Annotated in this window: 37 protein-coding genes and 1 pseudogene (1 of these 38 running past the window's edge); 15 read left to right on the top strand and 23 right to left on the bottom strand. The window is 71.1% G+C overall.

The window, feature by feature from the left end; translation table 11 throughout:
* From I2501_RS19715 to galE, 3 genes are all read right to left on the bottom strand, one after another.
* On the bottom strand, window positions 1-1,359 hold a 1,359-nt coding region (locus tag I2501_RS19715), incomplete at its 3' end, for an urease subunit alpha (protein ID WP_236046651.1).
* Complete coding sequence (gene ureA, locus I2501_RS19710; RefSeq protein WP_196195393.1) at window positions 1,359-2,117, bottom strand: urease subunit gamma; 759 nt, start codon at window positions 2,115-2,117, stop codon at window positions 1,359-1,361. The genes I2501_RS19715 and ureA, both read right to left, overlap by 1 nt.
* Window positions 2,118-2,276: 159 nt before the next feature.
* A complete protein-coding gene (gene galE, locus I2501_RS19705) occupies window positions 2,277-3,278 on the bottom strand; it encodes a UDP-glucose 4-epimerase GalE (RefSeq protein ID WP_196195392.1) in 1,002 nt (333 codons plus the stop codon).
* A 292-nt stretch (window positions 3,279-3,570) separates the two neighbouring features.
* Here galE and I2501_RS19700 point away from each other — a divergent pair, with 292 nt between their 5' ends.
* The gene (locus I2501_RS19700; RefSeq protein WP_196195391.1) at window positions 3,571-5,691 is read left to right on the top strand and encodes an ATP-binding SpoIIE family protein phosphatase; all 2,121 of its coding nucleotides are present in this window, start codon (window positions 3,571-3,573) and stop codon (window positions 5,689-5,691) included.
* An 83-nt stretch (window positions 5,692-5,774) separates the two neighbouring features.
* On the opposite strand, the gene I2501_RS19695 is transcribed toward I2501_RS19700, so the two are convergent.
* The 4 genes from I2501_RS19695 to moaA form a co-directional block, all read right to left on the bottom strand.
* Window positions 5,775-6,767, bottom strand: a complete 993-nt coding sequence (locus I2501_RS19695) for a DUF2637 domain-containing protein (protein ID WP_196195390.1) — start codon at window positions 6,765-6,767, stop codon at window positions 5,775-5,777.
* A 173-nt stretch (window positions 6,768-6,940) separates the two neighbouring features.
* Complete coding sequence (locus I2501_RS19690) at window positions 6,941-7,618, bottom strand: hypothetical protein (RefSeq protein ID WP_215909757.1); 678 nt, start codon at window positions 7,616-7,618, stop codon at window positions 6,941-6,943.
* A 195-nt stretch (window positions 7,619-7,813) separates the two neighbouring features.
* A complete protein-coding gene (locus I2501_RS19685) occupies window positions 7,814-8,602 on the bottom strand; it encodes a hypothetical protein (protein WP_196195389.1) in 789 nt (262 codons plus the stop codon).
* A gap of 153 nt (window positions 8,603-8,755) precedes the next feature.
* Complete coding sequence (moaA, locus tag I2501_RS19680) at window positions 8,756-9,784, bottom strand: GTP 3',8-cyclase MoaA (RefSeq protein WP_196195388.1); 1,029 nt, start codon at window positions 9,782-9,784, stop codon at window positions 8,756-8,758.
* 130 nt (window positions 9,785-9,914) lie between these two features.
* Here moaA and I2501_RS19675 point away from each other — a divergent pair, with 130 nt between their 5' ends.
* Entirely contained in the window at window positions 9,915-10,514 is a 600-nt protein-coding gene (locus I2501_RS19675; RefSeq protein ID WP_196195387.1) for a nucleotidyltransferase family protein, read from the top strand.
* 177 nt (window positions 10,515-10,691) lie between these two features.
* Here I2501_RS19675 and I2501_RS19670 read toward each other — a convergent pair whose 3' ends face one another.
* Complete coding sequence (locus I2501_RS19670; RefSeq protein ID WP_196195386.1) at window positions 10,692-11,465, bottom strand: IclR family transcriptional regulator; 774 nt, start codon at window positions 11,463-11,465, stop codon at window positions 10,692-10,694.
* Window positions 11,466-11,663: 198 nt separating this feature from the next.
* On the opposite strand from I2501_RS19670, the gene aceB reads away from it, so the two are divergent.
* On the top strand, window positions 11,664-13,307 hold the full coding sequence (gene aceB / locus I2501_RS19665) for a malate synthase A (RefSeq protein ID WP_196195385.1): 1,644 nt from the start codon (window positions 11,664-11,666) through the stop codon (window positions 13,305-13,307).
* A gap of 120 nt (window positions 13,308-13,427) precedes the next feature.
* On the opposite strand, the gene I2501_RS19660 is transcribed toward aceB, so the two are convergent.
* From I2501_RS19660 to I2501_RS19625, 8 genes are all read right to left on the bottom strand, one after another.
* Window positions 13,428-14,381 carry a quinone oxidoreductase family protein gene (locus I2501_RS19660; protein ID WP_196195384.1) on the bottom strand — a complete coding sequence of 318 codons (954 nt, stop codon included), beginning with the start codon at window positions 14,379-14,381 and terminating at the stop codon, window positions 13,428-13,430.
* A 101-nt stretch (window positions 14,382-14,482) separates the two neighbouring features.
* Window positions 14,483-15,973 carry a protein kinase family protein gene (locus tag I2501_RS19655; protein ID WP_328806484.1) on the bottom strand — a complete coding sequence of 497 codons (1,491 nt, stop codon included), beginning with the start codon at window positions 15,971-15,973 and terminating at the stop codon, window positions 14,483-14,485.
* A 193-nt stretch (window positions 15,974-16,166) separates the two neighbouring features.
* Window positions 16,167-17,552, bottom strand: a complete 1,386-nt coding sequence (locus tag I2501_RS19650) for an 8-oxoguanine deaminase (RefSeq protein WP_196195382.1) — start codon at window positions 17,550-17,552, stop codon at window positions 16,167-16,169.
* 165 nt (window positions 17,553-17,717) lie between these two features.
* On the bottom strand, window positions 17,718-18,632 hold the full coding sequence (gene pucL, locus I2501_RS19645; RefSeq protein WP_196195381.1) for a factor-independent urate hydroxylase: 915 nt from the start codon (window positions 18,630-18,632) through the stop codon (window positions 17,718-17,720).
* A 4-nt stretch (window positions 18,633-18,636) separates the two neighbouring features.
* Window positions 18,637-18,951: a hydroxyisourate hydrolase gene (gene uraH / locus I2501_RS19640; RefSeq protein ID WP_196195380.1), complete on the bottom strand. Its 315-nt coding sequence runs from the start codon at window positions 18,949-18,951 to the stop codon at window positions 18,637-18,639.
* 71 nt (window positions 18,952-19,022) lie between these two features.
* Window positions 19,023-19,538: a 2-oxo-4-hydroxy-4-carboxy-5-ureidoimidazoline decarboxylase gene (gene uraD, locus I2501_RS19635; RefSeq protein ID WP_196195379.1), complete on the bottom strand. Its 516-nt coding sequence runs from the start codon at window positions 19,536-19,538 to the stop codon at window positions 19,023-19,025.
* 136 nt (window positions 19,539-19,674) lie between these two features.
* Window positions 19,675-20,055: a helix-turn-helix domain-containing protein gene (locus tag I2501_RS19630; RefSeq protein ID WP_196195378.1), complete on the bottom strand. Its 381-nt coding sequence runs from the start codon at window positions 20,053-20,055 to the stop codon at window positions 19,675-19,677.
* Window positions 20,052-20,375 carry a thiamine-binding protein gene (locus I2501_RS19625; RefSeq protein WP_196195377.1) on the bottom strand — a complete coding sequence of 108 codons (324 nt, stop codon included), beginning with the start codon at window positions 20,373-20,375 and terminating at the stop codon, window positions 20,052-20,054. Before I2501_RS19625 ends, I2501_RS19630 begins: the two co-directional genes overlap by 4 nt.
* A 145-nt stretch (window positions 20,376-20,520) precedes the next feature.
* On the opposite strand from I2501_RS19625, the gene I2501_RS19620 reads away from it, so the two are divergent.
* From I2501_RS19620 to I2501_RS19580, 9 genes and pseudogenes are all read left to right on the top strand, one after another.
* The gene (locus I2501_RS19620; protein ID WP_196195376.1) at window positions 20,521-21,375 is read left to right on the top strand and encodes a TIM barrel protein; all 855 of its coding nucleotides are present in this window, start codon (window positions 20,521-20,523) and stop codon (window positions 21,373-21,375) included.
* A 28-nt stretch (window positions 21,376-21,403) separates the two neighbouring features.
* Window positions 21,404-22,297: a 2-hydroxy-3-oxopropionate reductase gene (locus tag I2501_RS19615; RefSeq protein ID WP_196195375.1), complete on the top strand. Its 894-nt coding sequence runs from the start codon at window positions 21,404-21,406 to the stop codon at window positions 22,295-22,297.
* Between the two features lies 1 nt (window position 22,298).
* Window positions 22,299-24,074: a glyoxylate carboligase gene (gene gcl, locus I2501_RS19610; RefSeq protein ID WP_196195374.1), complete on the top strand. Its 1,776-nt coding sequence runs from the start codon at window positions 22,299-22,301 to the stop codon at window positions 24,072-24,074.
* A 126-nt stretch (window positions 24,075-24,200) separates the two neighbouring features.
* Window positions 24,201-25,334 carry a glycerate kinase gene (locus I2501_RS19605; protein ID WP_196195373.1) on the top strand — a complete coding sequence of 378 codons (1,134 nt, stop codon included), beginning with the start codon at window positions 24,201-24,203 and terminating at the stop codon, window positions 25,332-25,334.
* A gap of 380 nt (window positions 25,335-25,714) precedes the next feature.
* On the top strand, window positions 25,715-27,058 hold the full coding sequence (gene allB / locus I2501_RS19600) for an allantoinase AllB (RefSeq protein WP_215909755.1): 1,344 nt from the start codon (window positions 25,715-25,717) through the stop codon (window positions 27,056-27,058).
* Window positions 27,055-28,080, top strand: a pseudogene (alc, locus tag I2501_RS19595) (allantoicase); the annotation flags it as partial. The gene allB and the pseudogene alc, both read left to right, overlap by 4 nt.
* 316 nt (window positions 28,081-28,396) lie before the next feature.
* A complete protein-coding gene (locus I2501_RS19590) occupies window positions 28,397-29,857 on the top strand; it encodes a catalase (RefSeq protein WP_196195371.1) in 1,461 nt (486 codons plus the stop codon).
* Window positions 29,858-29,987: 130 nt separating this feature from the next.
* A complete protein-coding gene (locus I2501_RS19585; protein ID WP_196195370.1) occupies window positions 29,988-30,776 on the top strand; it encodes a VOC family protein in 789 nt (262 codons plus the stop codon).
* A 134-nt stretch (window positions 30,777-30,910) separates the two neighbouring features.
* Window positions 30,911-31,666, top strand: coding sequence for an IclR family transcriptional regulator (locus I2501_RS19580; RefSeq protein ID WP_408022754.1), 756 nt, complete (start codon window positions 30,911-30,913; stop codon window positions 31,664-31,666).
* A 48-nt stretch (window positions 31,667-31,714) separates the two neighbouring features.
* Here I2501_RS19580 and I2501_RS19575 read toward each other — a convergent pair whose 3' ends face one another.
* The 7 genes from I2501_RS19575 to I2501_RS19545 all read right to left on the bottom strand — a co-directional run bounded on the left by I2501_RS19575 (window position 31,715) and on the right by I2501_RS19545 (window position 41,905).
* Window positions 31,715-33,385, bottom strand: coding sequence for a peptide-N4-asparagine amidase (locus tag I2501_RS19575; protein WP_196195368.1), 1,671 nt, complete (start codon window positions 33,383-33,385; stop codon window positions 31,715-31,717).
* Between the two features lie 180 nt (window positions 33,386-33,565).
* Window positions 33,566-34,975 carry a sugar porter family MFS transporter gene (locus I2501_RS19570; protein WP_196195367.1) on the bottom strand — a complete coding sequence of 470 codons (1,410 nt, stop codon included), beginning with the start codon at window positions 34,973-34,975 and terminating at the stop codon, window positions 33,566-33,568.
* A 153-nt stretch (window positions 34,976-35,128) separates the two neighbouring features.
* Window positions 35,129-36,310: an XdhC family protein gene (locus I2501_RS19565; protein ID WP_196195366.1), complete on the bottom strand. Its 1,182-nt coding sequence runs from the start codon at window positions 36,308-36,310 to the stop codon at window positions 35,129-35,131.
* A gap of 84 nt (window positions 36,311-36,394) precedes the next feature.
* Window positions 36,395-37,876: an NCS2 family permease gene (locus I2501_RS19560; RefSeq protein WP_196195365.1), complete on the bottom strand. Its 1,482-nt coding sequence runs from the start codon at window positions 37,874-37,876 to the stop codon at window positions 36,395-36,397.
* Between the two features lie 251 nt (window positions 37,877-38,127).
* Window positions 38,128-40,476 carry a xanthine dehydrogenase subunit D gene (gene pucD / locus I2501_RS19555; protein ID WP_328806488.1) on the bottom strand — a complete coding sequence of 783 codons (2,349 nt, stop codon included), beginning with the start codon at window positions 40,474-40,476 and terminating at the stop codon, window positions 38,128-38,130.
* Between the two features lie 11 nt (window positions 40,477-40,487).
* Window positions 40,488-40,988 (bottom strand): (2Fe-2S)-binding protein, encoded by a 501-nt coding sequence (locus I2501_RS19550; RefSeq protein WP_196195363.1) that lies wholly within the window; start codon window positions 40,986-40,988, stop codon window positions 40,488-40,490.
* Window positions 40,985-41,905, bottom strand: a complete 921-nt coding sequence (locus I2501_RS19545) for an FAD binding domain-containing protein (protein ID WP_196195362.1) — start codon at window positions 41,903-41,905, stop codon at window positions 40,985-40,987. The genes I2501_RS19550 and I2501_RS19545 overlap by 4 nt, the downstream gene beginning before the upstream one ends.
* Window positions 41,906-42,172: 267 nt before the next feature.
* Here I2501_RS19545 and I2501_RS19540 point away from each other — a divergent pair, with 267 nt between their 5' ends.
* From I2501_RS19540 to I2501_RS19530, 3 genes are all read left to right on the top strand, one after another.
* On the top strand, window positions 42,173-44,275 hold the full coding sequence (locus tag I2501_RS19540) for a M3 family metallopeptidase (protein ID WP_196195361.1): 2,103 nt from the start codon (window positions 42,173-42,175) through the stop codon (window positions 44,273-44,275).
* A 191-nt stretch (window positions 44,276-44,466) separates the two neighbouring features.
* Complete coding sequence (locus I2501_RS19535) at window positions 44,467-46,044, top strand: PucR family transcriptional regulator (protein WP_196195360.1); 1,578 nt, start codon at window positions 44,467-44,469, stop codon at window positions 46,042-46,044.
* Between the two features lie 120 nt (window positions 46,045-46,164).
* Window positions 46,165-47,100, top strand: partial view of an ROK family glucokinase gene (locus tag I2501_RS19530; protein ID WP_236046649.1) — the 5' portion only. 138 nt of this gene lie beyond the right edge of the window; the window shows 936 of its 1,074 coding nt (coding positions 1-936); the start codon lies at window positions 46,165-46,167; its stop codon lies off the right edge, out of view.

Below are 47,100 nucleotides of genomic sequence, written 5' to 3'. Positions count from 1 at the left end.
GAGTTTGCCGGGTTCGATGGAGCCGATCTCGTGGGCGAGGCCGTGGGCGATGGCGGGGTTGATGGTGAGTTTGGCGATGTAGCGCAGGACGCGTTCGTTGTCGTCGCCGGACTCCGTGGTGCCGTAGGAGCCGTCGCCGTCGAGGGGGCCGAGTTCGTGTTTCATTTTTCCGGCCATGGCGAAGGTGCGGCGGACGGTTTCTCCGGCGCGGCCCATGCCTTGCGCGTCGCTGCTGGTGATGCCGATGACGCCGAGGTCGTGCAGGACGTCTTCGGCGCCCATGGTTCCGGCGCGGATGCGGTCGCGGGCCATGGCTGCGTCGCCGGGGAGGTCGGTTTTTAGGTCGTGGGCGGAGACGATCATGCCGAAGTGTTCGCCGAGTGCGTCGCGGCCGTAGGGGAGGGTGGGGTTGGTGGAGGAGCCGATGACGTTGGGGACGCCGGCCATTTTCAGGACGTTGGGGACGTGTCCGCCGCCGCAGCCTTCGATGTGGAAGGCGTGGATGGTGCGGCCTTCTAGGACGGCGAGGGTGTCCTGGACGGAGAGGCATTCGTTGAGGCCGTCGGTGTGGAGGGCGACTTGGACGTCGTGGTCCTCGGCGACGCGCAGGGCGGTGTCCAGGGCGCGGGTGTGCGCGCCCATGTCCTCGTGGACCTTGAACCCCGACGCGCCGCCCTCCGCCAACGCTTCGATGAGCGGTGCGGGGTCGGAGGACGAGCCCCGGGCGAGGAAGCCGATGTTGACGGGCCACGCGTCGAACGCGTTGAACGCGTGCCGCAACGCCCAGGGGGAGTTGACGCCGACGCCCCAGACCGGGCCGAATTCCTGGCCGATGATGGTGGTGACGCCGGAGGCCAGCGAGGCCTCCATGATGCGTGGCGAGAGCAGGTGCACGTGCGTGTCGATCGCGCCGGCCGTCGCGATCAGGCCCTCGCCCGAGACGATGGTGGTCCCGGTGCCGACGACGACGTCGACGCCGTCGAGGGTGTCGGGGTTCCCGGCGCGGCCGATCGAGACGATGCGGCCTTCGCGGATCCCGATCGACGTTTTCCGGATCCCGGCAACGGCGTCGATGACGGTAACGTTGGAGATGACCAGGTCGCAGGTGTCGCGGACGGCCGCGGCCTTGAGGTGCAGGCCGTCGCGGGCGGTCTTGCCGAACCCGGCCAGGAACTCCTGTCCCGGCTCCTGCGAGTCCGACTCGATCCGGACGATCAGTCCGGAGTCGCCGAGGCGGATCCGGTCGCCCGCACGGGGGCCGTGGACGGCGATGTAGTCGTGCGGATCGGCCGCACCCCACGGGGCGACCGGGCCCGGCCGCCCGTGGCAGCCCTGCGCGTCGAAGGAACTGGCGCTCATCAGGACTCCTCCTGCTCGGACTGCTCTGCTTGCTCTGACCGCTCGGACTGCGCTGACCGCTCTGCTTGCTCGAAGTTGGTGAGGTAGCCGCAGGCGCGTGCCTTCTCCAGCGCGGCCTCCCGCGCGCCCGGCGCGTCCAGCGGGCCGTCGACCAGGCCCGCGAAGCCGACCGCGATCCGCTCGCCGCCGATCGGCAGCAAACCGACCTCGACGACCGCGCCCGCGTCGAACCGCACCGACGAGCCCGCCGGAACCGCCAGCCGCATCCCGTAGGCGGCCGCGCGGTCGAACGCCAGGCGCGGGTTGGCCTCGAAGAAGTGGAAGTGCGAGGTCACCGTCACCGGTACCGGTGCCGTGTTCCGCACCGGCAGCACCACCACGGGCTCGGCCGGCTCGTAGCCGACGCCCTCGCCCGGCAGCGCCGCGCCCGGAGCCTCCGCGCCCAGCGAACCCTCACCACGGAACGGGTCGTCGATCACGCAGAGCCGCGTCCCGTCCTCGAAGACCGCCTCGACCTGAAGCGTCGTCACCACATCGACCACGCCCGGCAGCACGTCCTTCGCCGACAGCACGGTGCGCCCGGCCTCGATCGCCTCCGCCAGCCGCCGCCCGTCCCGGGCCGCCTCGCAGACCGTGTCCGCGATCAACGCGGTCGCCTCCGGCACGTTCAGCCGCAGCCCACGGGCTCGCCGCGCCCGGGCCAGTTCCGCTGCGGAGAACAGCAGCAGCCGGTCCCGCTCCGTCGGTGTCAGTCGCACGGTTCCTCGCAGGTCGTTGTTTAGAACGCCGTTCAAACTTTTCTGGAATTGAACCTCGCGGATGGCGCCGTGTCCAGCCCGTCCGCCAGCCGGACATGCAGAAGCACCTGTCCGGACCAGCCCGGACAGGTGCTTCGCTCGATGCCGAAGGCCCTGCGGCTACGCGCCCAGCACGGCCTCGCGGCGCTCGAACCACGCGAGCGTGTCGGCGATGCCCTGCTCCAGCGACAGCTCCGTGCGCCAGCCGAGCAGTCGCTCGGCCTTCGCCGTGCGCGAGAAGGCACCCGCGTTGTCGCCGGGGCGGCGCGGGGCCTCCTCGGTCGCCACGCGCTCGCCGGTGACTGCCTCGAAGGCCGCGACCAGCTCCCGCACGGTGGTGCCGCGCCCGGTGCCGAGATTCAGCACCTCGTAGGAGCCCGCGCGGTCCGGCGGCAGCACCGCGTCGAAGCGGTCCAGCGCCGCCACATGGGCTCGCGCCAGGTCCCAGACGTGGACGTAGTCGCGGATGCCACTGCCGTCACGCGTCGGCCAGTCGGTGCCGGTCAGCAGGAACGGCCTGCCCGCGCTCCGGGCCTGGACCAGCTTGCCCAGCGCGTGCGAGGGGGCGGGCGTCTGCAGGCCCGTGCGCAGCGCCGGATCCGCGCCGATCGGGTTGAAGTAGCGCAGCGACAGGACCCGGAGCGAGCTGGCCTCGGCCGTGTCCTTGAAGATCAGCTCGGTCAGCATCTTGGTGCGTGCGTAGGGGGAGAGCGGGTCGAGCTGGGAGCCCTCGTCGACCGAGAAGTCCTCGCCCGGCCGGTATATCGAGGCGGACGAGCTGAACAGCAGCCGTTCGCAGCCGTTGCGCTGCAGGTGCTCGACCAGGGCGACGGTCTTGGCGACGTTCTCCCGGTAGTAGTGCAGCGGGGCGGAGACCGACTCCGGCACCACGATCAGGGCCGCGCAGTGGATGGTCGCGGCGATGTCGGGGTGGTCGGCGAAGACCCGGTCGACCAGCTCGCCGTCGGCGATGTCGCCCTCGTAGAACGCCCGCCCCTCGGTGAACTCGCGCCGCCCGGTCACCAGGCTGTCCAGGATCACCGGCGTGAAGCCCGCGTCCAGGCAGGCCGAGGCGACGGTGCTGCCGATGAAACCCGCGCCACCGGTGATCAGTACCTTCATCAGTTCGTTCCCCCTCAGTTCGTCCACGGGCGGGTTCCGTCCCCGCGGCCCCCGTCCCCACCGTCCTGACGTACCAGGGTCCGTGATGGTTCCGTGATCGGGGAGAAATCACCCGGTGACTTTCCGCCGGAAAACGGAAGGGCGCGTCTCCATTGCCGCTCGCGCATTCATCCGACAGGATGAAGTCCGGATATTCACCCAGTTCCAGTTCGCCCGCCCACCCGCTGAAGCCGGACGAACGGGCCGGACCGCTTCGCTGCGCACCCTCACGCAGACGCAGGGCAGGAGAACGATGGCGCCTAGGCCGCAGCCGCCGCGGCTCCCCCAACCGCCTCACCAGCCGCCGTACGCCAACCAGTCGCCGGACTGGCTGGAGCCCGCGATGGCGGCCAACGGGATCGGTTCCTGGGACTGGGACATCCGCGCCGACCGGCTGGTCTGCGACGCCCGCGCACTGGCGATCCTCGGCCTGGAGGAGCTCGGCCCCGCCGGGGGCGGCGCGGACGACGGCGAGGAGCCCGCGATCACGGCCGAGCAGTTCCTGGCGCTGCTCCACCCCGAGGACGCCGTCGTGGTCCGCCGCCGCGTCGAACGCGCCGTCGCCTCGCTGGGCCAGTGCGGCGCCTACTACCGGACCGTCTTTCCCAGCGGCGAGATGCACGCCGTCCGGTTCCGCGGCCGGGTACTGGCCGACGAGGACGGCAGGCCCGCCCACATGGTCGGCTTCGTCTGGGACGCCACCGTCGAACTGCTCAAGCGCCGCCGGGCCGACCGCGCGGCCACCGTCCGCGAGGAGCGCACGCTCTTCATCCGCGAGGCCGCCAAGGCCCTCTCGGAGGCCGTCACCACCGCCGACGTCGCCCGCGTCTTCACGGAGCTGCCGCTGCCCGGCATCCCGCCGGACGGGTTGATCCTGGCCGTGCTGGAGAACGGCCGGATCCAGATCCTCGCCGCCTCCGGCTACGACGGCGACTCCCGGCCGCCGCACGACCACGTCCCGCTCGACGCCGACCATCCGGCGGCGCTCGCGCTGCGCACCCGCACGCCCGTCTTCCTGGCCAGCCAGCGCGAGTACCGGCAGCGGTTCCCCGGCGCCTGGGCCCCGGTGGTCGGGCACCCCAAGCACGCCTGGGCCTTCCTGCCGCTGGTGGCCAGCGGCCGCCCGATCGGCGTCTGCCTGGTCAGCTTCGACGAGGACCACGCCCTCGACCACGAGGAGCGGACCCTGCTCACCACACTGGGCGGCATGGTCGCCCAGTCCCTCGCCCGCGCCCGGCTCCACGACGCCGAGCACGAGCTGGCCGCCGGCCTGCAGCGGGTGCTGCTGCCGCGCCGGGTCCCGCCCGTGCCGGGCTTCGACAGCGCCGTCCGCTACCTCCCGGCCGGGACCGGCCTGCAGATCGGCGGCGACTGGTACGACGTCGTCCCGCTGCCCAGCGGCCACGTCGGCGTGGTCATCGGCGACGTCCAGGGCCACGACGTGCATGCGGCGGGCGTGATGGGCCAGCTCCGGATCGCGCTGCGCGCCTACGCGGCGGAGGGCCACCCGCCGGCCGCCGTGATGTCCCGCGCCTCACGCTTCCTGGCCGACCTGGACACCGGCCACTTCGCCACCTGCCTCTACGCCGAGGTCAACGTCGACTACGGCGTCGTCTACGCCGTTCGCGCCGGGCACCTGGACCCGCTGGTCCGCCGCTCCGACGGCAGCGCGGCCGTGCAGCACATTGCCGGCGGCCTGCCGCTCGGAGTGGACCCCGAGCAGGGCTACCCGGTCACCCGCTTCGGCCTCGACCCCGGCGAGGTGCTGCTGCTCTGCACCGACGGTCTGGTGGAGAGCCGCAGGATCGACCTCGACGAGGGCATGGAACGCCTGCGGCGCGTGTTCGCGGGCGCTCCCGGCGCGGACCTCGGCGCGCTGGCTGACCGGATCGCCTGCGCGGCGGCCGACAGCCACGAGCGCGACGACGACATCGCCCTGCTGCTCCTCCGCTGGGAGGGCCCCGCGGACACCCGCGCCCGCCACCAACTCCGCCGCAGGATCGGCCAGGCCGACCTCGCGCGGATCGCGGAGGTCCGCGGCGAGCTGCGCGACGCGGCGCGCCGGTGGGGTGTCGGAGACCTCTCCGACACGGTGGAACTGCTGGCCTCGGAGCTGATCACCAACGCCCTCGTCCACACGGACCGCGACGCGATGCTGACCGCCCGCCTCTTCCACGACCCTGAGAACGGTCACCAGCGCCTCCGGATCGAGGTCGAGGACGAGTCCGACCAGTGGCCCAAGCGCAGGACGCCTGGCGAGCAGGCGTCGTCCGGGCGCGGGTTGATGCTGGTCGAAGCGATGAGCGACGCGTGGGGTGTCGAGCCCAACGGGAGTGGGAAGCGCATGTGGTTCGAGCTGGTGAGCGAGGACTAGGCGCTTCGCTTCGGCAGCGGGGACGTTGCACTCACCCCATGCCCCTGGATGGTGCATAGTTCCTCGCCTGCAGAGACTGAATGTCAGCCGTACTGCTGCTCAAGATCCTTGAGCTTCTGCTCCAGCGAATCCCACGCGTTCGGGCGCTGCATGGTCACCGTGTCATCCTCTGCCGTGAGGTCGTAGACGCCGCCGCTCTGGGCCTCGGGAGAGGCCACTATCGCGGGCTCCCCGGAGTTCGATTCACGAAGCCCCGGCCGGGGCAACTGCGGCATCCGGCCGCGCACCGCGCCGCCGTTCCCGCCCGTGCCGCCGCTGCCCGCACCGAGGGCGCGGAGCTCGGCAGGCGCGGAGCGCCTCGCGTCGCGTTCGCGGAGCTTCGTGCGGCGTTCTTCGCGGACCTCGTCGACCGCCTCGTCCAGGCTGCGGACGTTCTCCAGCAGCATCAGCGACCACGCCGCGTACGTCTCGCGCGGCGCCCGCAGCCAGCGGACCACGCGGATCTGGGGGAGCGGGCGCGGCACCAGGCCCTGCTCGCGCAGCGCCGCCTTGCGGGTCTGCTTGAGGGCGCGGTCGAAGAGGATCGCCGCCGAGAGCGACATGCCCGCGAAGAACTGCGGCGCACCGTTGTGGTCGATGCCGCGCGGAGCGTGGACCCAGTTGAACCAGGCGGAGGCCGCCGCGAACGTCCAGACCAGGCTGCGGGAGCCGAGCGCCGCGTCACCGTGGCTGGCCTCGCGGACCGCGAGCACCGAGCAGAACATCGCCGCGCCGTCCAGGCCGAACGGTACGAGGTACTCCCACCCGCCGGAGAGACCGAGGTTCTCCACGCCGAAGCCGACCAGGCCGTGGAAGGAGAGCGCACCCGCCACCGCCGCGCAGCAGAAGAGCAGCACGTAGGAGGCGGATCCGTAGACCGTCTCCTTGCGTCGTCGCCGCTCCTCGGTGCGCTCCCAGCTGTCCTCGGACTTGGCGCGGCCGAGCCGGGACCGCAGCACCATCAGCAGCACGGCCACCACCAGCAGCATGGCTGTGAGCGCGAGGAACCAGCCCAGCACGCTGTCGCTCATTCTCATCGTCGCCTCGTCTCCTCCCACCCCGGTAGGCCCCCGAGGCGGATCCATCGTTGCGGAGCAGACGAGCCGTTCGTGTGGTTTTGGGACCGATACACCAGGATGAGTGACGATCGGCATGTGCCATGCCGGATAGTGCTATTGGCACACTTCCCGGCGGCGTCTCGGCGGCGGTGTCAGTCGAAGGTGAGCCAGACTGGCGTGCCGGCGAAGGCCCGCACCAACCGTTGTGCCTGCGCGCGCAGTTGGACCGCCTCCGCCGCCGGTGAGACCTCGGCGAGGGTGGCCAGCGCGGGCGCGATGCCGATGGCGAAGCCGGTCTCCTCGCGCAGCCGGAGCGACTCCGCATAGCCGTGCCGGGCTCCGGCCGTGTTGCCGTCCTCCTGGGCGATCGAGGCCAGGTGCCGCCAGGTGTACGAGAGCAGGTGCGCGTCCTGCTGCTGCTCCGCGCCCGCGTGGGCGCGGCGGTAGGCGGTGCGCGCGGCGGTGACGTCCTCCAGCAGGAGGTGCGCGATCAGGCCGCGGCGGAAGTCCAGCAGCGGCCGGGACGGGTCGTCCGGCGGCAGCAGCGCGGAGGCGCGGCCGAGTGCGGCCTGTGCCTCGTCCAGACGGTCGTGGACCTTCAACAACGTTGCGCCGTACGCGAGGAAGCCCCGGGCGCAGGCGGCCTCGGCCCGCTCGTGGTTGCTCCTGGCGACGGACTCGGCGGCCCGCAGCGCGGTCTCCGCCTCTTCCCAGCCGTCCCCGGTGAAGAAGGCCGCCTCGATGAGCAGTTCGGCACGCTCGACCGCGTCAGCGGGCCCGGTCCCGAGCAGTTCGGCTGCCGCCTCCCAGCAGCCGCGCGATCGGAGCAACCAGATCCGCTCGTCCCTGTCCCCACCCCCACCGGTGGCTTGCTGATCACCTGTTGTCCGCCGGGCCGTACGCTGCTGGGTCGCTCGCCGTTCGGACAAGGACACGCCACCGCCCCTCACTGCGACCGTCATCGGTCGCCCTTTGGTCGCCCTCGGTGACGGTCATTCAACACGCGGGGGGCGAGGCGCGCCAGATCAGCGACGCGAGGAATTGTGAATCAGTTCACGTGCGGCCGTGTTGACCGCCTGCGGCATGCCGGTGAGGTCGAGTTCGAAGAGCGCCACGAGCAACTGGTCGGCCCGGTTGCGGGCCTCGAGCGAGTACCCGGCCAGGGTGAACATGGCCGGCTGCAGCTCGTCCCCGTGGAGGGTGTTCAGCCAGAGGCACTCGACGGCGCGCAGGTCCGCCGGTTCGGTCCAGGTGTCCACCTGGGCCACGATGGTGGCGCCGAGCAGGCAGACGCCCTCGCGGTCCTGGGAGTCGGAGACCTCCAGCTCGCCGAAGCCGAGCCACTCCAGGTACCGCGCGGACGCCACCACGGCGTCGTCGGAGGTCCGCACGGGGTGCGGCAGGAACGGCTTGCGCGCCACCGCGCGCGGGTACGGTCCGCCCTGCCCCGACTGGACCGGCGCGCCCACCGACGGCGACTGCCGCCCCTGCGTGATCGGCGGTACCGACGACACGGGCGGCACCGCGCCGCTGACCGGAGTGGGCCGCCGCGACGTGTCGACCGGCAGCCGCACGGTCGCGCCGCAGTTGCAGGTGAACTCGGGCTGCGGCCACTGCTCGGAGCGTCCGCAGGAGGGGCAGCGCATGCTCAGCCAGGAGTCCTCCCAGGAGCGGAACCGCACCTGGACCGGCACCCCGCCGCGCAGCAGCGGGATCTTCAGCGCCGCCCCGCACGGGCACGGGAAGACGGGCGGCTCGTACGCGTGCTCCCGGCGACACGACGGACACCGGACGGGCTTGGGTGTACCTGTCATGAGGGACCGTCCGTTTCGTTCAGTGCGCCGACCGGGCGCCGTCACAACAGACTACGCACGGGACGCCGTGGGGGTTCCATGGTCGCCGATCCTCGGCGCGAGCGGAACGCGGAACCTCGCCAGAATCACCTGACAATGTCGCCTGGAGTTCGGCTAACCGCCGATGGCCGACATCGGTCGTTCCGGCTGCCGGAAGTCGGCGCTGTTGATCGCGTGCCCGGGGCCCTTGCCCGCGACGCTCGCGCGCCAGGCGGCCTCGACCTCCGCGTCGTCGGCGCCGCCGCGCAGCAGCGCGCGCAGGTCGGACTCCTCGCTCGCGAAGAGGCAGTTGCGCAGCTGTCCGTCGGCGGTGAGCCGCACCCGGTCGCAGCCGCCGCAGAACGGGCGGGTGACGCTGGCGATGACGCCGACGACGGCGTCGGTGCCCTCGATCCGCCACTGCTCGGCGGGTGCGTTGGCGTCCCGGCCGGCGTCGGCGCGCGGCACCGGGTGCAGTGTGAAGACCCGACCGAGCTCGTGCAGGATCTCGTCCGCGGTGACCATCCGCGCCCGGTCCCAGGCGCCCTGGGCGTCCAGCGGCATGGACTCGATGAACCGGAGCCGGTAGCCGCTCTCGACCGCCCAGACGGCGAGGTCGGTGATCTCGTCGTCGTTGACGCCGCGCACCGGCACGGCGTTGACCTTGACCGGGTCCAGCCCGGCCGCGCGGGCGGCGGCCAGGCCGTCCAGCACGTCGGCGAGCCGGTCGCGCCGGGTGATCTCGCGGAACCGGTCCCGGCGCAGCGTGTCCAGGCTGACGTTGACCCGGCCGAGGCCCGCCGCGTGCAGCGGTTCCGCCTGGCGTGCCAGCCCGATGCCGTTGGTGGTCAGCGACAGCTCCGGCGCGTCCGGCAGCGCGGCGAACCGGGCCACCAGGTCCGGCAGCCCGCGCCGCAGCAGCGGCTCGCCGCCGGTGAGGCGGAGCGAGCGGATGCCGAGGCGGGACGTGGCGATCCGGACCAGCCGCAGCAGCTCGTCGTCGGTCAGCAGGTCCGGCTTGGGCAGCCAGTCCAGCCCCTCGGCCGGCATGCAGTAGGTGCAGCGCAGGTTGCAGCGGTCGGTCAGGGACACCCGCAGATCGGTGTGGACCCGGCCGAAGCGGTCCAGCAGGGGCGCGGCATGAGTGAGGGTGGAGCGCTGCATCGGCCCAGTAGAACCGGGCCGGGCCAGTGCGGTCCAGCGGGTGAAGCCCCGGTGAACGCCGCAGGTGTGCGCGGGCTCCTCGTATGATCATCCAAGGCCGCGGGGCGGCGCGGTTCGCCATGCTTGAGGCATGAGTTCCGGACTTCTCCTGGCGGCGGGCGGCGGACGCCGCATGGGCAACCGACCCAAGGCCCTCCTGCCGTACCGGGGCCGCCCGATGATCGAGCACGCACTGGGCGTGCTGCGGGCGGGCGGCTGCGCTCGGATCCGCGTCGTACTGGGCGCGTCGGCGGAGGAGGTGCTGCGCACGGCGGAGTTGGGCGACGCGGAGGTCGTCCTCAATCCGGACTGGGCGTCAGGGATGGGCTCGTCCCTGCGGGCAGGCCTGGACGGCTTGGACGCCGACTTGGACGCCGACGGCGTGCTGGTCGGTCTCGTGGACACTCCGGGAGTCACGGCGGAGGCGGTGCGTCGAGTCCTCGGCAGCGGCGCGGAGTTGGCGGCCGCGAGTTACGGGGGCGAGCGGGGACACCCCGTCTACTTCGCCCGTCGATTCTTCGCGGAGGCGCGGGAGGGCGCGGTCGGCGACGCCGGCGCGAGGGCGCTGTTGCGCGCCCACGCAGGGGAGTTGGTCCTCGTTGAGTGCGGCGACGTGGCAACCCCGGACGATGTGGACACCCCCGAACAGTTCGCTGCACTTCGCTGGGGGCGCGAGGAACTGCGCGAGTAACCACCCTGTGCGGATGGCCCTGCGCGTTCGGCCTGCCACGTGGGTGGGTGGCTTGTCGCGCCCACGCTGGGGGTCCCCCCGCCGAAGGCAGGGGGAGGAGCCGCACATCAGCGGAGCCCCGCGCCCCTGGATAGTGCATGGTCCCCGCGCTGCAGAACCGTCCGTCTGAACGGTTCCTCAGCCGCTCGACGCCAGCGCCGTCCCCAACCGCGTAGCGATCTCCTGCATCTCCGGGATCAGCGCCCGCGCGCCCGCGCGGGACTCCAGGGCGCGGACGCGGGCCTCCGGGCCCGAGATCGACAGGGCCGTAGGCGTCGGCGCGCCCGGGACGACGACGGCGATGCAGCGGACGCCGATCTCCTGCTCCTGGTCGTCGACGGCGTAGCCGTCCCTGCGGGCCTCCTCGAACTGGTCGAGCAGCGCCTCGGGCGAAGTCACCGTGTGCACCGTGTGCGCGGGCAGCGGGCCGGTGCCGATGACGGCCATGGCCTCCGGCTGCGGGAGCTGCGCCAGCAGCACCTTGCCGACGGCGGTGCAGTGCGGCTGCACCCTGCGGCCGACCTCGGTGAACATCCGCATCGAGTGCCGTGAGGGCACCTGGCCCACGTAGACGACCTCACCCGCCTCCAGGACCGCGAGGTTCGCCGTCTCGCCGGTGGTCTCCATCAGCTCGCCCAGGAACGGACGGGCCCAACTGCCCAGCAGGCGACCCGCCGTCTCGCCGAGACGGATCAGCCGAGGCCCCAAGGTGTAGCGTCGAGCAGTGTCCTGACGGACGTAACCCTGCTGGACGAGCGTGCGGACCAGGCGGTGGATCGTGGGCATGGGCAGGCCGGAGGCAGTGGCCAGGTCGCTCAGCGTGCTGACCCCTCCCGCCTCGGCGAGGACCTCGAGCAGTTGGAAGGCGCGCTCGACCGACTGCACGCCGCCGGTGCGGTCGGCGGTGGTCACACCCGGTGTGGCCTGGGCTTCGCGCGGTGGATGACGTCACCACAACGGCCTTCCTGGCAGGGGGCGGCAAGCGAACTCAACAAAGTGTTGAATTTCTGTATCGCGGAAACTAGCCTCCACCTTACAGAAGCGAAGCGCACCGCACAGGGCGCTTTCGATCATCCGCATCTTCTGAGTCTGAGCGAGGAGCCCGTATCCATGGGTGCAGCACAGGAATCCGTCAGCGAACCTCCACTCGCCGGGGTCGAGGTCACCGGTCCGGTCGTCGACCGTGGGGCCGAGGTGCTGACCCCCGCCGCACTGGCCTTCGTGGCCGACCTGCACCGCCGTTTCAACCCCCGCCGCCGTGAGCTGCTGGCCCTGCGGAAGGAGCGTCGCGCCCGGATCGCCGAGACCGGGACGCTGGACTTCCTTCCGGAGACCGCGGCCGTCCGCGCCGCCGAGTGGCAGGTCGCCCCGGCACCCCGCGCGCTGAACGACCGCCGCGTCGAGATCACCGGCCCGACCGACCGGAAGATGGCGATCAACGCCCTCAACTCCGGTGCCAAGGTGTGGCTCGCCGACTTCGAGGACGCTACCTCGCCGAGCTGGCGCAACGTCGTCGAGGGCCAGATCAACCTGACCGACGCGCTGGAGCGCCGGATCGACTTCACCACGCCCGAGGGCAAGAGCTACGCGCTCAAGCCGGACGCCGAGCTGGCCACCATCGTGGTCCGCCCGCGCGGCTGGCACCTGGAGGAGGCCCACCTCACCGTCGACGGCGAGCCGGTGGCCGGCGCGTTCTTCGACTTCGGCCTGTACTTCTTCCGCAACGCCGCCCGCCTGCTGGCCCGCGGCGAGCAGGACCCCAACTCCGGCCCGTACTTCTACCTGCCGAAGACCGAGAGCCACCTGGAGGCGCGCCTCTGGAACGACGTCTTCGCGCACGCCCAGGCGGCGCTCGGGATCCCGCGCGGCACCATCCGCGCGACCGTGCTGATCGAGACGATCACCGCCGCGTTCGAGATGGAGGAGATCCTCTACGAGCTGCGCGAGCACGCCGCCGGGCTCAACGCGGGCCGCTGGGACTACCTCTTCTCGATCGTCAAGAACTTCCGCGACGCCGGTGAGCGCTACGTTCTGCCGGACCGTAACAGCGTGGGCATGACCTCGCCGTTCATGCGCGCGTACACCCAGCTCCTGGTCCAGACGTGCCACCGCCGCGGTGCGCACGCCATCGGCGGCATGGCCGCCTTCATCCCCTCCCGCCGCGATCCCGAGGTCAACGCGGCCGCGCTGGAGAAGGTCAAGACGGACAAGGACCGCGAGGCCGTGGGCGGCTTCGACGGCTCCTGGGTGGCCCACCCCGACCTGGTCCCGGTCTGCCGCACCGCGTTCGATGCGGTTCTCGGTGACGCCCCGAACCAGAAGCAGGTCGTGCCCGCAGGCGAGGTGACCGGCGCGCAGTTGCTGGACATCGCGGCGGCGGGCGGCAGTTGCACCCGCGTCGGCCTGCACAACGCAGTCCAGGTCGGCATCCGCTACATCGAGGCGTGGCTGCGCGGTCTGGGCGCGGTGGCGATCTTCAACATGATGGAGGACGCCGCCACCGCCGAGATCTCGCGCTCGCAGGTCTGGCAGTGGATCCACAACGGCGTGGTGCTCGCCGACACCGACGAGAAGGTGACGCAGGAGCTGGTCCGTCAGCTCGTCGCCACCGAACTCGCGGAGCTCCGCGCCGAGTTGGGCGAGGAGGCGTTCGCGGCCGGCCGTTGGGCCGACGCGGCGCGGCTCTTCGAGGAGGTCTCGCTCGCGGAGGACTTCGCGGACTTCCTCACGCTTCCGGGATACAGCCTGCTCTAACTCTGCTTTAGGGCTCGGCTGTAGTCCTGGTCAAGGACAGCGGCGTCTCGCGCACACCTGGGGAGGTCCTGCGCGAGGCGCCGCTTATATGCATGTCTTGAGCTGTTCGGAGGGACGCTCTCAGCGGCGCGGGTCGAGCACCAGCTTGCCCGAGGTGGCGCGGGAGCGGAGCGCCTCGTGCACCAGGCGCGCGTCCGACAGTGGGAAGGTGCCGCCGACCTGCGGCTTGAGCTCGCCCGTGGCGACCAGCCGCAGCAGCTCCGCCATCGGCTCCGCGTGCAGGTCGGGGCGGCCGAGCGCGTGCATCAGCCAGAAGCCGACGACCGCCCGCGAGCGGCCCATCAGCTTGGCCGCCGTGATCGGCTCCGGGTCCTGACGGGACGCCAGGCCGTAGGTGACCAGACGGCCGAAGGGCGCCAGCGCGGCCAGCGAGGCGTCGAAGACCGGGCCACCGGTCATCTCCAGCACGATGTCGATCTTCTTGCCGCCGTTTGCCTCGACCAGCCGCTCCTTGAGACCCTCCGGGTCCGCGTCGAGCGCCTCGTCCGCGCCGAGGGAGAGGGCGAGTTCGCGCTTCTCCTTGGTCGACGCGGTCGCGATGATCCGGCCGGCACCGAAGCGGCGGGCCAGCTGGACGGCGAGCGAGCCGGTGCCTCCGGCCGCCGCGTGGACGACGACGGACTCGCCGGGCGCGATCCGCGCCGAGGTGCGCAGCAGGTTCCACGCGGTCAGGCCCTGCACGACCAGGGCGAGCGCGGCGGCGTCGGAGACCTCGTCCGGGACCTCGGTCGCCATAGGCGCCCAGGCGCAGGCGCGTTCGGCGTAGCCGCCGGTGGCGGTGAGGGCGACCACGCGCCGCCCGTCCTGGTCCCGGCCGACCACCTCGCCGCCCGGGATCATCGGCAGAGTGCTGGCGGACAGGTAGGAGTCCTCGACGGCATGGGTGTCCGCGTAGTTGACGCCGGAGCCGTCCACCTCGATGAGCAGTTGCCCCGGCTGCGGCACCGGATCGGGCACCTCGGCCAGCCGCAGGACCTCGGGTCCGCCGAACTCGGTGATCTGGATCGCCCTCATGTGCACAGACTCCCTACCTACCCGCAAGTAACTCAGTGGGCCCCAACATACCCGCTGGTATGTCGCGAGGGAACGCCCCGAGGGCATCCGGAGCGCATGGTTCAGGGCAGCCCGCTGCGGTCGAGCAGCTCGTGCAGCCTCGGCGCGGGCTGCGCCGGGTTGGCCGCGGCGCCCTCGGCGGTCTCGGCGCGGTCGAGCAGGTCTTCCAGCAGGTCGTGCGGCAGCAGCGGATTGGCGGCTGCTTCCCGGCGCACCCGCTCGTCGCCGTCGGCGAGCAGGGCGAGCGGCGGCTCGGGGAGGGTCTGATCGGCAGCGGCGAGCGCGCGCACCTCGGGGTCGGCGTGGCCGAGCAGGTGGGCCAGCCCGGTGCGGGGGAGCCGGGGCAACGTGCGGAGGTAGGCGCGCTGCGGCGGGGCCGCGAGGAAGGCGTTCAGCACGAGGTGTGGGGGAGCGAGTGGGTGGTTGCAGGCCAGCAGGATGCGCACCCCCTCGTCCTCGTCCTCGGAGAGCCGCGCGACGTGGTCCTCCGGGAGCCGGTGGAAGGTTGCCGCGACCCGGCGCAGCAACGGGTGCCCGGAGCGGGCGCACGCCTCGAACCAGCTCGTGTCCGGTTCGACGATGGCTTCGCCGAGGTAGCCGAGGCGTTCGGCCGAACGGCCGATGATCCGGTCGATGGCATTGCGCTGCGGCCAGGTGCGCGGGAGTCCTTGCAGGTGTGCCCGGCTGCGCACGGTGCTGTCCGGGTCCCCGGCGAGCTCGGCGAGCAGTTCACTGCTGAGGTCTGCCCGCGCGGCCACGCGTTCGCGCACCTTGGGGTCCGGGGAGTGTGCCAACCGGCTGACGGCCTGTGCGGGGGTGTACGGGTTGTGGGCCAGCGCCCAGAGATCCCGCCCTTCGGCGAGGCACCGCTCGGCCACGGCGGGAGCGACGGCGTAGCTGGTGAGCAGCAGCGACCGGTGGTGGCTGTTGGGCTCCCCCAGATCCGCCGCCATGGCGTCCGGGTCGAGCACGCGGCTGTTCCCATGTGCGGCCTGGCGGACCTCCGGGTCGGGGTCCGTCAGCAGTGCCTCCCGCTGCTCCGGCGTGAGCCAGAGCCAGTACCTGGTGGCGTGGATGCGCAGCTCGGGGGCTTGATGTTCGGGCAGGCGTCGCAGGAAGGCTTGCGGAATCTGCCCGGAGAACTGCAGGTCGTCTCGGATCTCTTGGGCCGTCACCAGCCGGTTCGGATCGTCGTTCAGGGCAGTGAGAAAGGTGACCAGCACGTCGTCCGGAAGCGGCTCGACGTCGCCCAGCTGGGGCCGCGGCCCGGCGGCGAGTGCACAGCGCACCAGTGAATCCGGATCGTGGACCAGCCGACCGCGCTGTGCGACGGGAACGTGCCGATTGCGCGCCACGGCACGGCGTACCGCCCGATCGTGGTGGACCAGCGCCGCTTCGACGAAGTCGGCGGGCAGAGCGCGTTGCTCGCAGAGCACCGGCCACACGTCGCGCGCGGCCGGATCCAGCAGTCGGAGCAGCACGTCGGTCGGCGCGGCGGGGTTGGCGGCGACGCCGCGCAGCCAGAGCTCGGGGAGGGGGTGGGCAGGACGCACCGGCACATCATGGCAAGTGATCGACATGCCCGCACTCGCGCACACGCCGAAGCCCCGGACCCTCGCCGTGGGTCCGGGGCTTCGGTCCTCCGCGCGCGAGCGTGCGGAGGAGTCCGGGCGGCGCACCGTCCCAGCGCGCGCCCGGAAATCAGGGGTACCGAGGAGTACTCAAGGGGTACTCAGCAGCGGTGGATCAGCCGCGCGAGGCGAGCTCCTTGGCCGCGTCGGCGCAGGCCTTGGCGATGCGGTCCTCGTTCACCTGGGTGAGCGTGCCGTTCTCGACCACCGGACGGCCGTTGACCAGCAGCAGCGAGAGCGGCGGCAGCGCGCCCATGACCAGCGCGGCGACCGGGTCGGCGATCGACGAGTGCATGATGCCGTCGACCTTCCACAGCGCCAGGTCGGCCAGCTTGCCGACCTCGACCGAGCCGATCTCGGCCTGACGGCCCAGCACGCGGGCGCCGCCCATGGTGCCGAGGCGCAGCGTCTGACGTGCCGTCAGCGCGTCGGGGCGGCCGTGGAGGCGGTTGATCAGCAGCGCGTTGCGCAGCTCGGTGCCGAGCTCGCCGGACTCGTTGGAGGCGGTGCCGTCGACGCCCAGGCCGACCGGCACGCCGGCCGCCAGCATGTCGGGAACGCGCGCGATCCCGGCCGCCAGACGGGCGTTGGAGGACGGGCAGTGCGCCACGCCGGTGCCGGTCTCGGCGAACTTGTGGATGTCGGAGTCGTTCATGTGGACGCAGTGCGCCATCCACACGTCCTGGCCGAGCCAGCCGACCGACTCGAAGTAGTCGGTGGGGCCCATGCCGAACAGCTCCTTGCAGAACTGCTCCTCCTCGGCCGTCTCCGAGCCGTGGGTGTGCAGCCGGACGCCCTTGCGGCGGGCGAGGTCCGCGGCCTCCTTCATCAGCTCCGTGGTCACCGAGAACGGCGAGCAGGGGGCGATGGCGACGTGCAGCATCGAGCCGAACGAGGCGTCGTGCCACTTGTCCACGGCCGCCTCGGAGGCGATCAGGATGTCCTCGGTCTTCTCCACCGCGTGGTCCGGCGGCAGGCCGCCGTCGCTCTTGCCGCGGGACATGGAGCCGCGCAGCGCGGTGAAGCGCATGCCGAGCTCGGCGACGCCCTCGATGGACGCGCCGAGGATGTCGCCGCCGTCGTGCGGGAAGACGTAGTGGTGGTCCGAGGCGGTGGTACAGCCGGACTTGAGCAGGGCTGCGGCCGAACCCTGGGTGGCGGCGTGGACGAGTTCGGCGTCGATCCGCGACCAGGTCGGGTAGAGCGCGACCAGCCAGTCGAACAGGATGTTGTCCTGGGCCAGGCCGCGGGTGATCCACTGGTAGAAGTGGTGGTGCGTGTTGACCAGGCCGGGGGTGACCAGATGGCCCTCGGCGTTGATCCGGCGGACGACGTTGTCGAGCCACTGCGGGGCGGGGCCCTCGCCCACGGACTCGATCACGTTGTCGGCGATCACGACATGGCCACGCGTGTACTCGGTGTCCAGCGCGTCCACGGTGGCGATCGCGGCGTTCTCGATGACGATGCGCTCGACCTGGCGGCCTGCGGTGGGATCGGTCATCAGCGGTGCTCCTCGGCGGCTTCGGGAGGCGCAGCGGTGTGGCCTGTCAATGCCGCGACCCGCTGCGCTCTCGCCCTTGGAAAAGGGGTACCGCCGTCGGGTGGTGCTGCCCAGGGCGGGACGACGGGAGAATCCCTGGGGTCGAGCTTCCTACGCTGTGGGAGGTCAGGCCACCGGAATGACCGGGGTGACGCCCTCGCGGTGCACGGAGCCCTCGATGAGACCGTACATCCGGTCTGCAGCGTAGTAGACCTCGTTGTCGTTCTCCATACCGAACGGCTCCAGATCCACCAGGAAGTGGTGCTTGTTCGGGAGCTCCAGGCGGACCTCGTCGACCTCGGGGCGGTTGTTCAGCACCCGGGTGCCCATGGAGTACAGGGTCTGCTGCAGCGAGTACGAGTAGGTCTCGGCGAAGGCCTCCAGCATGTGCTTGCGCACCTGCGCGTAGGAGCGGTCCCAGTTGGGCTCCTGCTCGTCGTCGACGCCGGTGAAGCCGAACTTCCAGCGCGCGGTGACCTGGGTGGCGAGGATCCGGTCGTACGCCTCCTTGAGGGTGGTGTACTCGTCCTTGATGTAGCCCCAGAACTCCGAGTTGGTGGAGTTCATGACGACCAGGTCCTTCAGACCGGAGATGATCTGGAAGCCGGTGCCGTCGTAGACGATCTCGGACGTGCGGACCTCGGTGTTGCGGCGGACGAAGGAGTGGCCGACCTCCTGGCTGCCGATGAAGCGGGCGTTGTTGTCCGGGATCGCGATGCGGTCCCAGACGTACTCCTCGACGCGGATCCGCGCGCGGTGGATCGACGGGGTGTCGTCCACGAAGTGGCGGGCCAGGAGTATGCCGAAGTTCTCCGGCGACTGGATGCCGAACTTCTTGGCGTAGGCGAACACGGTGTTCTTGGTCGTGTCCGTGGGCAGGCAGTTCGCGTTCGAGCCGGTCAGGTGGACGTCGTCCAGGTCGCCGGAGAGGGCGACGGAGACGTTCAGGTCCCGGATCTCGTGGCGGTTGCCGTTGCGGGTGATCCGTACGACGCGGTTCTCCGCCTTGCCGTACTGGTTCTGGCCGAGCACGTGGGCCATGGTCTTAGCTCCCTCGGTAGACGGAGTACCCGAACGGGTTGAGCAGCAGGGGTACGTGGTAGTGGGCTTGGGCCGGGTCGACGTCGAAGACGATGGAGACCTCGGGGAAGAAGGTGCCGGCGGTGGTGAACCGGAGCCGCAGCACGGTGCCGGACCCGAGGTCCGGGACCGGAAGGTCCTTGCAGCGGCCGTCGGCGTCGGTGGCGGAGGCCCCGAGGGCCTTCCACTCGCCGTCGACCTGCTGGGCCAGCTCGACCGGGATGCCCTGCGCGGGCTTCCCGACGCTGGTGTCCAGCACATGGGTGGAGATGGAGGTCATGTCGTCCTCACGGGATGGCCGAAGCAGCGGCCTCGGGCCCTGGAGCCCGGGAGGCCGTCGGTGGCGGACCGTCAGTTCTCGTCGAGCAGACGGTCGATGCGAATGTCGTTGATCTTGCCGAGCTCGCCCCGGACGATCTCCCGCTCGGTGTCGGGGTTGTTCGGGTAGCGCTCGCCCAGCGCCGCGAGCATGGTCTCGGCGGTGCGACCGGTGGCGCAGATCAGGAAGACGTGGCCGAACTTCTCCTCGTAGGAGGCGTTCGCGGCCGCGAGGGAGTCCAGCAGCTCCTGCTGGGCGCCCTGGACGCCGGCCTGCTCGCGCTCGGAGGTGGCGTCGCCCGGCTTGGGCGTGCCGATCCGGGCGTGGCCGGCCATGGCGTCGTGCAGGTCGGCGGCTCCCAGCGCGGCCATCGCGTTGGCGTTGGCGCTGTGGAAGGCGACCCGGTCACGGAAGGGTCGGGCGAGTCGGACCAGCTTGGCCCAGGTGGGGCTGGAGCAGATCTCCAGCAGCAGAGCGTCCAGCTCGCCGTCCTCGGCCGCGTTGACGCGGTCGAGGGAGGTTGGTGCCGGGGTGGCGGGATGGGTCACTCGGGACCTCCAAAAGTGGTTGCCACGAGAAACGTAGGAGCCGCCACCCCTGATCGTCAACAGTTTGTTGAAGAAAACCGCCGTGCAGTCGCCCGAAGGGACGCCGCGCGGGCCGCGCGTCCGGCGCGGCCGCCGCTCAGTCCTGCTTTCCGTTCGCCTGCTGGCGGTTGAGGTAGTTGTAGACGGTGAACCGGCTGACGCCGAGTGCCGCCGCCACCGTCTCCACGCCGTGCCGGACCGTGAACGCGCCGCGCTCCTCGAGCAGCGCGACCACGCGCTGCTTGCCCGCCCGGTCCAGCTCGGACAGCTCGCCGCCGCCGAACTGACGCTTGACGTCCGCCAGCAGCCGGTCGAGCGCGCTCTCCAGGCCGGGCAGGCGCACCGCCACGGCGGGAGAGCCGTCCCATTCGAGCAGCACGTCGTCGGGGCGCGCCTCGGCGACCTCGACCGCGCTGCCGCCCACCGCGTCGAGCAGTGGCTTGATGGCTATGGCCAGCGGGTGCTGCTCTCCGCTCATCCCGCTCCCTCCCCGCTGTCCGTCGCGTCCGTCGATGTCGCAGTCGTGGGGGCCGTCGGGGCGTCCGCGAGCGGCTCGCCGTCCTCGGAGAGAACGCTCACCTGGAGCGAGATCCGGGTGGCCCCGTGGGCCAGGGTCTCCCGCACCAGACGGTCGATCGCCGCGAGGGTCTGCTCGCGCTCGCCCTCGGCACTCGTGCCGAACGGGCCGACCTCGACGCTGAGCCCGGCGTCGTCGACCACGCGCCGGGCCGTCTTCGCATGTTCCGGAAAGCCGTCCAGCTCGAACGGCTCGGTCGTGAACTCCACCTTCAATCGCACGCCCGAAGCGTATCCGCGAAACGCGAGTTGAGAACCATCCCCTTGACAAAGTGTTGAAGGCTCGTGGCATAGTTTCGTCAAGCAGAAAACATCTTCCGCATAGTGGAATCAGCGGAACTCGTGAACTCGTGGAACTGGTGATGGCATGACCGCCACTGCGCAGAGCTGGCTGAACCAGCGCTGGACTGTCAACCTCTCGATCCTCTTCACCGAGCTGCCGCTGGTGGAGCGTCCCGCCGCAGCCAAGGCCGCCGGTTTCGACGCCGCCGAACTGTGGTGGACCCTGGACGGCCCCACCCCGCCCCAGGCCGACCTCGACGCCCTGCGCTCCGCGTTCGTGGACGCCGGCGTCCAGCTGACCGGCCTCAACTTCGACGCCGGCAACATGGCCGGCGGCGACAAGGGCCTGCTGTCCCGCCCCGCCGACTCGCAGCAGTTCCGCGACAACATCGCGGTGGCGGTCGGCCTGGCCGACTCCCTCGGCTGCAAGGCGCTCAACGCGCTCTACGGCAACCGGGTCGAGGACGTGCCGGTGGCCGAGCAGGACGCCCTCGCGCTGGAGAACCTCGCGCTGGCCGCGCAGGCCGCGCACGGTATCGGCGCGATCCTGCTGGTCGAGGCGCTGAACGCGCCGGAGGCGCCGCAGTACGGGTTGCTGTCCTCGAAGGACGCCGTCGCCCTGGTCGACGCCGTCAACGGGACCACCGGCCTCGGCAACACGAAGTTCCTCTGCGACCTCTACCACCTGGCGCGCAACGGCGAGGACCTCGCCGCGGTGATCACCGAGTACGCCGACCGCATCGGTCACGTGCAGATCGCCGACGTGCCGGGCCGTAACTTCCCGGGTTCGGGTGAGCTCGACTTCCCCGGCCTTCTGGGCCAGTTGGACGCCGTTGATTACGAAGGCTACATCGGGCTGGAGTACAAGCCCGTGGCCGGAGTCGCCTCGGCCGACTCCTTCGAGTGGCTGCCGCGCGAGCTTCGCCGCCGCACTCGCTGACTTTCCCGACACCTCCCAAGGAGTTCTCATGAGCACCACCTCGCGCCGGATCGCCTTCATCGGCCTCGGCATCATGGGCAGCCCGATGGCGGCCAATCTCGTCAAGGCCGGCCACACCGTCACCGGTTACAACCTGGTCCAGGCGCCGATCGACAAGCTGATCGCCGACGGCGGCAAGGGCGCCTCCTCGATCGCCGAGGCCGTCAAGGACGCCGAGATCGTCATCACGATGGTTCCGGCCGACCCGCAGGTCGAGGCCGTGTACTTCGGCGAGGACGGCGTGCTCGACAACGCCGCCGCCGGTGCGCTCCTCATCGACATGTCCTCGGTGACCCCGCAGATCTCGCAGCGTGTGGCCGCCGCCGCCAAGGAGAAGGGCCTGCGTTCCATCGACGCCCCCGTCTCCGGTGGCGAGGCCGGTGCCATCGAGGGTGTGCTCTCGATCATGGTCGGTGGCGAGCGTGCCGACTTCGACGAGGCCGAGCCGGTCCTGAAGGTGCTGGGCACCACCGTCGCGCTGGTCGGCCCGTCCGGCTCCGGCCAGACCGTCAAGGTCGCCAACCAGCTGATCGTCGCCGTCAACATCCAGGCGTGCGCCGAGGCCGTGGTCTTCCTGGAGAAGTCGGGCGTGGACCTGGAGGTCGCCCTCGACGTGCTCAACGGCGGTCTGGCCGGTTCCACCGTGCTGACCCGCAAGAAGAACAACTTCCTCAAGCGCGACTTCGCGCCGGGCTTCCGCCTCGACCTGCACCACAAGGACATGGGCAACCTGCTGTCCGCGGCGCGTGCCGTCGAGGTCCCGCTGCCCACCGCCGCGCTGGTCGCGGACTTCATCACCGCGATGCGCAACGCCGGCGACGGCGGGCTGGACCACTCGGCCCTGCTGCGCAACCTGGAGCGCCTGTCCGGAAAGGTCAAGTGACATGGCACGGATGACCGCGGCAGAGGCCGCCGTCGAGATCCTCAAGCGTGAGGGCATCACCAACCTGTTCGGCCTGCCCGGCGCTGCGATCAACCCCTTCTACTCCGCGATCCGCAAGCGCGGCGGCCTGCACCACACGCTGGCCCGCCACGTCGAGGGCGCGTCCCACATGGCCGAGGGTTACACCCGGGCCAAGGCCGGCAACATCGGTGTCTGCATCGGGACGTCGGGCCCGGCCGGGACCGACATGATCACCGGTCTGTACTCCGCGAGCGCGGACTCGATCCCGATCCTCTGCATCACCGGCCAGGCTCCCGTGGCCAAGCTGCACAAGGAGGACTTCCAGGCGGTCGACATCGCGTCCATCGCGAAGCCGCTGACGAAGATGGCCGTCACCGTGCTGGAGCCGGCCCAGGTCCCGGGCGCCTTCCAGCAGGCCTTCCACCTGATGCGCTCCGGTCGTCCCGGCCCGGTCCTGATCGACCTGCCGATCGACGTGCAGATGGCGGAGATCGAGTTCGACATCGACACCTACGAGCCGCTGCCGGTCTACAAGCCGTCCGCGACCCGTGCCCAGGTGGAGAAGGCGCTCAACCTGCTGCAGGAGTCCGAGCGTCCGCTGATCGTCGCCGGTGGCGGCATCATCAACGCCGACGCGGCCGACCTGCTGGTCGAGTTCGCCGAGCTGACCGGCGTCCCGGTCGTCCCGACGCTGATGGGCTGGGGCACCATCCCGGACGACCACAAGCTCACCGCCGGCATGGTCGGCCTGCAGACCTCGCACCGCTACGGCAACGCGACGCTGCTGGAGTCGGACTTCGTCATCGGCATCGGCAACCGCTGGGCCAACCGCCACACCGGCAACACCGACGTCTACACGGCCGGTCGCACGATCGTCCACGTGGACATCGAGCCGACGCAGATCGGGCGCGTCTTCGCCCCCGACTACGGCATCGTCTCGGACGCCAAGGCCGCCCTTGAGCTGTTCGTCCAGGTCGCGCGGGAGCGCAAGGCCGCCCAGACGCTCAAGGACTACTCGGCCTGGGCCGCGTCCTGCCAGGAGCGCAAGGCGACGCTGCTGCGCAAGACCCACTTCGACAACGTGCCGGTCAAGCCGCAGCGTGTCTACGAGGAGATGAACAAGGCGTTCGGACGCGACGTCCGCTACGTCACGACCATCGGCCTCTCGCAGATCCAGGCCGCGCAGATGCTCCACGTCTACAAGGAGCGTCACTGGATCAACGCCGGTCAGGCGGGCCCGCTGGGCTGGACCGTCCCGGCCGCGCTCGGTGTCGCCACCGCGGTGCCGGACGAGACCGTCGTCGGGCTCTCGGGCGACTACGACTTCCAGTTCATGATCGAGGAGCTGGCGGTCGGGGCGCAGTTCAACATCGGCTACGTCCACGTGGTCGTGAACAACGCCTACCTGGGCCTGATCCGTCAGGCACAGCGGAACTTCGACATGGACTACTGCGTCCAGCTGTCCTTCGACAACATCAACGCTCCCGAGGTCAACGGCTACGGCGTGGACCACGTCAAGGTCGCCGAGGGCCTGGGCTGCAAGGCGATCCGGGTCTTCGAGCCCGGTGAGATCGCCGGCGCCCTGGAGCAGGCGAAGAAGCTGGTCGCCGAGTTCAAGGTCCCGGTCATCGTCGAGGTCATCCTGGAGCGGATCACCAACGTCTCCATGTCGGGTGGCGACATCGACAAGGTCAACGAGTTCGAGGAGCTCGCGACCGCGCCCGGCGACGCGCCGACCGCCCTTTTGGGCGGCTGACGCACCGTCGGGGCGCAGCCCCTAGTCTCCTCCCGGCGGCGTGATCCATCCGGTCGTGCCCGCGCCGCCGGGAGGTACTCCTTGATGAACACAGAGCGCAGCTCTGCACACGAAGGTGAGGCTGTCATGACGCAGGGCCACGTGGTGATCGCGCCCGACAAGTTCAAAGGCAGCCTCACCGGGTCCGAGGCGGCGGAGCACATCGCCGCCGGCGTGCGTCGCGTCCGTCCGGACGTCGAGGTGCGCACCCTGCCCGTCGCCGACGGCGGCGAGGGGACGGTCCTGGCGGCGGTCGCGGCGGGTTTCACCGCCGTGCCGACGCTGGTGGACGGCCCCACCGGCGAGCAGCTCGAAGCCGTCTTCGCGGTCCAGGGGGAGACCGCGGTGATCGAGGCGGCCCAGGCCAGCGGCCTGCAGCTGCTCCCGGGCGGGGTCAAGGCCCCGCTGACCGCGGGCAGTTACGGCACCGGCCAGCTGATCCGCCGGGCCATCGACCTCGGTTGTACGAAGATCGTGCTCGGGCTGGGCGGCGTCGCCTGCACCGACGGCGGCGCGGGCCTGGCCCAGGCGCTCGGCGTCCGGCTGCTGGACGCCGACGGCCAGGAGCTGCCGCCCGGGGGAGCGGCACTGGCCCGCCTGGACTCGGTCGACCCGGGTCCGCTGGCGGACACCCTCTCCGGCGTCGAGTTCGTCGTCGCGAGCGACGTCGACAACCCGCTGCTCGGTGAGCGCGGCGCGCCCGCGGTCTACGGACCGCAGAAGGGCGCGACGCCCGCCGACGTCGCCGAGCTCGACGCCGCGCTGGCCCACTGGGCCGACCATGTCGCCAAGCTGACCGGCTCCGACCTGCGGGACGCGCCCGGCGCGGGCGCCGCGGGCGGCCTCGGCTTCGGCGCGCTGGCCCTCTTGGGGGCCTCTCTACGGCCCGGGATCGCGCTCTTGCTCGATCTGCTGGGCTTCGACCGGGCGGTGCGGGGAGCCCGTCTGGTCGTGACCGGCGAAGGCTGCCTGGACGTGCAGACCCTGCACGGCAAGGCGCCCGCCGGTGTCGCCGAGGCGGCGACCGGGGCGGGAGTCCCGGTCGCAGCCGTGGCCGGCTTGCTTGAGCTCAGTGAGGAACAGTGGCGCGCCGCGGGGTTTGTCGCTGCGATCTCGCTCTCCGAGCTGGCCGGCCCCGGCGGTGACAGTCTCACCCGCGCCGCGGAACTGGCGGAGCTGGCTGGGGAGCGGCTCGCCGCCCAGCTCCTCGGCGCGGGCTGAGACGCCCGCCCCCTCCGGGGGCGGTTTTTTCGCAGACTTTCACTTTTGCTGCCGCAGGTAGTTGCACTGCCAGGGGCGCGAGGAACTGCGCGACAAGCCACCCTGGGTGGTGTGTCGCTGTACGAGCAGGGCCATCCGCACTGGATGGTTCCTCGCGCAGTTCCCCGCGCCCCTAGGTGGTGCAACCACCTGCGGGAGCGAAGCCCACCTCGTCGCGCCCACGCGGCGGAGCCGCATATCGGCAGAGCCTCGCGCCCCCTAGGTCGTAGCTTCCCCCGAAAGTGCACGGCAGCGGCTCTTCAACAACTCGTTGAAAGAAACCGTTGACGTTTTGTTGAAGGCGACCATAGGCTCGCGACAACCCAATCAGGAGGCCCAAGTTGACCAAGGTGATCCGATCCCGGCGCGTCGTCCTCCCGGTCGGCGAGACCGCTGCCGACGTGGTCGTCAGCGAAGGGCGGATCGTCGAGGTCCTGGCCCATGGTGCCGCCGATCTCGCAGGCGCGGAGCTGGTGGACCTCGGGGACGTCGCGCTCCTCCCGGGGCTCGTCGACACTCACGTACACGTGAATGAGCCCGGTCGCACGGAGTGGGAAGGCTTCGCCACCGCGACCCGCGCCGCCGCGGCCGGTGGGGTGACGACCATCGTCGACATGCCGCTCAACTCGATCCCGCCGACCACGACGGTCGCGAACCTCGAAGCGAAGCGCAAGGTCGCCGAGGGCCAGCTCTACGTCGACACCGGCCTGTGGGGCGGCGCCGTTCCGGACAACACCGGCGACCTGGCCGCCCTGTACGAGGCCGGCGTCTTCGGGTTCAAGAGCTTCCTCGCCCCCTCCGGGGTGGACGAGTTCCCGCACCTCAACGCCGCCCAGCTCGAAGCCGCGCTGGAAGAGCAGGCGCGCATCGGGGCGCTGGCGATCATCCACGCCGAGGACCCGCGGATCCTGGACGAGGCCCCGCACACGCCCGGTCCGGAGTACGCCGACTTCCTCGCCTCCCGGCCGGACGACGCCGAGGCGGTAGCCGTCAGCGGCCTGCTCGCCGCCGCCAAGCGGACCGGTGCCCGCGTCCACATCCTGCACGTGTCGTCCGCGGCTGTGCTGCCGCTGCTGCGCGCCGCCCGCGCCGAGGGCGTACAGGTAACCGCAGAAACGTGCCCGCACTACCTCACTCTCACCGCCGAGCAGGTCCCGGCCGGTGACACCGCTTTCAAGTGCTGTCCGCCGATCCGCAGTGAGTCCAACCGCGACCAGATCTGGGCGGCGCTCGCCGCAGGCGAGTTCGTCGGGATCGTCTCCGACCACTCGCCCTCGACGCCCGACCTCAAGCACCTGCCGCGCTTCGGCGGCGACGGCGACTTCGCCGCCGCGTGGGGCGGTATCGCGTCGCTGCAGCTGGGCCTTCCGGCGATCTGGACCGAGGCGCGCCGCCGCGGTCACAGCCTCGCCGACGTCGTCCGCTGGATGTCCACCGGAACCGCCGCCTTCGTCGGCCTGACGAGCAAGGGCGCGATCGCCCCCGGCAAGGACGCAGACCTGGTGGCCTTCGACCCCGACGGCGAGTTCACCGTCGACCCGGCCGGACTGCACCACCGCAACCCCGTGACCCCCTACGCAGGCCGTTCGCTGTCCGGCGTCGTGCGCACCACCTGGCTCCGCGGTGAGCCGGTGGACGTCGCCGGCACCCCGACCGGCCGACTGCTGACCCGAGGAGAAGCATGACCGACAACCAGAACCCGGCCCCGTTCACCGAGTTGGTCAACCTCGCAGCGCGGTCACTGGGCGCGGGCGTGGTCGCCGCCAACGACGAGCTGTTCGCCGAGCGGGAGAACCTGATCGTCGCGAAGCCGGCGGAGTTCCGCCCGCACACCTTCGGGCACAAGGGCCAGATCATGGACGGCTGGGAGACCCGCCGCCGTCGCGGCGCGAGCGTCGACGAGACGCACCCGACCGACGAGGACCACGACTGGGCGATCGTCCGCCTGGGCGCCGCCGGCGTGATCCGCGGCGTGATCGTCGACACCGCGCACTTCACCGGCAACTACCCGGAGAGCGCCTCGATCGAGGCCGTCTCCGTGCCCGGCAGCCCCTCGCCGGAGGAGCTCGCCGCCGCCGAGTGGACCGAGATCGTTCCGCGCACCGCGCTCAAGGGCGACACCGCCCACGAGTTCGAGGTCTCCGCCCCGCAGCGCTTCACCCACGTCCGTCTCAACATCTTCCCCGACGGCGGCGTGGCCCGGCTCCGGGTCCACGGCGAGGTCGTCGTCGACCCGCGCGCGCTGGCCGGGCTCACCTTCGACCTGGCCGCGCAGGAGTTCGGCGGCGTCGCCACCGGCGCGTCCGACCGCTACTTCTCCTCGCCGCACAACCTCAACTCCCTCGGCCGCGCGGCCGTGATGGGCGAGGGCTGGGAGACGCGACGCCGTCGCAACAAGGACAACGACTGGGTCGAGCTCGACCTGGTCGACGAGGGCGAGGTACTCGGCGTCGAGATCGACACCACCCACTTCGTCGGCAACTGCCCCGGCTGGGCCTCGGTTTCGGGCAAGGACGCCGCCACCGGCGAGTGGGTCGAGCTGCTGCCGCGCACCCGGCTCCAGCCCGACACCCGCCACCAGGTCCGCGTCGAGCCGCGCACGGCCGTGACCGCCGCGCGCCTGGATGTCTTCCCCGACGGCGGTGTGGCACGGCTCCGGCTCACCGGTCGGCTGACCGAGGCCGGTCGCGCCGCGCACGCGCTGCGCTGGTTCAACCTGGTCCCCGCGGCCGAGGCCGAGCAGGCCCTCGCCCACGCGGGCCTGACCACCGGCGAGGCGCAGGCGCTCACCGCCGCGCGTCCGCTGACCACCACCGAGGCCGTGCGCGCAGCCGAGTCCGCGCTGCAGCCGGCCGACACCCCCGACGGCGCGGAGAACTCCCGTCGCCGGGCCGCGATCTGGCGGCTGCTGGGCGTTTGAGACGACGGCCCGCCCAGCAGCTGCCGAACCACCTCCATCTCACGTCGCACCGCGACGATTCCACCTGCGAAGACATTCGTCTGAGCCGATCCGGAGTACCTCCATGTCGAAAATCCTGACCACAGAGTCCGGCGCCCCGGTCGCCGACAACCAGAACTCCGCCCAGGCCGGCATCGGCGGCCCGCTGCTGATCCAGGACCAGCAGCTGATCGAGAAGCTCGCGCGGTTCAACCGCGAGCGCATCCCGGAGCGCATCGTCCACGCCCGCGGCTCCGGCGCGCACGGCTACTTCGAGGTCACCGACGACGTCACGCCGTTCACCAAGGCGGCGTTCCTGAACACCGTCGGGAAGCGCACCGACGTCTTCCTGCGCTTCTCGACGGTCGCCGGCAACCTCGGCGCGGCCGACGCGGTCCGTGACCCGCGCGGCTTCGCGCTGAAGTTCTACACCGAGGAGGGCAACTACGACCTCGTCGGCAACAACACCCCGGTGTTCTTCATCAAGGACCCGATCAAGTTCCCCGACTTCATCCACTCGCAGAAGCGCGACCCCTTCACGGGCGCCGGCGAGGCGGACAACGTCTGGGACTACTGGTCCTACTCGCCCGAGTCGCTGCACCAGATCACCTGGCTCTTCGGCGACCGCGGCATCCCGGCCTCCTACCGTCACATGAACGGCTACGGCTCCCACACCTACCAGTGGGTCGCCGCGGACGGCACCGCCTACTGGGTCAAGTACCACTTCAAGACCAACCAGGGCATCCGCTGCCTGGACGCCGACCAGGCCGCCGAGCTGGCGGGCAAGGACCCGGACAGCCACCAGCGCGACCTGCACCAGGCCATCGAGCGCGGCATCTACCCGACCTGGACCGTCTACGTCCAGCTCATGCCGGTGGCCGAGGCGGCCGAGTACCGCTTCAACCCGTTCGACCTGACGAAGGTCTGGCCGCACAGCGACTACCCGCTGCAGCGCGTCGGCCGCCTGGTGCTCAACCGCAACCCGGACAACGTCTTCGCCGAGGTCGAGCAGGCCGCCTTCTCGCCGAACAACTTCGTCCCCGGCATCGGTGCCTCGCCGGACAAGATGCTCCAGGGCCGTCTCTTCGCCTACGCCGACGCGCACCGCTACCGCCTGGGCGTCAACCACACCCAGCTGGCGATCAACGCTCCCAAGGCGACCGAGGCCAACAACTACGGCCGCGACGGCTACAGCGCGGTCAACGGCGGTGGCCGGGCCAAGAACTACGAGCCCAACTCCTACGACGGCCCGCGTCAGACCGACGCACCGCTGGCCGCCCCGACCGCCGTCTCCGGCTGGACGGGCACCCACGTCGCCCCCCAGCACACCAAGGACGACGACTTCTTCCAGGCCGGTGAGCTCTACCGGCTGATGTCGAAGGGCGAGCAGGACCGCCTGATCGCCAACCTGGCGGGCTCGATCGCCTCGGTCACCCGCGACGACGTGGTCGAGCGCGTGCTGCCGTTCTTCCACGCGGCTGACGCCGACTACGGCAAGCGCCTTGAGGCCGCCGTCAAGGCGATCCGTCTCGCCGACGAGGCCTGAGTTCCCTTGCGCCTTAGGTAACGCAGGGCTGGTCACCCTCCGCGCGCGCCGTCACCGGTTCCGGTGGCGGCGCGCGTGTCTTGGTAGAAGAGTGTGCGCCGAGGGGGATTGCCGCTTCCGGAGGAGAAGCATGTCCACGATCGAAAAGCCCTACACACCCGGTACGCCCTGTTGGATCGACCTCATGGCCAAGGACCAGCAGGCCGCACTGGACTTCTACAAGGACGTCTTCGGCTGGGGTGGTGAGCCGGGTCCGAAGGAGTTCGGCGGCTACGCCGTCATGGACCTCGGCGGGCGCCCCGTCTGCGGCATCGGCCCGGCCATGGCCCCGGAGGGCGCCCCGGAGCCGCCCCACGTCTGGACCACCTACCTGGCCAGCAACGACGCGGACGCCACCGCGGCCAAGATCAAGGCCGCCAAGGGCCAGGTGATGTTCGAGCCGATGGACGTCGGCAACCTCGGCCGGATGCTGATCGGCGTCGACCCGACGGGCGCGGTCTTCGGCGTCTGGCAGCACAAGGAGTTCTTCGGCGCGGTCGCCGTCAACGAGCCTGGCTCGCTGGTCTGGAACGAGTGCAACACCCGTGACGTCCCGGCTGACGCCGCCTTCTACGAGGCCGCGCTCGGCATCAAGGTCGTGCCCATGGAGGAGATGGCCGGCTACTTCGGCCTGCAGGTCGACGGCAGGGTCGTCGGCGGGATGCAGGACATGGCCGCCAACTTCCCGGCCGAGGTCCCGCCGCACTGGATGGCGTGGTTCGAGGTCGACGACACCGACGCGACGGTTGACGCGGCCGTCAAGCGCGGGGCGAACGTCGTCGTCCCGCCGACGGACATTCCGCCCGGGCGGATGGCGGGCATCCAGGACCCCTGGGGCGCTGTCTTCTGCGTGCTGAAGTCGGCCCAGCCGACGCCCTGACCCGTTCTGACCAGTCCTGACCTGGATCAAGCCGCGCACACCCCGCGTTTCGGCCGCCACGATCATGTGCCTGTACGAACCGGGATCGAACACCGCACAACCCATGCTCACCGGACCGGCTGACGGCTAGTCTGGTGGGCATGGCTGCGCACAACCACTCCCCACGGAGCTCGGTCGAACGTGCCCTGCGGCTGCTGGAGGCGGTGGACCGCCGGGGCTTCGGCGCGAGCGCCTCCGAACTCGCCGAGGAAGTCCAGCTCTCCGTCGAGCACGCCCGTCGGCTGCTCCGCTCGCTGGTGCGCGAGGGCTATCTGGAGCGCCTCGACGACGGCGCGTACGTGCTGGGCGGCGCGCTGGCGATGCTCGGCCAGGCCAACAGGGAGCAGCTGGTGCAGTCCCGGCTGGTGGCCAAACTCGCCTCGCTCCGCGACGAGTTGGGCGCGGCGGTCTACTTCTCCCGCTACGCCGACGGCGAGGTCTCCGTACAGGCCGTGGTGGACGGGCCGATGACGCCCAGCGTCCACGAGTGGGTCGACTTCCGCGCCAGCGGCCACGCCAGCGCGATCGGCAAGTGCCTGCTCTCGCAGCTGGACCACGACTCGCGTCGCGACCACCTGAACCGGCATCCGGCGGCGCGGTTCACCTCGCGCACCACCGTCGACACCGGCGTTCTGCTCCAGCGCCTGGACCGCCATCCGGTCACCATGCCGATGCTGGACCTGCAGGAGTACGCCATCGGCACGGTCTGTGCGGCCGTCGCGGTCACTGCGGGGAACGCCGTCGGCTGCCTGGCCTTCTCGCTCCCGGTGGAGGAGGCCTACCGCCTCAAGGAGGCGGCGGAGACCCTCCAGCGCAAGGCCGCGCCGGTGCTGCTGGCCCTCACCGTGTGAGGTCCGGGCAACACCGACGCGGTCCGTAGAGCCCTTGTTGACGATCCGTCAACTACAGTCGCTCACCCGGCCCGTGGTGACGTATCCGTGCGCGGCACGGATCAGGTGGTCGTAGCAGGCACCGGTGTCCGTGGTGCCGATCCAGTGCTCGGAGTCGGTGCCGTCGGCCGCCGTCGTCACCCCGTTGGTGCGGGCCAGCACGCCGGTCGCGTCCACGGAGTCGTCCGTGACGGCCACCTGTCGCCAGTGGTCGCCCGTAAGGACGCTGTCGTCCAGCATCCGGCCCTGGTGGACCGTCGCCGACAGGGAGTAGTTGTTCCCGTCGGTGTAGAGCGGGACGTCGGAGTCGACCGTGATCGGGTACGACCAGGCGTGCCGGGTGGCCGTGGCGTGGCCGTGCTCGGGAGCGGTGGTCACCGTGGTGGCGCCGTACTCCTGCTGGTTCACGATCTGGAGCTGACCGCCCTGGGAGACGGCGTCGGTGTTGAGGTACCAGGCGTGCTGGGACACCGTCGTCGTCACCCGGCCCGCCGAGGTGGCGAGCCACCCGGAGGTGGACCAGTCACGCGTGGCGCTGACGCGGACATTCACCGTGTCGCCGGTCCCGGGCGTCTCCGTGGTGGCCACGGCCGGGGTGAGCGAGAGGGTGTCGCTCGTCAGCGCGCCGTAGGTCTGCGCGGCGTGGTGATCCGTCGTCAGGAACAGGGTGCTGTCGACGGTCCAGCCGTCCGCCGCGCCGTAGGGCGTGACGGTGAAGGTGTGCGGCTTGCCGTCGACCAGCAGCCCGGCGAAGGGCGTCAGGTTGATGTCGTACGCCTGCGTGACGAACTGGTCGATCGCCGGGATCGGCCGCCACAGCGTCGGCACGATGCCGCCGGAGTAGACGACCGGGTACGGCTGCGCGAGCCCCGCCGGGCGGCCGTCGACCGCCACCTGCACCTCGCGGTACGGGCCGCCGCCGCAGAGGTAGTTCGGGTACTTGGCCGCCAGGTCGTTCGGCACCGAGTCGAACCACTGCTCGTCGCAGCCGCCGCCGCGGGCGTAGACCTCCATGTCGACGCCGGTCAGGTTGCGCGGCAGGGTGACCGTCTTGGAGGACGACTGGCCGGGGTTGAGGTAGGTCCACCCGGCGTCGGTGGTCGACGCCGACAGCGGCAGCACCTGGTCGGCGGTGTGCGCGGGCGGGTACCGGTGGTCGGCCTGGTAGTACGTCAGCGTCAGCTTCATGTCGTAGACGCCGGTGTAGGTGCTGTTGACCACGTTGCCGAGCGAGACCGCGATGGGCTGCGGGGTGCGCAGCAGCGGGACGAACTGGGTGACGTCCTTCTGCAGACTCCAGCTGATCCCGGCCGCCGTGGGCTCGGGCGTGCTGGTGCGCAGCACCTCGGCGCCGCCGATCCACACGCCGGCCAGCCGGTCGTACTGCCGCCCCTGCACGCTGCCGGACCAGGTGAGCACCACCTTGTTCCACGGCCCCGGGCAGTCGGCCGGCGGCGTCACCGTGCCTGACCAGGCGGGGGAGGAGATGGTGTTGCCGAAGTCGTTCTGCATTTCGGTCACGGTGCAGTGGTGCGTGCCCGGTTGGCTCACCGGCGGCAGTGCGGTGACCGGGTTCTGGTAGTTGGTCTCGATCTGCCCCGCGTCGGCATGGGCCGTTCCCGTGCCGAGCAGGGCAGCACACAGCAGGGCAGCTGTTCCGAGCACGCCCGCGATGCGCATACACTCGCCTCCCGTCGATCTTGACTGGGTGGTACGGGTGGGACCTTGCACCGTCGGCGGTGCGCGCACAAGAGGGCGTGACGGATGAGCTGGTGGGACGCCGGTGGGACGTTGGTGGAACGCGACGGCGCGGCTGGTGAACCACACCAGCCGCGCCGCGGGAGCGATCCAGCAGGGGCGTCAGCCCATCTCCTCCAGGGACTTGCCCTTGGTCTCGCGGACGAACTTGAGCACGAACGGGATCGAGAGCAGTGCGAAGGCCGCGTAGATCACGTACGTCCCCGTCAGGTTCCAGCCGGAGAGGCTCGGGAAGCTGGCGGTGATGGCCCAGTTGGCGATCCACTGCGCAGCCGCCGCGACGCCCAGGGCAGCGGCCCGGATGTGGTTGGGGAACATCTCGCCCAGCATCACCCAGACCACCACGCCCCACGACATGGCGAAGAAGAAGACGAACGCGTGCGCCGCGACGAGCGCCACCACGCCCTGGGTGTGCGGCAGGGTGCCGCCGTGCAGGGCGGAGAAGGCCCAGGCCTCCAGTGCCAGCGAGACCGTCATGCCGACCGAGCCGATCAGCGCCAGCGGCTTGCGGCCGATCCGGTCGACCAGGACGATCGCCACGACCGTGCCGATGATGTTGATGATCGACGTCGTGAACGAGTAGAAGAACGACGAGCTCGGGTCGACGCCGACCGACTGCCACAGCGTCGAGCTGTAGTAGAAGGCCACGTTGATGCCGACCAGCTGCTGGAAGACCGAGAGGCCGATCCCCACCCAGACGATCGGCAGCAGGCCGAACCCGCCGCCGAGCAGGTCCTTGAAGGTGGAGCGGTGCTCGCTGCGCATCGCCTCGTCGATCTCGGCGACGCGGGCGTCCAGGTCGGTGCTGTGGCCCTCGACCTCGGCGATGACCGCCTTGGCGCGGTCGATCCGGCCGGCGGAGATCAGGAAGCGCGGCGACTCGGGGATCGCGAAGGACAGCAGGCCGTAGAGGACGGCCGGGACCACCATCACGCCGAGCATGACCTGCCACGCCTCGACGCCGAGCAGGTGTCCGCGCTGGTTGCCGTGCGCGGCCTGCAGGATGCCCCAGTTGACGAGCTGGGATATCGCGATGCCGATGACGATGGCGGCCTGCTGGAACGAGCCGAGCCGGCCGCGGTAGGCGGGCGGGGCCACCTCGGCGATGTACGCGGGGCCGATCACCGAGGCCATGCCGATGCCGATGCCGCCCAGCGTGCGCCACAGGACCAGGTCCCAGAGCGAGAAGGGCAGCGCCGAGCCGATGGCGCTCACGGTGAAGAGCGCGGCGGCGATCTGCATGACCCGGATCCGGCCCAGCCGGTCGGCCATCCGTCCGGCCAGCGCGGCGCCGATGGCGCTGCCGATCAGCGCGACAGCGACGACCTGCGCCAGCTCGGCGGAGCCGACCTGGTACTTGTGCTGGATCGCGGTCACGGCCCCGTTGATCACGGAGCTGTCGTAGCCGAAGAGAAAGCCGCCCATGGCGGCGGCCGCGGTGATGAAAACGACGTGGCCCAGGTTGTCGGCCGCAGCTCCGGCCGGCCGCCTGGACCCGGTGGTGGTGGTCACGTTGCGCTCCAGACGCCCGGCTTCGTTACCGGACTCGAAGGATAAGTTCAACGCGACAGAGGTTATTCCTTGAGGTTATGAAGTCAAATCCGGACAGTTGCTGCCCTCTGCAGCTGCCCATCTGTTCACTTATTGAATGCAAGTCGTGCGCGCTCAGGCTATCCGGCGCGGCTCCGCCAGCTTCGCGCTGCGCAGGTCGTGGTGGATCGGCCCGTCGTGCGCGCTGAGCGGCAGGCAGCTGCCGCCGCGGCGGTGGGCGACGATCTCGGCGGCGACCGCGACGGCCGTCTCCTCCGGGGTGCGCGCGCCCAGGTCCAGGCCGATGGGGGAGCGGAGCCGGTTCAGCTCGACCTCGGTCAGGCCGATCTCGCGCAGCCGCTCCAGCCGGTCGCCGTGGGTGCGGCGCGAGCCCATCGCGCCGACGAAGCCGAGCGGCATCCGCAGCGCGCGTTCCAGCAGCGGCACGTCGAACTTGGCGTCATGGGTCAGCACGCACAGTGCGGTTCGGGAGTCCAGTCGACCGGCCTCCGCCTCGGCCTCCAGGTAGCGGTGCGGCCAGTCGACCACCACGCGGTCGGCCTCGGGGAAGCGGCGCTCGGTCGCGAAGACCGGGCGGGCGTCGCAGACGGTCACGTCGTAGCCGAGGAACTTGCCGATCTTCGCGACCGCTCCGGCGAAGTCGATGGCACCGAAGACGATCATGCGCGGCGCGGGCACGTACGACTCGACGAAGAAGACGGCGGCGTCGCTCGCGTTGGGATCGCACGGGCGGCCGTCCAGCGCCAGCGTCAGCCGACCGGTGCGGCCGGCGTCCAGCATCGCGCGGGCGTGCACGACGGCGGCGATCTCCAGTTCCGGGCCGCCGGCCAACTCCCCTGCGTCGAGCGCCCCGTGGTGCGCGTCGCCGGTGACGGCGAGGGTCCGGCCCAGCAGCCCGGCCGGGCCGCTGATGCAGCGGACCAGCGCCACCGGCGTGCCGGACTGGACGTAGGCGATGCCCGCGTCCATGCCCTCGGAGGCGCCGGGGACGACCGGCTGGACGAAGATGTCGATGATCCCGCCGCAGGTCAGGCCGACGGCGAAGGCGTCCTCGTCGCTGTAGCCGAAGGTCTGCAGCACCGGCTCGCCGGAGGCCAGCGCCTCCTGGCACAGCTCGTAGACCGCGCCCTCGACGCAGCCGCCGGAGACCGAGCCGACCGCCTCGCCGTCCGCGTCCACGGCCAACGCGGCGCCCGGGTCGCGCGGTGCGCTCCCGGAGACCGAGACGACGGTGGCCACGGCGAACGGACGTCCCGCACGGTGCCAGGCGGCGAGCTGCTCGGCGATGTCCTGCATGGGAGGGGCTCCTCCGGTGTATGTTGTGGTAACGCGTGGGTGCGGGGTCGCCCCCCCCGACGGCGGGGCCCCCCGGCGGAAGGCTCAGTGGACGCCGAGCCATTCCTTGATCGGGTGCAGGGCGAAGTAGACGAGGAAGACCGCGGTCAGTCCCCACATCAGCACGCCCGGCTCACGCCACCGGCCCCGGCCGGCCTTGATCGCACAGTAGGCGATCACGCCTGCGCCGACACCGGCGGTGATCGAGTAAGTGAACGGCATCAGAGCGATGGTGAGGAAGGCCGGGATGGCCACCTCCCGGTCGCCCCACTCGATATGACGCGCCTGGGACAGCATCATCGAGCCGATGACCACCAGGGCGGCCGCCGCGACCTGACCCGGCACCATGCCGGCCAGCGGCGTGAAGAACAGCATCGCGGCGAAGACCAGGCCGGTGACGACGCTGGAGAAACCGGTCCGGGCGCCTTCGCCGACGCCGGTGGCCGACTCGATGAAGACCGTCTGGCCGGACGCGCCGGACAGACCGCCGATGATGCCGCCGGTGCCGTCCACGAACAGCGCCTTGGACAGGCCCGGCATCCGGCCCTGCTCGTCGGCCAGACCGGCCTCGGTGCCGATGCCGATGATGGTGGCCATCGCGTCGAAGAACCCGGCCAGGACCAGGGCGAAGACCGCGAAGCCCGCGCTCAGCGCGCCCATGCCCTTGCTGCCGAAGGCGCCGAACAGGTCGATGTGCCCGAAGAGACCGAAGTCCGGGCTGGCGACCGGGTTTCCGGGCCACTTCGGCACGGACAGACCCCAGACCGAGGCCGGGATGTTGAGCACCGCGTTGAGGATCACCGAGAGCACGGTGCCGGTCATGATGCCGATCAGGATCGCGCCCGGGACCTTGCGGGTCTGCAGGACGAAGATGGTCAGCAGCGTGATCGCGAAGATCAGTACCGGCCAGCCCTGCAGGTTGTTGTTGATGCCGAGCTGGAGCGGCGTGTCCGTACCCGCGGCGTCCGGGATGCGGGACACGAAGCCCGCGTTGACCAGGCCGATCAGTGCGATGAAGAGACCGATGCCGATGGTGATGGCGTGCTTGAGCGCCATCGGGATGCCGTTCATGATCTTCTCGCGAAGACCGGTCACGACCAGCAGCACGATCGCCGCGCCGTAGATGACGCAGAGGCCCATTGCCTGCGGCCAGGTGACGTGGGGGACCATCACCGCGGCAAGGGTGTTGGAGACGCTCAGACCGGCGGCCGCTGCGAGCGGCGCGTTGCCGACGACGCCGAGGAGGATCGTGGTGACCGCCGCGGCCAGGGCCGTTGCGGTGGTCACCTGGGCATGGCTCAGATGGTTCCCGTTGACGTCCGCCACCGACAGGATGATGGGGTTCAACAGAAGGATGTACGCCATGGCCATGAAGGTGGTCAGACCACCTCGGACCTCTCCGGCGAGGGTGGAACCTCTGGCGGAGATCTTGAAGTACGCGTCCAGCGCGTTCTTCGGTTTGGGTTCCGGGGACCGGGTGGGGTCGCCGGAAGGGGTGAGGCTGGATTCCGTGGAAGTCTGGGTCACGGTTCCACTCCCAAGTTTCGTAGGGGGTTGGGGTGGAGCGGCCGGCCTGGGTGACCCTCTAGGCAGGGATTCAGGGGACGGTGCGGCGCGCTACTTTCTACAGCTGCCGTGATGCACGGGCCTCGGCGAAGGCTGCGTGCTGGCGAGTGCGGGGTACATCGGTGTCTTTCTGTGCGTTGGTGCTGCCCCGGGGCGAGGCGCGGGAAGACGAGACATGGTTGCCCCGCCCCGGAGCGGTCTGTGAGCCGTCGTCAGCCCTCTGTGCCCGTCAGGTGCTCGGGCCGGACCGGCACGCGGTCCAGCGCGAGGCCGGTGGCCGCGCGGATGGCCGCGACGACGGCGGGGGTCGACGACAGGGTGGGTGCCTCGCCGACACCGCGCAGCCCGTAGGGGGCGTGCTCGTCGGCGAGTTCGAGGACGTCCACCGGCATCGGCGGGGTGTCCAGGATGGTGGGGATGAGGTAGTCGGTGAAGGACGGGTTCCTGACCTTGCCGTCCTTGACGACGATCTCCTCCATGACCGCGAGGCCGAGGCCCTGGGTCGAACCGCCCTGGATCTGGCCGACCACGGAGAGCGGGTTGAGCGCCTTGCCCACGTCCTGGGCGGCGGCCAGCTCGACCACCTTGACCAGGCCCAGCTCCACGTCCACGTCCACCACGGCGCGGTGGGCGCAGAAGGTGTACTGGACGTGGCCGAAGCCCTGGCCGGTCTCCTTGTCGAAGGGGACGGTGGGGCGGTGGTGGTGCTCGCGGGTCAGGTCGATCACGGAGTCGCCGAGCAGGTCGACGATGGAGATCAGCACGCCCGAGGAGGCGGAGACCACCTTGCCGCCGACCAGCGACAGGTCGTTGTACGTCCAGCCGTAGCGCTTGCGGCCCAGCGCCAGCAGCTCGTTGCGGACCGCCTCGGCGGCCAGCTTGACGGCGCCGCCGGTCATGTAGGTCTGGCGCGACGCGGAGGTCGAACCGGCCGACCCCACCTCGGTGTTGGCCGGGTGGATGGTGACCCGCTCGACGCCCAGCTCGGTCCGGGCGATCTGGCCGTGGACGGTGACGCCGCCCTGGCCGACCTCGGCCATGGCGGTGTGCACCATGGCGACCGGCTCACCGCCGATGACCTCCAGGCGGACCCGGGCGGTCGAGTAGTCGTCGAAGCCCTCGGAGAAGCCGACGTTCTTGATGCCGACCGCGTAGCCGACGCCGCGGACGATGCCCTCGCCGTGCGAGGTGTTCGACAGCGCGCCGGGGATCTCGCGGATGTCCAGGTGCGTGGTGTCCAGCGCTGGGGGAAGCGGGAGCTCCTTGACCCGGCGCAGCAGGTCGGCGACCGGGGCCGGGGAGTCGATCTCCTGGCCGGTCGGCATGATCGAGCCCTGCGAGACCGCGTTGAGCTGCCGCAGCTCCACCGGGTCCATGTTCAACTCGGCGGCCAGCTTGTCCAGTTGCGCCTCGTAGGCGAAGCAGGCCTGGACCGCGCCGAAGCCGCGCATGGCGCCGCAGGACGGGTTGTTGGAGTAGAGCGCGATGGCGAACATGTTGACGTTCGGCACCTCGTACGGGCCCATGCCCAGCGAGGCCGCGTTGCCGACGACGGCCGGGGAGGCGGAGGCGTAGGCGCCGCCGTCCAGCACGATCCGGGCGTCGCAGTAGACCAGCTTGCCGTCGCGGGTGGCGCCGTGCTCGTAGGTCAGCTTGGCCGGGTGGCGGTGCACGTGCCCGAAGAACGACTCCTCGCGGGAGTACACGATCTTGACGGGCTTTCCGGTGCGCTGCGCCAGCAGGCAGGCGTGGATCTGCATCGACAGGTCCTCGCGACCGCCGAACGCGCCGCCGACGCCGGCCAGGGTGAGCCGGACCTTGTTCTCCGGCAGGCCCAGCACCGGCGCGATCTGCTGCCGGTCCACGTGCAGCCACTGGGTGGCGATGTAGAGGTCCATGCCGCCGTCCTCGGCGGGCACGGCCAGACCGGACTCCGGGCCGAGGAAGGCCTGGTCCTGCATGCCGACCACGTAGTCGCCCTTGACGATCACGTCGGCCTGCGCGCGGACCTCGTCGGTGACGCCCTGGCCGTAGATCACCTTCTGCGAGTGGACGACGTTGCCGGACGCGTGGCCCTTGTACTCCGACGGCTCGTGCACGTACCCGTAGGTCTCCGGGTCGAGGCACTGCTCCTCGGTGGTGATGGTCGGCAGGATCTCGTACTCGACCTTGATCTTGGCGAGCGCCCGGCGGGCGGTCTCCGGGTGGTCGGCCGCGACGATGGCGATGGCCTCGCCGTGGTAGCGGATCTTGCCCGTGGCCAGCGCCGGCTGGTCCTGGATCTCCAGGCCGTAGAACTTCGAGCCGGGGATGTCGTCGTAGGTCATCACCGCGTACACGCCGGGGTGCTTGACCGCCTCGGAGGTGTCCACCGAGAGGATCCGCGCGTGGGCGTGCGGCGAGCGCAGCGCCATGCCCCACAGCATGTCCTCGTGCCACATGTCGGACGAGTAGGCGAACTCACCCTTGACCTTGAGGATGCCGTCCGGGCGCAGCGGCGAGCCGCCGATGCCGTCCGGGTGGGCACTGGTGATGTTCTGGAGGTTCTTCTCCGTGCGGATGGCACGCGTGCTCACTTGGACACCTCCGCGTTCGTGTCGCCCTTGGCGCACTTGCGGGCCGAGGCGAGTCGGACCGCGTCCATGATCTTCTCGTAGCCGGTGCACCGGCAGAGGTTGCCGGAGAGCGCCTCGCGGATGTCGTTGTCGCTCGGCTGCTGCTTGCGCTCCAGCAGGTCGTGGGTCTGCACCAGCAGACCCGGGGTGCAGAAGCCGCACTGCACCGCGCCCGCGTCCACGAAGGCCTGCTGGACGTCGTCCAGGCGGCCCTCCGGGTCGGCCAGGCCCTCGACGGTGCGGACCTCGCGGCCCTGCACCTGACCGGCGGCGACCAGACAGGAACAGACCGGGCTGCCGTCCAGGTAGACCGTGCAGCTGCCGCACTCGCCCTGCTCGCAGGCGTTCTTGGAACCCGGCAGGCCCAGGCGCTCGCGGAGCATGAACAGGAGGCTCTCGCCCTCCCAGACGTCGTCCGCCTCGACCTCGCGGCCGTTGGCGTTGAAGGTCACCCTCATGCTGCGCTCCTCAGGGACTGCGTGTACTCGTTCCAGGTCCAGGTCAGGGTGCGCCGCGCCATGACCGCCAGCGCGTGGCGGCGGTAGGCGGCGGTCCCGCGCACGTCGTCGATGGGCGACGAGGCGGCGGAGACCAGCTCACCGAAACGCTGGATCGCGGCCGGACCGATCAGGCCGCCGGACTCCCACAGCCCGCGCTCGGCCAGTTCGCCGGCGAGGAACTCCTCGGCCTCGACGGCGCGGCGCGGGGTGGGGGCGGCGGAGCCGATGCCGGTGCCGACCGTCCGGTTCTTGGGGTGCAGGGCGAAGCCGAAGGCGCAGACCGCGATGACCATCGCGTTGCGGGTGCCGATCTTCGAGAACTGCTGGGGGCCGTCCGCGACCGGGATCCGCACCGCGCGGATCAGCTCGTCCGGCTCCAGGCTGTTGCGCTTGACGCCGACGTAGAAGTCGTCGATCGCGATCAGGCGGGTGCCGCGGACCGACTGCGCCTCGACGTAGACGTCGCGTCCCGCCGCCAGCAGCGCGGGGTGGGCGTCACCGGCGGGCGAGGCGCCGCCCAGGTTGCCTCCGACGCTACCGCGGTTGCGGATCTGCGGGGATCCGACGGTGTTGCCGGCGATGGCCAGCCCGGGGAGCTGGTCGCCCAGCTCGTTGGTGATGCGGGCGTACGGCACGGCCGCGCCCAGCCGGATCACCTCGCCCTCGACGGGCCGGCCGTCGGGGCCGTCGAACGTGCCGGACTCCCACTCGGTCAGCTCACTGATCCGGTTGAGGTCCAACAGCGCGGCGGGGCGGTGGCGGTCGAAGTTGAGCTCGACCATCACGTCGGTACCGCCGGAGATCGGCAGCGCGGACGGGTTCTCAGCCTTCGCCGCGAGTGCCTCGTCCCAGGTGGCGGGCCGCAGGAACTCCATGCGGGTGACTCCTTCAGTCGGTACAGCGGGTGCGGTACTGCGGGATGCTCGGGGAGCGCGGGGAGGTGTGTGAGCAGTACACAAGTCGCACGCCATGTGCCGTCAGTCACTGATGGCATGAAGGTGGCGCAGAAGTGCCACCCATAGGGCTGTACGTTTCTCCAACGTCGGACGAACAGGTCGGGTCGAGTCGTCGACGATCGCTTCGTGTTCTCCGGTCGCGAAATGGGTGGCCAGGGCTGTCAGCACTGGGCGTAGTGTCAGCTCGTGACCGAGCCCACACAGCAGCCCGAGGCGACTTCCTCGCCCAATCCGTTCCTGCAGGCCAGCGACCTGCCCTTCGAACTGCCGCCGTTCCAGCGGATCGAGGAGGGCCACTACCTCCCGGCCTTCGAGGCCGGAATGGCCGAGCAACTCGCCGAGATCGCGGCGATCACCGCGAACCCCGCGCCCGCCGACTTCGAGAACACTCTTGTGGCCCTGGAACGCAGCGGAACGCTGCTGCGCCGGGTGGAGCTCGTGTTCTTCAACAAGACCAGCTCCGACTCCACCCCGAGCCTGCGGGAGCTGGAGGCGGAGATCAGCCCGCGCCTCGCCGCCCACAGCGACGCGATCCGCCTGGACCCGGCTCTCTTCGCCCGGATCGACGCCGTCCACGCCCGCCGCGACGAGCTGGACCTGGACCCGGAGTCGCTGCGCCTGCTCGAACGCCACCACTCCCGCTTCGTCCGCAGCGGCGCCCGCCTCGACGAGTCCGGCCAGGCCCGGCTGCGCGAGCTCAACGCGGAGCTGGCGACGCTCACCACCACGTTCGAGCGGCAGGTCTTCGAGGAGACCCGCGCGGCGGCGCTGGTGCTCGACACCGCCGAGCAGCTGGCCGGCCTCCCCGAGGACAAGATCGCCGCCGCCGCGGAGAACGCCAAGGCGCTGGGCCACGACGGCCGCTACGTCATCAGCCTGAAGAACTTCTCCAACCAGACCGAGCTCGCCTCGCTGACCGACCCCGAGCTGCGCGCCCGCCTGCTGGACGCCTCGCTGCGGCGCGGCATCACCGTCAACGGCCCGGTCGCCGCCCGGATGGCGGCGCTGCGCGCCGAGCGCGCCGAACTGCTCGGCTTCCCCAGCCACGCGGCCTGGGAGGTCTCCGACCAGACGGCGGGCACCACCGAGGCCGTCGAGTCGATGCTGGGCCGCCTGGTCGCCCCCGCGATGGCCAACGCCGACCGCGAGGGCGCGGCGCTGGCCGCCGCCGAGGGTGCCGCGGACGGGGTCGTCGCCGCGTCCGACTGGCAGTTCCTTTCGGAGCGGGTCCGCAAGGAGCAGTACGACGTCGACACCGCCGAGATGCGCCCCTACCTGGAGCTGGAGTCCGTGCTCCGGCGCGGCGTCTTCCACGCCGCCGGGCTGGTCTACGGCGTCACCTTCGTCGACCGTCCCGACCTGGTCGCCTACCACCCCGACGCCCGGGTCTTCGAGGTCCGCAACGCCGACGGCAGCTCCGTCGGGCTTTTCGTCGGCGACTTCTTCGCCCGCGAGTCCAAGCGCGGCGGCGCCTGGATGAACGAGCTGGTCGCCCAGTCGGGACTGTTCGGCCAGAAGCCGGTCGTGGTCAACAACCTCAACATCGCCAAGCCCCCGGCGGGCGAGCCGGCCCTGCTCACCTGGGACGAGGTCCGCACCCTCTTCCACGAGTTCGGCCACGCCCTGCACGGCCTCTTCTCCGACGTCCGCTACCCCTCGCTGGCCGGCACCGAGGTCCCGCGCGACTTCGTCGAGTACCCCTCGCAGGTCAACGAGATGTGGCAGGAGTGGCCCGAGGTGCTGGCCAACTACGCCCGCCACGTCGAGACCGGCGAGCCGCTGCCCGCCGAGCTGGTCGAGCGGGCGCGCGAGGCGCAGAACTTCGGCGAGGGCTTCCGCACGGTGGAGTACCTGGCGGCGGCACTGCTCGACTGGGCCTGGCACATCCGCCCCGCCAAGGACCCGATCGCCGAGACCCCGGAGGCCGCCGAGGCCTTCGAGGCGGAGGCGCTCACCCGCTACGGCCTGGCCCACCCGTCCATCCCGCCCCGCTACCGGACGGGCTACTTCGCCCACATCTTCGCGGGCGGCTACGCGGCGGGCTACTACGGCTACATCTGGTCCGAGGTCCTCGACGCCGACACGGTGGAGTGGTTCAAGTCCAACGCGGCGGCGGGCGTCTCCGTCCGCGAGAGCGGCGAGATCTTCCGGCGTGAGCTGCTGAGCCGCGGCGGCAGCGTCGACTCGATGGGCGCGTTCGCCGCGTTCCGCGGCCGCGCCCCGGAGATCCAGCCGCTGCTGGCGCGTCGCGGTCTGGACGGCGTCGCCGCACCCGGCTCGGAGGCGTAGCCGGGCGGGAAGGGGGACGCTGGAGGCAGACGGGACCGGGTCCGGCGCGGTCCTGTCTGCCGTCCGGGCGATTCGACGCGTGTCACCGATCGTCAGGTACGGTGCACCGGAAAACTTCCCCTGAGAGGCTGTCGGGAACCTGGGCCCAGGTTCCCGACAGCCTCTGACCCGACAATCCGGAGGTACCCGACGTGCGGATCGGCGCGCTGCTCGCTCCCACCGCACCGCCCATGCGCCTGCTCGCCGGGGAAGGCGAGCTGGATCGGGTGGTCACCGGGGTGATGACGACCGACCTGCGCGACCCGAGCCGGTACCTCCACGGTGGCGAGCTCGTCCTCACCGGCATGCTCTGGCGCTACGAGCCCGACGACTCCGAACGCTTCGTCCGCTTCCTCGCCGCCGGGGGAGCGGCCGGTCTCGCGGCCGGTGAGGCCGAGGTCGGCCCCGTCCCGCAGGACCTGGTCGACGCCTGCGCGCGCCACCGGATGCCGCTCTTCGCCGTCGGCGAGGACGTCGCCTTCGGCTCGGTCACCGAGTACGTGGTCCGCCAGGTCTCGGCGGACCGTGCCGCCGACCTTTCCGCGCTCGTCGACCGTCACCGGATGCTGGTCTCCGCCGCCGGAGGCGCGGGCCTCGACGCCGTGCTCGACCTGCTCGGCGGCGACGTCGACCTCGACTGCTGGGTGCTCACCCCGACCGGCCGTGTCGTCGCCGGTCCGGCCGGGGGCCTCGAACCCGCCGAGCGCGACCATTTGGCCCGCGCCCATCTGGAGGCCCAGCGGCGACGCCACGCCCCCTCGACCCGCGCCCGCGTCGGCGCCCGCGAGTTCTCGCTGCTGCCAGTCGCCGGTGGTGCGGCGCTGGCGCAGTGGATCCTCGCCATCGAGGGCGACGTCACCGAATGGACCGTCAAGCGCCAGCAGCTCGCCGAGAACCTGGCCCGGCTGGTCTCCGCCGAGCGCGTCCGCAGGGACGAGAGCCGCACCCTGCGCTCCCGCCTCGCCGACGAGATGATCGCGCTGCTCCAGCGCGACGCCGCCCCCGACGAGCTGCTGCGCGCCCTGGAGGCCGCGCACGCCATGACGCTGTCCGACGTGAGCACCGGTCAGCAGCCGTTGCCCACCGGCTGGGTGGTCGTCTCCGTCGAGAGTCAGGGGCTCGGCGAGGGGGAGGCCCGTGAGGCCGTCGTCGAGGCGGTCACCGGCCTGGACGACCGCGCCCTGGTCGGTGGCGGCGGACTCGGCGCGATCGTGCTGCTGCCGCAGCCCGTGGGCAAGCGGACCGCCGCCGAGGTGCTCGGCGACCTCTTCGCCCCGCTCGACGCCGGCCTCGGGCCGGAGGGCCGCCTCACCATCGGCGTCAGCGCCCCGGCCACCGGCGTCGGCGGACTGCGCGGCGCGCTGGAGGAGGCCCGTCACGCCCGCCGTATCGCCTCCGCGCGGGTCGGCCGGATCTGCGTGGCCGGTCCCGAGGAGCTGGCCTCGCACGTGCTGCTGCTGGCGGCCGTCCCGGACGAGGTGCGGCGCGCGTTCCGCTCCCGGCTGCTGGACCGGGTCGTCGCGTACGACCTGGAACACCAGGCGGACCTGGTCCGCACCCTGGAGGCCTTCCTCCGCTACGACGGCTCCTGGACGCGCTGCGCCGCGGCGCTCCACGTCCACGTCAACACCCTGCGCTACCGCATCGGCCGGATCGAGGAACTGACCGGCCGTGACCTGTCCAAGCTGGAGGACCGGGTCGACTTCTTCCTGGCACTCGAACTGAGCTGACGGTCCGTCGGCGCGCTGCGCCGGTGCCGGTCTGGGACCATGGAGGTGCCCGGGCAGCGCGCGAGGAACGGACCTCAGTTGAGCAGTGTGTACGGCGAGTACGGCGAATACGTTCGCAGGATGGCGCTTCGGCTTCCGGCCGTCGGCATCGACATCGGCGGCACGAAGATCGCAGCCGCTGTGGTCGACGGCGAGGGCGCCATCGTCGAGCAGATCCGCACGGAGACGCCGCACCGCAGCAAGAGCCCGAAGGTCGTCGAGGACGTCATCACGGAGCTCGTCCTGGCCCTGGCCGACCGGCACGACGTCCACGCGGTCGGCATCGGCGCGGCGGGGTTCGTCGACGCGCAGCGCGCCCGGGTCCTCTTCGCCCCGCACCTGAGCTGGCGCAACGAACCGCTGCAGGCGGCGCTGAGCGACCGCCTCAAGCTCCCGGTGGTCGTCGAGAACGACGCCAACGCCGCAGCCTGGGCGGAGTGGCGCTTCGGCGCGGGCGCGGACGAGGAGCGCCTGGTGATGGTCAACCTGGGCACCGGCATCGGCGGCGCGATCGTCCGCTCCGGCCGCCTGGACCGGGGCCGCTACGGGATGGCCGGGGAGTTCGGCCATATGACCGTCGTCCCCGGCGGCCACCGCTGTCCCTGCGGCAACCGGGGCTGCTGGGAGCAGTACTCGTCCGGCAACGCCCTGGTCCGCGAGGCGCGCGAACTGGCCGCCGCCGAGTCCCCCGTCGCCCAGCCGCTGCTGGACCGCGTCGACGGCGACGTGGGCGCGATCACCGGCCCGCTGGTGACGGAGGCCGCGCAGGACGGGGACCCGTGCGCGATCGAACTGCTGCAGGAGATCGGCAACTGGCTGGGCCTGGGCCTGGCCAACCTGGCCGCGGCCCTGGACCCCGGCCGGTTCGTCATCGGCGGCGGCGTCTCGGCGGCCGGCGAACTGCTGCTGGGCCCGGCACGTGAGGCCTACCGGCGGAACCTGACGGGCCGCGGCTTCCGCCCCGAGTGCGACGTGGTCGGCGCCCAATTGGGCAACACGGCCGGGATGATCGGCGCC

The organism is Streptacidiphilus fuscans (assembly GCF_015690355.1).
Classification (GTDB): domain Bacteria; phylum Actinomycetota; class Actinomycetes; order Streptomycetales; family Streptomycetaceae; genus Streptacidiphilus; species Streptacidiphilus fuscans.
Note: the sequence above shows the minus strand (reverse complement) of the source record. Positions and strands in the feature narration are given on the sequence as shown.

What these genes read in the sequence shown, in the direction of transcription:
- I2501_RS19585 (WP_196195370.1), top strand. Translation starts at nt 29,988, where the DNA reads ATGTCCACGATCGAAAAGCCCTACACACCCGGTACGCCCTGTTGGATC.
- I2501_RS19615 (WP_196195375.1), top strand. Translation starts at nt 21,404, where the DNA reads ATGAGCACCACCTCGCGCCGGATCGCCTTCATCGGCCTCGGCATCATG.
- moaA (WP_196195388.1), bottom strand. Translation starts at nt 9,784, where the DNA reads ATGCAGCGCTCCACCCTCACTCATGCCGCGCCCCTGCTGGACCGCTTC.
- I2501_RS19650 (WP_196195382.1), bottom strand. Translation starts at nt 17,552, where the DNA reads ATGACCGATCCCACCGCAGGCCGCCAGGTCGAGCGCATCGTCATCGAG.
- I2501_RS19550 (WP_196195363.1), bottom strand. Translation starts at nt 40,988, where the DNA reads ATGAGGGTGACCTTCAACGCCAACGGCCGCGAGGTCGAGGCGGACGAC.
- I2501_RS19675 (WP_196195387.1), top strand. Translation starts at nt 9,915, where the DNA reads ATGAGTTCCGGACTTCTCCTGGCGGCGGGCGGCGGACGCCGCATGGGC.
- galE (WP_196195392.1), bottom strand. Translation starts at nt 3,278, where the DNA reads ATGAAGGTACTGATCACCGGTGGCGCGGGTTTCATCGGCAGCACCGTC.
- I2501_RS19685 (WP_196195389.1), bottom strand. Translation starts at nt 8,602, where the DNA reads ATGACAGGTACACCCAAGCCCGTCCGGTGTCCGTCGTGTCGCCGGGAG.
- I2501_RS19620 (WP_196195376.1), top strand. Translation starts at nt 20,521, where the DNA reads ATGACCGCCACTGCGCAGAGCTGGCTGAACCAGCGCTGGACTGTCAAC.
- uraH (WP_196195380.1), bottom strand. Translation starts at nt 18,951, where the DNA reads ATGACCTCCATCTCCACCCATGTGCTGGACACCAGCGTCGGGAAGCCC.
- aceB (WP_196195385.1), top strand. Translation starts at nt 11,664, where the DNA reads ATGGGTGCAGCACAGGAATCCGTCAGCGAACCTCCACTCGCCGGGGTC.
- I2501_RS19695 (WP_196195390.1), bottom strand. Translation starts at nt 6,767, where the DNA reads ATGAGAATGAGCGACAGCGTGCTGGGCTGGTTCCTCGCGCTCACAGCC.
- I2501_RS19565 (WP_196195366.1), bottom strand. Translation starts at nt 36,310, where the DNA reads ATGCAGGACATCGCCGAGCAGCTCGCCGCCTGGCACCGTGCGGGACGT.
- I2501_RS19605 (WP_196195373.1), top strand. Translation starts at nt 24,201, where the DNA reads ATGACGCAGGGCCACGTGGTGATCGCGCCCGACAAGTTCAAAGGCAGC.
- I2501_RS19590 (WP_196195371.1), top strand. Translation starts at nt 28,397, where the DNA reads ATGTCGAAAATCCTGACCACAGAGTCCGGCGCCCCGGTCGCCGACAAC.
- pucL (WP_196195381.1), bottom strand. Translation starts at nt 18,632, where the DNA reads ATGGCCCACGTGCTCGGCCAGAACCAGTACGGCAAGGCGGAGAACCGC.
- I2501_RS19660 (WP_196195384.1), bottom strand. Translation starts at nt 14,381, where the DNA reads ATGAGGGCGATCCAGATCACCGAGTTCGGCGGACCCGAGGTCCTGCGG.
- I2501_RS19575 (WP_196195368.1), bottom strand. Translation starts at nt 33,385, where the DNA reads ATGCGCATCGCGGGCGTGCTCGGAACAGCTGCCCTGCTGTGTGCTGCC.
- I2501_RS19630 (WP_196195378.1), bottom strand. Translation starts at nt 20,055, where the DNA reads ATGAGCGGAGAGCAGCACCCGCTGGCCATAGCCATCAAGCCACTGCTC.
- I2501_RS19700 (WP_196195391.1), top strand. Translation starts at nt 3,571, where the DNA reads ATGGCGCCTAGGCCGCAGCCGCCGCGGCTCCCCCAACCGCCTCACCAG.
- gcl (WP_196195374.1), top strand. Translation starts at nt 22,299, where the DNA reads ATGGCACGGATGACCGCGGCAGAGGCCGCCGTCGAGATCCTCAAGCGT.
- I2501_RS19545 (WP_196195362.1), bottom strand. Translation starts at nt 41,905, where the DNA reads ATGGAGTTCCTGCGGCCCGCCACCTGGGACGAGGCACTCGCGGCGAAG.